The following is a 57,671-nucleotide window of genomic DNA, read 5'->3' as shown; positions in this document are numbered from 1 at the left end:
TCCAGCGTAAATCCGCCGATCAACGAGCCGTTCAATCCTTCGATCTCGACGCTCTGCCCAGCCACTTCCAGGCCTTCGACCCGGCTTTCGACATAGGCGCGCCCAGTGTTGGTGTTCAACCACAGCCATACCGCGCCAATGAAAACGAATATGAGCACGAAAGCCGCAAGCAGACCGAGCACCAGTCGTCTGATCCAGGGATTTGCCGATGCGGCGGATGTGGAAGCTGCACTATCACTCATCAGAAAGCCTGCCCGATGGAGATGTAGATCTGGAAGGCTTCGTCCCGATCCGACGGATTAAGCGGGATCGCGACATCCAGGCGCAGCGGCCCGGCCGGGGTCATGTAGCGCACCCCCGCCCCCAGACCGACGCGCAGATTGTCGAATGCCGGGTATTCCGCATCGGACACATTGCCAGCATCGAGGAAGGCGACCGCACCGATCCGGTCGGTGATCCGGGCGCGTCCTTCGATACTGGCTTCGGCCAGGCTGCGTCCGCCGAGCGGGACGTTGTTGGCATCGAACGGGCCGATCGCCTGGAAGGCATAACCGCGCACCGATCCACCGCCGCCGGAATAGAACCGATCGTCGCCGGGAACGTTTCGAACCGTCGTACCGACGAGGGTTCCCAGCCGTAGGCGCCCGGCAGCCACAAAACGCCCTTCCGCCGATAGCGGCAGGTAGAGCCGTCCCTGCGCGACAGCCCGGACATAGGGCACATCGGGCCCGTCGGGCGAAAAGGAATAGGTCGGTTTCAGCTGCCCTTCCGCACGCCAGCCCTTGCGCGGATCGAGCAGCGAGTCCGCCCTGTCGATTCGAGCCGAACCATTCAAGGCGATCACTTGGAAATCGCGCCGGTCGCTTTCGCCGGACTGCCGGATGTAGCGGGCTTCCGCGCCGTAGCTATATTGAAAGATCGGACCTTCGATCACTTCGACGCCGACCCCCAGCGTGCCGGTTTGCTGGTTGAAAGCGTCCGTGTCCTCGTCCGACGCGCCGGCGTAAATGCTCAAACCCTTGCCGAATCCGAGTTCGTTCGGCCGTCGCCAGACAAGGTTCAGCCCGAACTCGCGCTGCGCGATGCGGGCATTCGCAACGAGCAGGTCGCCGCGTCTCGTCAGGTTGCGGCGTAACAGTTCCGCATCCACGCCGAACCCTTCCGACGTGTCGAAGCCCGCACCCAACGTCAGCGTATTGCGTTTGCGTTCGTTCAGCAGCAATTCGACGTCGCGGATTTCCGCTCCGTCCTCGGCCATTCCGACCGGTTCGTCCGTCAATTTGGCAAGCGAGCTGTCGAACAACCGCGTCTCGGCCAATCGCGAGTTGAAGAGGGCCAGATCGGATGGATCGTAAAGCTCGCCCTTTTCCAAGGGATTGATACGGTCGAGATAGCGGTCCTGAGTCCGGATGTCGTCCGGATAGATCATTCGACCGAAGCGCACGCGCGAACCCGCATCGACCGTATATCGCACGCTGATCGTCTTGGCGTCGCGATCGCCGATCACGTCGCGCTGGGTCGTTTGGGCATAAGGATAACCGAGTTCGCGCAAGGCCGCACCGATCTGGCGTTCCTGATCGATCACTTCGGCGGCGACGGCCGGCATGCCGGGCTGAAGGCTGATCGCGGCGCGGGCCTCTTCCAGATCGGCCTCGCGCGGCGGTTCCCCGTCATACCGGATTTCCAGACGCCGGACCGAGAACTGCGCTCCCGGATCGACCGTCAGTTCCGGACGGGCCTGTTCGCCGTCTCCGACCACGGCCGTTTCGATCGTGGGGTCATAGTAACCGAACGCATTGAAAATGCCTTCCACGATGTTCTCGGCGCGACGGGCCTGCCGCCGGGCATGGAGCGGACTTTCCGCATCGGGCTCGTCCGGCAGGCGGCTGTCGATATTGTCGCGGATCTCTTCGGGAACGTCGCCTTCATAGATGATCTTGACGGGATAGGCCGCGGCCCGGCCGGCACCGGCCAGAAGCCAGAGAATCACGGCGGCAATGACAAGACAATATCGCATTCACCCGACCGTAACGCTCCCCGAACCCATTAGGAATGTCTTATTGTCCATGCCGTTCCCGACAGTGGACACCAACTTTAGCGGCAGTCATGAAGTCGTATGGGGACAGACCGGACAACGATGAGCAACCGCGTGTCCTATGGCGTGGGTCACGCCATGATCAGTGCGAAGAACATGCTCTTCCACTTCTTCTTTCTGTTCTATTTCGCCAATGTCATCGGCCTGCCCGCATGGCAGGTGATGGCGGCGACCGTTCTGGCCATCCTGATCGACGCGGTTTCCGATCCGGTCATGGGTCAGATCAGCGACAATACACGATCTCGCCGCTGGGGTCGCCGTCACGGCTGGATCGTCGCCAGCAGCCTGCCGACAGCCGCCGCTATGGCCCTGCTGTTCAGCCCGCCCGCAGGGATGAGCCAGACCGCGCTGTTTCTCTGGATGGCCGGCTTCATGATCGGCACGCGGGTGTTCATCACCGGCTACACCGTCCCCTATTTCGCCCTGGCCGCCGATATGAGCGATCAATATGACGAGCGAACCGCCATTGTCGGCACGCGGACTATTTTCGAAAACATCTTCAATCTCCTGGTCTTCATCCTCGCCTTCACCGTCTTTTTGCCCGATCGCGAGGGATTGGAAGACGGGATGCTCTACGAGCCCGGCTATGCCCCGCTTGCCCTGACTTTGGGCCTGATCGGGGTCGCAGGGGCGTTGTTCATGGTTTTGGGCACGTGGAACCGGGTGGATACAACCCAGCCTCGTAACTGGGCACCGGGCAAACCGTGGTACTCCGCCTTCGCCAATCTGCGCGAGGCCCTGCGGTTCACGGAGTTCCGCACGCTGACGCTTGGCTTCTCCCTGCTGGTCATGCTCTATTCGACCATCAGCCAGCTTTCCCTATTCGTGGGAACCTATGTCTGGCGGTTCGATCAGACGGAAAAGCTGATCACCTCGCTCGTGCCGTTTTCGGTCATCATTCCGGCGGCGCTGGCGGCGGGCTGGTGGTCGCGACGGGCGGACAAGCGCGAAGCCGCGCTCTGGCTGACCTGGCTGTTCGGCCTGTCCTTCTCCCTGCCCTTCGCGCTCTATCTCGTCGGATTCGTGCCGCCCATCGGATCGACGGAGCTACTCGTTCTCGTCGCGGTCTCGAGCGGGTTCGGCTATGCGGGGATGGTCGGCGCGCTGATCCTGTCCTATTCTATGATGGCAGATGTGTCGGACCTGATGACGCTGGAAACGGGCCGAAAGCGCGAAGGGCTTCTCTTCGCGGCCTTCACCTTCGCCAACAAGCTGGCCTTTGCGGGCGGGCTCATCATCGCCACGCTGGGCCTGACGCTGATCGACCTGCCGGACGCCGCCCTGCCCAGCGAAGTGGACGACAGCACGACGCGCGGACTGGCGATCTATTCCATCATCGTCAATCTGGCCTTGGCGCTGACGGCCTGGTGGGCCTACCATCGCTATTCGCTCAGCCGCGAGCGGCACGCGGTCCTACAGCAGCAGCTCCGCGAGGCGCGCCCGGTGGAAGGCCGCGTCCCCGAACTGTGAGGCGGCGAACATGGCGACCCGGCGATAGAGCTGCGCGTCGCAATCATACGTAAACCCGAAGCCGCCATGGAATTGGATCGACCGGTCGGCAGCGTAGGACAGCGCGCCTTGCGCCTTGGCATTGGCCATGCGCACCGCAATCTCGCCGTCGCCCTGCTTCTCGACATGGGTCGCCGCCGCGTAGAGCAGCGACCTCGCGCCTTCGGCATCGATAAACGCATCGACGGTCGGGTGCTTCAGCGCCTGGAACGCGCCGATGACCTTGCCGAACTGTTTGCGGGTTTTGAGGTAGTCCACCGTATAGTCCACGCAGGCCATGGCCGCGCCGGACAGTTCCGCGCTTTGCATAAGGTTGGCGACCAGCTCGATCCGGTCCAGCGCCGCAGCCGTCAGGTCGGCGGGCATGAGATCGTCTTCCGTCACTTTCGGCACATCGAAACGGTAGCTGCGCTTGGTCTCGTCGATGATCGTTTCGCGTTCTACCTCGATTCGGTCGCGCGGGATCAGCGCCAACCGTGTCTGGCCGTCATGGCGCACCGTGGTGACGATAATCTCAGCCGCGTCCGCATTGAGGACAAACGTCTTCGTCTCGCCTTCCACCGTATCGAGGTCCCACGCGCCGCTCGGTTCGAACAGGGCGACGGTCGCGACCGTGCCGGACGCCAGCTTCGGCAGCCACTCCGCTTTCTGCCTATCTGAACCGCCAAACAGAATGGCCTGCGCGGCCAATGTGGTCGAAATGAAAGGCGATGCCATCAGATATTTGCCCATCGCTTCGGCGACCGGAACGATGTCCGCTAACTCCAACCCCAGCCCCTCATGCGTTTCGGGGATCGCAATGCCGAGCCAGCCGAGATCGGCCATCTCCTGCCAGACGTCGGGATCATAGCCGCGCTCATCCGTCAGCAGAGCCCGGACTTTGGCGATCGGGCTTTTATCCGCACAAAACTTCATGGCCTGATCGCGCAGCTCTGCCTGCATCTCGGTCAGGGCGATTTTGGCGAGGTGATGGGTCATCGTGTTTTCGGAAGTCCTAGAACATGTTCGCCCACGATATTACGTTGAATCTGCGAGGTGCCGCCGCCGATCGTGGCGGAGAAGGCGTTGAGGTAGGAGCGCTGCCAATAGCCATCCTCGCGGCTGGCCTCGTCGCCCACATAATAGCCACCCTGCGCGCCTTCCAATTCCAGCGCTAGCTCCCCGGTCTCCCGCGCATATTCGGTGAATTGCAGCTTGCTGAGCATGGGCAGAGCGAAGGGTTTTTCCTGCACCAGCGGCATGATCTTCGACCGTTCCCGGTTGGCCATCATGGCCTGCGCTTCGATCATCTGGGCCATGAGGCGGTCACGCATGACCGGGTCTTCCAGCGCGGGTTTGCCGTTGCGCATGGCGCGTTTGGCGAGGCCCACGACCTCCAGCGGGTCGGTCTGGCTGATGGTGTAACCGCCCGCCTGTCCGCCTCGTGCGCCGCGTTCATATTCCAGCGTCCGCATGGCGACCTTCCAACCCCCGCCTTCTTCGCCCATCAGCGTGTCCGCCGGAATGCGCGCATCGGTGAAGAAGGTTTGGGTGAAGCCATATTCGCCGGTCAGCTTGCGGATCTTCGTCGTTTCCACGCCGGGAATGCGCATCGGCGCGAGGAAGAAGGACAGGCCTGCATATTTGTTCGGCGCGTCGAAGTCGGTCCGCGCCAGCAGGATCATATATTTCGCGTAATTGCCCTGTGTCGTCCAGATCTTGGAGCCGTTGAGCACGTATTCATCGCCGTCACGCACCGCCTTGAGCTGCGCATTGCCGAGGTCGGAGCCATTGTCCGGCTCCGAAAAGCCCTGGCACCAGATATCGTCCGCCGAAAGAATGCCCGGCAGGTATTTTCGCTTCTCTTCTTCCGTGCCCGTGTCGAGGATCAGCGGCCCGGCCCATCCGATGCCGATGGCGTTCAGCATGATCGGCGCCCCGTGCTTGCGCATGGCGCGCGTCGCCGCGTCCTGGTGCTTCTGGGTCAGCCCGCCACCGCCATAGTCCGTCGGCCAGTGCGCGCCGAGATAGCCCGCCTTGTAGACGGTGTTCTGCCAATCGCGGAGAAACTCGAACTGTTCATCCGTGCCGACCTCCATGAAGGTCAGCGGCATCATGAAGGGCACGTCGCGCGGCGTGTGTTCGGCGAACCAGGCGTCTGCGCCAGCGGCGAAATCTTCGACGGATATCATGCGGCTCTCCCTAAATCGTCACCCTATAATCCCGCTCAGGCCGACTTGATCGGCCTGCCCATCTCCTGCTGTTCCGGCTGGCCGATAGGGTTGGGTGATGGGCTCGCCGATCAAGTCGGCGAGAGCGGATATTTCCAGCGTCTTAAGTAAACAGCATCGTCAGCGTTTCGGCCACGAGCGCAGGCTTGTCCTCGCCTTCGATCTCCACGGTCACTTCCTGCGTCAGCAAGTGCTGCCCCGGAGCCTTCTCGTCATAGCCCGTCAGCTTGAAGTGGCCTCGCACCTTCTTGCCGTTCTTGACCGGCGCGAGGAAGCGCAGCTTGTTCAGCCCGTAATTCAGGCCCATGCGCGCGCCCTTAATGGAGGCGGCCGCGTCGCCATAGCTCATCTCTGGAATAAGCGAGAGTGTCAGGAAGCCGTGCGCGATCGTCGTGCCGAATGGCGTCATCTTGGCCATGTCGGGATTGACGTGAATGAACTGATGATCGCCCGTGCATTCGGCAAAGGTGTTGATCTTGTCCTGGGTGACGTGGATCCAGTCCGACGTCCCCATCTGCTCCCCGATCTTGCTCTCGATTTCGTCCGCCGCAAATGCTGGCATGGTCACTCTCCCATATGGTGCCGCTTCGCGGCTCTTGTTTTATGTCCCCCTCCACCGCCTTCGGCGGTCCCCCTCCCCCTTGCGGGGGAGGAAGTGAGTGGGATCGTTTTCCTCTTTAAGTTCCTCTCCCGCAAGGGGGAGGTGGCTGAGCGTTAGCGAAGTCGGAGGGGGACTAAAATAAGTCGGCCCGCAGGCCGTCTTCTAAAACTTGTTCGCCTTCGCATAATCGTTCTGATGGTACGCCGCGTCGCCCAGCAGTTCCTGCAACACGCGCACGCGCTTCAGGAACAGGCCGATATCATATTCGTCCGTCATGCCGACGCCGCCATGCATCTGCACGCCTTCTAGCGCGGCGAGCTTGGCGACCTCGCCCAGCTTGGCCTTGGCCATGGAGCAGTAGCGGTTCGCGTTCTCGTCCCCTGCGTCCAGCGCCGTCAGCGCGCCGAGGACGGCGGAGCGGGCGATTTCAAGCTCGGAATAGAGATGGCTGGAGCGGTGCTGCAGCGCCTGGAAAGAACCGACCGGCACGCCGAATTGCTTGCGTTCCTTGATATACTCAACTGTGGAGCGAAAAGCTTCGCTCCCGGCCCCTAGAAGTTCCGCAGCCACGATACCCCGACCCGCCGCGAGCATTTTGTGCAGCGCGTCTTCGGCATTGGTCTCGCCGATCAGCGCGTCGCCATCCACCTCGACATCGTTCAGATCGATGCGCGCGGCATTGTGCGCATCCACCATGATGGTGCGTTCGATCTCGACGCCTTTGGCCTTGGGATCGACGAGGAAGAAGGCCAGACCGTCATCGGTCTTGGCGGCAACGATCAGCTGATCCGCGACGTGGCCGTCCACGACCATGGCCTTGGCCCCGTTCAGCTTGAAGCCGTTGCCGGATTTCTCGGCGGTCGTCTCAATGCCTGCAGGATTATGCTTCGGCCCTTCGTCCAACGCGACCGCCATGACCGTCTCGCCCGACGCGATCTTGGGCAGCCATTCGCTTTTCTGTGCGTCCGACCCAGCTTCGCGCAGCGCCGTCGCCGCCAGGATAGCCGTCGACAGGAAGGGCGACGCCGTCAGGTTCTTGCCCATCTGTTCGGCCAGCAGGCCCGCCGCCTGAAAGCCCATATCGACACCGCCATGATCTTCGCCGATGGCGATCCCGGCAAAGCCCATATCGGCCATTTCGGACCAGAGCGCGCGGTCGAACCCGGTCTCGTCATTCGTGTCGCGCAAGGTGCGCAGCGCCTTGACCGGCGCTTTTTCCGCGAAGAACCCTTCCGCCGTATCGCGGAGCATCACTTCGTCTTCGTTCAGGACCAGGGCCATGATTCGGTTTCCCATTGTCGTCAGCGCGTCGCGCTGTCTTGATTGTCGGTCACCCCTCCGCCGCTTCGCGGCACCTCCCCTTTCCGGGGAGGAAAACTCTTTCCTTCCCTGACAGGGAAGGTGGCAGAGCGCAGCTCTGACGGAAGGGTGACAAATTGGTCTGCCGCGCCGAAGGCGCGACGGCTTAAGCTCCAGGCAGTTCGAGAATGTGCTTGCTGATGATGTTCAGCTGAATTTCCGACGTCCCGCCCTCGATCGAATTCGCCTTGGTCCGCAGCCAGCTCCGCGCCAGCTTGCCGTCGCGGGACCGCTCGGATTCCCACTCCAGCCCGTCATGGCCGGCCGCGTCCATCATCAGCTCGAACTTCCGCTTGTTCAACTCCGTGCCGTAATATTTCAGCATGGAGCTATCCGCACCCATGGACTGTCCGGCTTTGCTCTCGGCCAGCTTGCGCGCCATCGTCAGCCCGAACGCCCAATCGTCGATCTCGGCTTCCGCGATCTTGGTGCGCAGCATGGGGTCCGCGAGTCGGTCGCTCTCGTCCAAGCCGAGGCTCATAGCCGCGACCTCGTGGATCGGGCGCATGGGCGCGGCCGCGCCGATGCCTTCGCGCTCGTGCGTCAGCAGATATTTCGCGATGGTCCAGCCTTTGTTCTCTTCGCCGACGAGGTTCTCCTTCGGGACTTTCACGTCCTCGAAGAACGTCTCGCAGAAGGGTGAGCGGCCGGAGATCAGCTTGATCGGCCGCGCTTCCACGCCCGGCGTTTCCATGTCGAACAGGACGAAGGAGATGCCGTAATGCTTGCCCTTCGTATTGTCCGTGCGAACGAGGCAGAAAATCCAGTCTGCTTTGTCGGCGTAGGAGGTCCACACCTTCTGGCCGTTGACGATCCAGTGATCGCCTTTGTCCTCGGCCTTGGTGGCGAGGCTGGCGAGATCGGACCCGGCGTTGGGCTCGGAATAGCCCTGGCACCAACGGATTTCGCCGCGCGCGATCTTGGGCAGGTGCTCCGCCTTCTGTTCGTCATTGCCGAACTTCAGCAGCGCCGGGCCGAGCATCCAGATGCCGAAGCTGGTCAGGGGCGACCGGGCGTTGATCTTGCGCATCTCCGACAGCAGCACCTTCTCCTCGGCGCGGGACAAGCCAGCTCCACCATATTCGGTTGGCCAGGTCGGCACGGTCCAGCCCTTGGCGGCCATACGTTCCAGCCAGACTTTTTGCGCCTCGCTCTGGAATTCGAAATTGCGTCCGCCCCAACAAACATCCTGATCGCCTTCGACGGGCGTGCGCATTTCTTCTGGGCAGTTCTCGGCTAGCCAGCCACGAACTTCGGTGCGGAATTCGTCCAGATTCATATCCGTCATTTGGCAAACTCTCCTTTGGCAATACGGCCGAGGAACTTCGCCCCCTGCTGGCCGCCATTCGTATATTCTTCCGCGCCCTCCATGGAGGAAATCGCGTCCCAATGGGCTGCGACGTTTTCAGCCGTCGCCTCGCCCTCGCTGAAGTTGACGCCCTGTGTTTCCACGACCTTGGTCACGGCGTAGCCCCCGGCTCCGGCGGCGAGGATGGTGCGGTTCGGCGCGTCGTCGCAGACGAGGTAGACCAGCCCCTGGCTGACCGGTTCCGGCTGAAGCTTCTCGAGGATCTCCTCGGGCATCAGCCCCTCGGTCATGCGGGACCGCGCGGTCGGGGCCAGCGTATTGACGCGAATGTCGTATTTCGCGCCTTCCAGGCAGAGCGTGCGCATGAAGCCGCTCAGCCCCGCCTTTGCCGCGCCGTAATTCGTCTGGCCGAAATTGCCGTACATGCCGGAGGAACTCGTCGTCATGACGATGCGGCCATACTGGTTTTCCTTCATATGGTTCCAGACGGCCTTGGTGCAGGTGGCCGAGCCGTGCAGATGCACGTCCACGACCAGCTTCCAATCGTCCATCGTCATTTTGGAGAAGGATTTGTCGCGCAGGATCCCGGCATTGTTGACCAGGATGTCGACCTTGCCAAATCGGTCGATGGTTTCCGCAACCATGGCCTCGACCTCGTCCTGTTTCGTGACGTTCGCGCCGTTGGCGATGGCTTCGCCGCCCATGGCCTCGATCTCTTTGACGACCGACTGCGCCATGGTCTCGCTGCCGCCCGTCCCGTCGACCGATCCGCCGAGATCGTTGACGACGACCTTCACGCCGCGCGTGGCGAGCGCGAGCGCGTGGGAGCGTCCGAGGCCGCCTCCGGCTCCGGTAACGATGGCGACGCGATTGTCGAAGGTGATGGCCATGATGGGTCCTGTGTTCGGAAGTTAGCTATTGTTGCGGATGAACGGGTTCAAGGGCGCGGGTGATAGGGTCGCGTATGTGATCTAGCTCTTTTGCTTTCCCGCTCCTACCGACTTGATCGGCGGGTCCATCACCCAAACCTCTCAGCTAGACGAGACAGTAGGAGATGGGCAGGCCGGTCAAGCCGGCCTGAGCGGCAAAAAGAAACTAAGCGACTTCAAACAACCCAGCCGCGCCCATGCCGCCGCCGATGCACATGGTGCTGACGACATATTTCGCGCCGCGGCGTTTGCCTTCGATCAGAGCGTGGGCGCTCATGCGCGCGCCGCTCATGCCGTAGGGATGACCGATCGAGATCGCGCCGCCATTGACGTTAAGTTTTTCCATCGGAATGCCGAGCTTGTCGGCGCAGTACAGAACCTGAACCGCGAACGCCTCGTTCAGCTCCCACAAATCGATATCGTCCATTTTCAGACCAGCCTGCGCCAGCAGCTTCGGCACGGCGTAGATCGGACCAATGCCCATCTCGTCCGGCTCCAGCCCCGCGACGGCCATGCCGCGATAATAGCCGAGCGGCTCCAGCCCACGCTTTTCCGCTGTCTTGGCGTCCATCAGAACGGACACAGACGCCCCGTCGGACAGCTGCGAGGCATTGCCCGCCGTGATCGTCTTGTCCGGACCCAGAACGGGCTTCAGGCCTTGCAACCCTTCCAGCGTGGTGGACGGGCGGTTTCCTTCGTCCTTTTCCAGCGTCACGGTCTTTTGAGAAACTTCCTTCGTTTCCTTGTTCATCATCTTCATGGTGGACTCGAGCGGCACGATTTCGTCATCGAAGGCGCCCGCTTCCTGCGCGGCGTGGGTGCGCTGCTGGCTCATCAGCGAATACTCATCCATCCGGTCGCGCGACACGCCGTATCGCTCCGCGACGACTTCCGCCGTCTGCAGCATGGGCATGTAGGCGGCCGGGTGCTTGGCGATCACAGCCGGGTCCGGCGCGACCCGCATTTCGGGCGTTTGAACCATGGAGATACTGTCCACACCGCCGCCAATGGCGATATCCATTTCGCCGCACATGATCTTGCGCGCGGCGATGCCGATGGCAACCATGCCGGAGGAGCATTGACGGTCCACGCTCATGGCCGGAACGGTGACAGGCAGGCTCGACGCCAGCACGGCGTTGCGGCCGACCGTGACCTGCACGCCCTGCTGCAGCGCGCAGCCCATGACCACGTCCTCGATCAACTCACCCTCGACGCCCGCGCGCTTGACCGCGTGATCGATACAGTGACCGGCTAGGCTCGGCGACGGCGTCGCGTTGAACGCCCCGCGATAGGCTCGGCCGATGGGGGTACGGGCGGTGGATACGAGGACGGCTTCGCGCATGAGGATCTCCAATGGGTTCGATCTGCCTTCTGAGGGGTGAGACCCCGTTTGGCAAGTTGACGTTTACGTTAACAGCCATGCGATGGTGTCATCCGGCGCAAGACACGGCTTCGGACTTGGCAAGCCCATCTGCGAAGGATTACGCCCGACCCATGCAGACACTCGACATCATCCGCGACACCGGCTGGGCCACGATCTGGCTGAACCGGCCCGACAAGCGCAACGCCATGAACGATGCGATGATCGACGAATTGATGTCTGCGTTCGAGGCGTTGGCCACCGACTCCGATGTGCGCGGTATGACGATGCGCGGGCGCGGCGGTTTCTTTTGTGCCGGCGGCGACCTCAACGCGTTCCAGGTCTACCAGTCGGACGAAAAGACCCTAGCCGAAACGGCGGCGTTCAACCGCCGCATCGGCACCATGCTGGACGCGTTCAACCACCTGCCCATGCCCACCGTCGTGCTGGTCGAAGGCGCGGCGATCGCGGGCGGGCTCGGACTGATGTGCTGCGCCGACGTGATCGCGACGACGCCGGACGCCAAGTTCAGCCTGACGGAGACCATGATCGGTATTCCGCCGGCACAGATCGCCCCCTTCGTCGTCGCCCGGGTCGGTCTGTCCACGGCGCGCCGCATCATGCTGACCGGCGCCCGTTTCGACGGCACCGAAGCGGGGCGGCTGGGTCTGGCCGACCACGTCACGCACGATCTGGACGGCGTGGAAGCGCAGGTCCGAAAGGGCGTTCTGCGCTGCGCCCCTGGCGCCAATGCTGCGACCAAGGCGTTGATCCTGGGCAGCACAGGCCTCTCCCGCGACGCCGTGCTGGACCGCGCCGCCGACAGCTTCGCCGCCTGTCTGCGCAGCGAAGAAGGCCGCGAGGGCGTGGCGAGCTTTCTGGAGAAAAGAAAGCCGAATTGGTCGAGCTAGCCTCGCTCGATCCCAACCCCCACAGGTTTGCCTCCCGCGTGCGGGTCTAAGATTGCCAACGGCAATCGTCGCAAACCTTGTTCCGCAGGAACACGCGTCCCAAAGGACGCGAAGGGAACACCGCCCCGCAAGCCCAGACGGCGTCTTGTCGGCTTGTCTCTCCGCACCCTCATCCCGGGCTCGACCCGGGATCCATCTCCCAACCCTTATCGGCCAGCCCCGCCTTCCTGTGATGGACCCCGGATCAAGCCGGGGTGAAGGATGAAATGGAAGGAGCGTCGTTCCATCGCCGCGTCTTGACTTCCCCTGCCCTTCACGCCTACCCGGCACGTGGGCCACGCCTCCCCACTGAGGCGCACTTCGATGGTTGTACAAAAACGCAGCCGATGGAGACATTGCTATGACGACTCCTCGCCCGGCTACCCGGCCGGCCGATCCGCGTTTTTCCGCGGGTCCCACGCGCAAACGTCCCGGTTGGACGCTCGACGCGCTTTCCGACGCGGCTCTCGGCCGCTCCCACCGTTCCGCCCTCGGCAAGGCCAAGCTCCGCGAGGTCATCGATCTCACACGCGCGGTGCTGCAGGTTCCCGACGACTATCGCATCGGCATCGTCCCGGCGTCCGACACGGGCGCGGTCGAGATGGCGATGTGGACGATGCTGGGCGAACGCCCGGTCATCGTCGCGGCGTGGGAGAATTTCGGCCAGGCCTGGGTGGTGGACGCGGAAAACGAATTGCCGCTGGACGACCTGACCACGCTGACCGCCGATTATGGCAAGCTGCCGGACTTCTCCGCCTATGACGGTTCGCAAGACCTCGTCTTTACGGCCAATGGCACGACCTCGGGCGTGAAGGTCGCCGATTACGGTTTCATCCCGGATGACCGCGACGGCATCACGATCTGCGACGCGACTTCCGCCGTCTACGCGCAACCCCTGCCGTGGGAAAAGCTCGATGTCGTCACCTATTCCTGGCAGAAGGTCATGGGCGGCGAAGCGCAGCACGGCATGATGATTCTGTCCCCGCGCGCCGTCGAACGGCTGGAAAGCTACACCCCGCCCTGGCCGCTGCCGAAGATTTTCCGCTTAACGAAAGGCGGCAAGCTGATCGAAGGCATTTTCGAAGGCGCGACTATCAACACGCCGTCCCTGCTCTGCGCCGAGGATCATCTCGACGCGCTGAAATGGGTCAAGGCCAATGGCGGACTGCAAGGAATGCATGACCGCGCCGACCGCAACGCGCAGACCATCTGGGACTGGGTGGCCGAGCGCGACTGGATCGCCAATCTCTGCGAGGATGACGAGAAGCGTTCCAACACGGGCGTGTGCCTGAAGATCGTGGATCCGACCGTTACGGCCCTGCCGCTGGATGACCAAGCCGCTTTCGCCAAGGGCATTGTCGCACGGTTGGCCGAAGAAGGCGTGGCGCTCGACTTCGGCGCCTACCGCACCGCCCCGCCGGGCTTCCGCCTTTGGGTCTCCGGTCTGTGTGAGCACGCGGACGTCGAAGCCGTCCTGCCCTGGCTCGACTGGGCGTTCGCGCAGCAGATCGAGGAGCTTCGCGCCAAGGAGACGGGGCACGCCTAGCGCCTCGCATCATGGCTGAGATCCTCCATCTGCGTCCGGCTCTGCCCAGCGATGCGGACACGCTCCGCCGCTGGGACGCACGCGACCATGTGGCCGATGCCAGCGGCGACCCGGACTTCAACGCGACCGACTGGGACGCGGAGCTGGCCCGGACCGCCGACTGGCAGGATCACCGCATCGCCATGCTCGGCGCGCGTCAGATCGGCATGGTCCAGATGATCGACGCCGCGCGCGAGGAGAGCCACTATTGGGGCGATGTCGCAGACAGTGTCTGGGCCATCGACATCTGGATCGGCGAGCCGGACTGTATCGGCCAGGGCCATGGCCGGGAAATGATGCGCCAGGCGCTCGACCTCTGCTTCGCCAGACCCGGCGTGGGCGAAGTGCGCGTCGATCCCCTCGCCTCCAACACATCCGCTCACCGCTTCTACGACGCGATGGGCTTCACATTCACGGGTCCGCGACAGTTCGGACCGGATCACTGCCACGTCTACGCCATCACGCGCTACGCCTGGCGAAAAGGAAACGACAATGCCTAAAGTTCTCATCAGCGACAAAATGAGCCCGCGCGCCATGGAGGTCTTCAAGGCCCGCGGCGTGGATGTCGATGTCATCACCGGCCTGTCCAAGGACGAGCTGATGGACATTATCGCAGACTATGACGGGCTCGCCGTGCGGTCCTCGACGCGCCCCGACGCCGAAATCATCGGCCAGGCGACCAACCTCAAGGTCATTGGACGGGCCGGGATCGGGGTGGACAATATCGACATCGGCGCGGCGACCGACCGGGGCGTGGTCGTCATGAACACGCCGTTCGGCAATGCCATTACGACGGCCGAACACGCCATCGCCATGCTGTTCGCCGCCGCCCGCCAGATCCCGAAAGCGTCCGAGCGCACGCAGAATGGCGAATGGCCGAAGTCTGATTACAAAGGCACGGAGCTGTTCAACAAGACGCTGGGCGTGATCGGCTGCGGCAACATCGGAGCGCTGGTCGCCGAACGAGCGCTGGGCCTCAAAATGAAGGTGATCGCCTACGATCCTTACCTGACCGAGGAGCGGGCCGTGGAGCTGGGCGTGACCAAGGTCGAACTGGACGAACTGTTCCAGCGCGCCGACGCGATCACACTGCACACGCCGCTGGTCGCCAGCACGCGCAACATCGTCAGCCGTGTCCGGCTCGGCATGACCAAGCCGGGCGTTATCCTGGTCAACTGCGCGCGCGGCGGCCTGGTGGACGAAGAGGCGCTGAAGGATGCGATGGAAGCGGGCCATGTGCGCGCTGCAGCACTGGACGTGTTCGCGGTCGAACCGGCCGAGGCCCATCCGCTGTTCGGCACGCCGGGCTTCGTCGCGACGCCGCATCTGGGCGCGTCGACCAACGAGGCGCAGGAGAACGTCGCCGTGCAGGTGGCCGAGCAGATGGCCGACTATCTGCTGACCGGCGCGATCAGCAACGCCATCAACACGCCCTCCATCACCGCCGAAGAAGCGCCGCGCCTGAAGCCTTGGGTGGATCTCGCCGACAAGCTGGGCACGATGATGGGGCAATTGCTGCACGATCCGGCGCAGAGCATCCAGATCACCTACAAAGGCGAGATCACGCAGCTGAACACCAATCCGATGAGCGCTGCCGCGCTGGCCGGATTGCTCAGGGCGGCCATGCCGGAGGTCAACATGGTCAGCGCGCCCGTGCTGGCCAAGGAACGCGGGATCGAGCTGACGGAGAGCTATATCGACGAAGCCGAACGGGCGGACAGCCTGATCCGGCTGACGGTTGAAACGGCCCAGCGCAAGTTCGCCATCGTCGGCACGATCTACCGGGGCGAGCCGCGCATCGTGCGGCTATTCGGCGTGCCGATGGACGCGGCATTCGAGCCCAGCATGATCTACGTCCGCAACGACGACGAGCCGGGCTTCATCGGCGAGGTCGGGCGCCTGCTTGGCGACGCCAAGGTCAACATCGCCAACTTCCATCTGGGCCGGATGGACGAAGGCGGCGAAGCGGTCTGCCTGATCGGGGTAGACGGCGAGGTGAGCGACGCCGTCGTCGAGGCGATCAAGGACGTCGAACAGGTGAAGATCGTGGACCGGGTTCGGATGTAAGAGCGCGCTGCGCGCGACTGATGTGAGTGCCCCCTTCCGACCTTGCGCTACGCGCGTCGGCCACCTCCCCCTTGCGGGGGAGATGGCCCGAAGGGGCGGAGGGGGACGATAATAATGGAGCCGCGCGCAGCGCGTCCGCTACAACCGGTCGATCACCGCCGCCATTGCGTCCAGCGTGTCGCTGCCCAGTTGTGCCGACCGATTCCCGTCCCAGCCGCGCATGCGGTCCGGGGCGTTCGCATTGTCCTTGAACGGCATTTCCAGCGTCATGGCCAGGCAGTCGAAGCGCGCGGCCAGCGCGTTGGTGCAGATCGACAGGTTCGCCTTGCCGGGCGCGGTGAGTGGGTAGCCGACCTTGGTCTGGAAATCGGCGCTGGCCTCCAGATAGGCGTCGAGGAAGGCCTTCAGATCCGCCGCCTGCTTGTCCGTGTAACCGGGAATGCCCTCGGCCCCGGCGATGAAATTGTAAGGCAGCGCTTCGTCGCCATGCACGTCCAGGCAGAGCCCGGGCCTGTCCGCGTCCATGGCATTGCGCACGACGAGAACTTCCGGCGACTTGTCCGCGGTCGGCGTGTCCCATTCGCGGTTCAGGTTCGACCCGACCGCATTGGTGCGCAGATGCCCCCGGAACGAGCCGTCCGGGTTCATGTTCGGTACGATGCGGAACCTGGCCTTGCGGCGGATGTCCTGCGCAACCTTGTCTTCGGGATCGGTCAGGCGGGCGAGGAAGCCCTCCATCCACCATTCGGCCATGCTCTCGCCGGGATGCTGGCGGGCGATGACCCAGATCGTCTTGTCGCCCTCGCCGATGGTGAGGCAGTCCATGTCGCGCCCGTCCAGGGTCTGTCCCAGCACGTCGAGCGACACGCCGTCATGCGACAGCGCGTCGGCGATCAGGTCGCGGTGGCGTTCCATCGTATAGGGCGCGAAATACGCGTAATGGACGCTGTCGAGGCCGGGCGTGTGCTCGATGACGAGGCGGCCCTTCTCATAGCGGGTCGGCACGCGGACCCAGTCGTCGCGGTCCTCGCTCATGCAGGCGTGGTAATCGGTCCAGCCGTCTGGATAGGCGGCGGTGCCTGCATTCTCGATCACCAGGCGCAGCGGGACGCCTTTGGCTCCGGCCACGCGGAAGTGGAACCACTGGTAGAAGTCGCTATTGTTGTCAGTGCGGATGTTGAGGCGGATGTCTTGCGGGTCGGACGCATCGATCACCTCGATATTGCCGGAGTCGAAAGCGTCGTTGATGGAGATTGTCATGGGAGGTGCGGTTCGAAATCCTCTGCTGCCGAAGTCGCGGCCTGAATCGCCGTCGGCAAGGTGGCCGCGTCTAGACCTTTCCAGAAGACGCGCCAATCCCCGCATTTCTGCAATCCGTCGCAAGCCGACACATACCAGTCATTGAACGGATTTTCGGCGCGGGAGCGCCAGAAGAACGCGCCAAGATCCTCAGTCATCCTGTCCCAGACATCGCGCGCCAGGCCTTCGCCTTGGGCTTCGGGCACGACCCAGAACTTGGACAGGTAAGGCTGATCGGCGAGCGTCGTGAAGATCGCGCCCGCCCTGAAATCCGGTTCGACATAGGCGGCGCGGATTTTGCCCTTCAAGGCGCTGTCCCTGAGCGATTTGCCGAACGCGCTTTCCATGGCCTTGCGCAAGGCGGCCTTATCGAGGGTTCTGAGCGTCTTGTGATGCACGATTTCCGCGCCGCGGCGGATCAGAGTGCCCGACCCCTTGGTCGTGAACAGCTCCGACAGCAGGTTCAGCGGCGACGCCAGAACGTAGCTGCGCCGCCCTTCCTCGGCCTCCTGTTCGATGCGTTGGACCGTGCGCAGGAACCTGTCCTGCCCGGCGGTCAGCGCGGTCGTCCCCAGAAGCGGTTCGATGTCCGACAGCCGCATGTTGCGCCGTCTGCGGCCGTCCAGACTGAGGCCGCCAGAGGGTTGCAGCGAAACGATCTTGCTGGGGCGCAGGTCGTTGACGAGTTTCGTCAGCCCGCCCTGCCCGCGCCGTTCCGTCATTTCCAGGATCGGCATGATGCCCGCTTGGGCGCGGCGGCGGATTTCGGAGATCAGCGCATAGGTCTGCGTGTTCAGCTTGGCCGACTTGACGCCCGAGCTGTCCAAGGCGCGCATCAGGCGCTGCGACTGGAACTTGATGGACGTCCGGTTGTCGTCCGACGCCCCGATCAGGAGCGTGGGCGACAGCCCGAGACTGGCGAGAAACTGGAGGTTCGACGTCAGAACCTCCAGCAACGGATTTTTCAGCACGCGCGGGTCGAGCAGAATCAGCGCGAAGCGTTCCGGATCGGTCTTGGCGAACAGGTCGGCATAGAAACCCGCTTCCTGCGTCGCGCCGATGGCGGACAGGGAGCTCAGCACGGTCTGGCGCATATCGCTCACGACAAGCCCCCCGCAAGGACGTCGGCGTAGCGCGACTGCGCCGCAGCCAGTTGAGCCAGCTCGACATATTCGTCAGGCCGGTGCGCCTGGTCGAGGTTGCCCGGGCCGTAGACGATGCAGTTCACGCCCGCCTCGCCCAACAGCGCGGCTTCCGTCCAATAGGGCAGATCGACGATCTCGTCCGGTCCGAACACGGGCGCAAAGGCGGATGGATCCCGGCTGGCGAAGGGCCGAAGCGCGACGATGGTTTCCGCTTTCGCGCCGTGAGCGTCGGCCGCGGCGCGGACGTCGCGTTCGCGCGACGCCACATCGTCGCCTGGCGGCGGCCGCATCGAAACCCAAGCCGACGCCGTCGTCGGTATGACATTATAGGCTCCGTCGGAGCGGAGGTCGCCGATATTCACGCATAATCCCTTGAAAGGTTCGTGGCCGAATGCCCGATTCGCCGCCTTGTAATCGCCCAATTGCGACGCAAATCGGGCAGCCCTGAGCAAAGGGGCGTCTATCTCGTCCGCCAAGCTGGAATGTCCGCCCGGACCGTGGAAATCCGCTCTTACCGCCAGCATGCCCCGATGCGCCCGCCCGACCCGGCACGCGGTCGGTTCGCAGACGACGCCGCGCTGCACGCCTGCGACATGGCCGCCCGCGATGACGGCCGGCATGACTTCGGAGCCGTGCTCTTCGTCGCCTGTGAACAGGACCGCGACATTTCGCGGTCCGGTCGTGTCGAGGGCCCCAAGGATCGCAGCCGCCGCACCCTTTATGTCGGACGTGCCGAGACCATAGGCGCGTGCGTCGCGCACGATCATCTCCAGCGGGTCGGCTGTCCACCCTTCCCCGCTCGGCACCGTGTCGATGTGGACGTTCAGCAGCGTCGTCGGCGTGCCCCATGTCGCCAGCACGAAAGCGCTGTCGGGCTTGCCGCGGGAGCGCCCGACCGTTTCCGTGACCAGACTGTCCGGATCGTGCCGGGATAGCTCACCCGACAACCATTCGACACAGGCGACCTCGTCGCCGGTGCCGTTACGCGTATCGAAGGCGACCAGGTCGCGCAGATATGCGAGCGCTCCGTCCATGATCCTGCTATGGCGGTCTGTCACGCGCGTTTCAACGGCGAACCACGCGGCTGATCGGTTGGGGCTGGAAATTCAGGCTCCCATGCCCTATATGGATCGGGCTGGCTTGCCAGCTATGACGATAAACGCGCGTGCAATAAGCGGACTGGACCCGGGGGCAGTACCCGGCGGCTCCACCACAAATCCACCGGACCGGTGGGTTTCTGATGGGGCCGAAACAGCATCGACAGACGCCTAAAGACGTTAGCTTTCGTTCGTGTGGACTCCGTCAAAAGTCCGACAACAGTAATTGCTAATGACAATTCTGCTGAGGAATTTGCCCTGGCTGCGTAAGCAGTCCGGATATTTTCCGACTTTTAACTCCTAGGGTTTCAGACCCCTAGGCGGGCTTCGGTGGGTAGCTGGCAACAGAAACCCACCACTTTCTTCGTTCCAATTCCAGGGATTTGCGTCCCGCCCTGCGGGTCCCAAGACTTGCGAAGCGAGCGTTGCGAATGCCGCTCCGGACGATCGTCCCAAAGGATAATAAAGAACGTTCTCGCCGCGAGCCTTTATCGGCAAACCATCCACTCTGATATTCTTGCTTCAGATTGAGTCCCTAACTGCCGTTAACATTTCCCGGAACCATCGGAACCGCCCTGCATTGCGTCGGGGATGACATCATTCATGCACTCGATCGCTGTCAGGGCGGAAAACCTGATCGACACTTTCCAAGACGATGCCCCGCCGGAGAATCTGCATCTCCAGCCCTATTTCGGCTATTCGACTCCCGACAAGATCATCGTGCGCGGCCGGGCGCTCGCGGCGGACACGACACGCGCGTCGAACGACACGCCGTCCCTGGTGGACAATCTCGCCGCCATGGCCGCCCTGTTCATGACGCAGGAAGTCAAAGGCGAAACCGTGACGCTCGGCAACAACCAGGCCGTCTCGGACGACGAAGGCTATTACCGGCTCGAACTCGACCGCAAGAACCCGCCGCCCGGCTGGACGGAAGCGACGGTGAAGTCCGAACGATCCGGGGAAACGGTTCACCATCCCGTCCTGATCACGTCGCCGACCGCCGAATACGGCGTCATTTCCGACATCGACGACACGGTCATGCAGACCAAGGCCTGGTCCACGCGCAAGAACCTCTGGACCAGCGTCACCGGGTCCGTCGGCAGCCGTTACGTCTATCCCGACACGGCGACGCTGTTGAAGCAGATGGCCGGGTCGATGTCAGGCACCAAGAATCCCGTCTTCTATGTCAGCTCCTCGTCCTGGAACCTGCATGGTTTCCTCGATGCGGTCTTCGTGGCGAACGGTGTCGTGCGCGGCCCGAAATTCCTGCGCGACTTCGGCATCGACCCGACCAAGATGGTCGTGGGCACGCATGGCAACCACAAGGGCGCCGCGGTCGACACGGTGCTGGCCGCCAACCCCGACCTGCCCTTCTACCTGATCGGCGATAGCGGGCAGCATGATCCGGTCGTCTATCGCGACGCCGTCCTGCGTCATCCGGGCCGCATCAAGGGCGTGTTCATCCGCACGCCCGGACCGGGCCTCGGCGAGGAAGACCGCCTGCCGCTCAAGGAGATCGAAGCGCAAGGCGTTCAAATCTTCGCCGGCGAGACGTTCGAGCCACTGCTGGACAACCGCTTCTAGGCAACCCGCTCCAGCCGCGCCGGCACGCCGCCTTCGGGCCGCAGCGTCACCGTCATGAGCGGGCGCGGATAGACGTCGTCGGCAACGATGATGTCGTAATCGCGCGCCAGCGTGGCTAGCACCATCACCGCTTCCATGATCGCGAAGGCCGCGCCCACGCAGATGCGCGGCCCGGCGCCGAACGGCATGTAGGGCGCACCTTTGCCGCGTAACGACGGATTGCGCATGAACCGGTCCGGATCGAACAGGAGCGGGTCGTCCCACAGACGCTCCGTCCGGTGCATGACGTAGTTGTTGAGCAGCACCGCATCCCCGGGCGCGAGCGTCCGGCCCAGCACTTCGACCTCGGCTTGCGGCTCGCGGTTCAGGATCGGCGCAGGCGGGTAGAGTCGCATCGTTTCGTCGATGACGGCGCGCGTGAACGCAAGATCATCCAGATCGTCATAACCGACCGGTCCGTCGCCGCAGACTTGGCGCACCTCGCTCCTGACCCGCTCCAGCGTCGGCCGGTGCCGCCCCAGCAGATAGAGCGACCACGTCAGGGTCAGCGCGGTCGTTTCGTGTCCGGCGATGAAAAAGCCGATCAGATTGTCGCGCCGCTCGCGCCGGTTCAGGTTCTCCGCATCGATCAGCAAGCCGACCAAATCGTCGGCCGGATGATCCGTCCGCTCCGCGATTAGGTCGTCCGCCGCGCGCTTGAGCCGTTTCAGCGCGGTCGAGCCGCGCGGCGTCATCGGCCGCGGCACCCAGCGCGGCCAGGGCAGCAGATCGTCCGGCCGCAATGTTCCGGCCCCGGTCACCACGGCGCGAGTCGCCGTCTTCAACCGGTCGCGGTCGAGCCCTTGCGGATCGCCCAGCAACGCCTTGGCCAGCACATCGAAAGTCAGCTCCGCCATCGCCGTGGACAGATCCAGCCGAGGTCGCACGTCCAGGCGAGCCGTGAAATCCTCGATCACCGCGGTGATGAGCGGCGCCAGATCGGCCATGTGGCGTTTTCGGAAGATCGGCGCGACGGACCGGCGCTGCCGCTTCCATTGCTCGCCATGGACCGATAGCAGCCCTTCCTTCGTCGCCGGGCCGAGAATGCGCGCATCGATGGCGGTCTTGGTGAACTTGTCGGCATGCCGCACCAATATGTCGGTCATGCCTTCGGGATCGGTAATCGTATGCAGGGTCCGCCCCATCGTCTTTGCCGAAACGATGGGCTGGCGATAGGCCAGCGGGCCGAAGCCTTCGACTGGATTGCGCAAGAACTTCCACGTCGCTTCGACGAAGCTTTCCTCACCGGTCAGGGGCGGGGCGTGGGGCGGCTGGAACAGCGGGGTCATGCGCCTTCATACGCACCAGCATGCCGTCTGTCTTGACGTGCATCATCATCTCGCACCCCGTTGGCGGTTGACCCGCTTTTCCGCCGCTCTAAGGTGAAGGCCATGAGCCAGGACTTGATGAACTACGAACAGATGCGGAGCCTGGCGCTGCGCGGAGTCGTGCGCGATGCGATCCGGCGCGTGATCCGCGAAGACGGGCTACCCGGCGCGCACCATTTCTACATCACCTTCCTGACCCGCTATCCGGGGGTGGAAATCGACGATGCGCTGGCCGACAAATACAAGGAAGAGATCACCATCGTGCTGGAACACCAGTTCTGGGATCTGGCAGCCAATTCCGACGATTTCGAAGTCACCTTGAAGTTTGGCGGCATCCCGAAATATCTGCGCGTTCCCTATCACGCCATCACCCGCTTCCACGATCCGAGCGTCGGCTTTTCGCTGGCTTTCGAAACGCCCGCGGAAATGGAAGGCGGACCGGTGCTGGACCTGACACCGAGCACGTCGCTTGGCGCCCCTGCCCCGACGGGCCTCGGCATACCGGACAAAGCAGCCGATACGGCGCTTGTGCCCGCAACCGAAGAGACGGACCCCGAAGACACGCCGACCGATGATGGTCCGAAAGTCGTCAGCCTGGACAGTTTCCGGAAAAAATGAAACTTCCAGCGCAACGCCTCAAAACCCTCGGCTTGCCTATCACGACTTGTATTATCCTGCTCGCCACCCCTGCGATTGCCGAAGACCGGGTTTCATGCCCTTCGGCGGCCCAATTCAGCCAATATCTGCAAGACGGGACAGTGGGCAAACTGCCGAATTTGGTGCTCCAGTCCGGCATCCGCGTTCAATTGCAGCATCCCGACACCGAACTGATCGCACATGCCAAGTTTTTCGACGCTAACGAACGGCCCGGTTTCACCTGCCAGTATTATAACTATGTCGGCATGGTAGCGATCGCGGCCTATATAGGTTTCCAGAAAGCGCCGGCTTCCGACGATGCTTTCTGGCGCGATGATTTCGCCGACTCGCTGGACGAGAATGGCAATGCCCCGAACCAAGACATGGTCGAAGTCTGCATGGAGCGAATTGACGGAATGGTGAAGCCCAGTGTGGGCTGCCAATTCACGCCTGTCGATTGGTCCCCCCGCTAGCCATTTCGACCGCGGCTTGTTAGGTGTGCGGCCATGACCGAACACCGCACCGAATCCGACTCCTTCGGCGAACTCAAAGTTCCGTCGGACAAATATTACGGCGCGCAGACGGCGCGGTCGCTGATCAATTTTCCCATCGGGATCGAGACCATGCCTCCGGCTCTGATCCGTGCGCTCGGCATCATCAAGCGGTCCGCCGCCATTGCCAATCACAAGGCGGACAATCTGGACGGACAGCTCAAGGATGCCATCGTCCAGGCGGCCTCCGACGTGGCGGAAGGCAAGCTCGACGACAATTTCCCGCTCTCGGTCTGGCAGACCGGATCGGGCACGCAGTCCAACATGAACGTCAACGAGGTCGTGTCCAACAAGGCCATCGAGATCCTGGGCGGGGAGATCGGATCCAAGGATCCGGTCCATCCCAACGACCACGTCAATCGCAGCCAGTCCTCGAACGACACCTTCCCGACGGCCATGCATATCAGCGCCGCGGAACAGATCGCGCATGCGCTGCTCCCACAGCTGCAAGTGCTGCGTAACGCGCTCAACGACAAGGCGGAAAGCTTCCGCGACATCATCAAGATCGGGCGGACGCATACGCAGGACGCCACGCCGGTGACGCTGGGCCAGGAGTTCTCCGGCTATGTCGCGCAGCTCGATCTCGGCATCGAGCGGGTGAAGCGCGGTCTGGAAGAACTCTATCCGCTCGCCCAAGGCGGGACGGCGGTCGGCACAGGGCTGAACGCCAAGCCGGGCTTCGCCGAAGATTTCGCCGCCGAAGTCGCCGCCTATACCGGTCTGCCGTTCAAGACGGCCGACAACAAGTTCGAGGCGCTGGCCGCGCATGATGCGTTCGTTTCGGCCCACGGCGCGTTGAACACGGTCGCCGCGTCCTTGTTCAAGATCGCCAACGACATCCGCTTCCTCGCTTCCGGTCCGCGCTCGGGACTGGGCGAAATCAGCCTGCCCGCCAACGAGCCGGGCAGTTCGATCATGCCGGGCAAGGTCAATCCGACCCAAGCGGAAGCCCTGACCATGGTCTGCACGCAGGTCATGGGCAACAATACGACGATGAGCATCGCGGGAAGCCAAGGCCATTTCGAGCTGAACGTCTACAAGCCGGTCATGGCCTACAACATGCTGCAATCGATCACGCTGCTGGCCGACGCGGCGCGCAGCTTCGCAGACCGCTGCGTCGTCGGCATCACGGCGAACGAAGAGCGGATCGCCGAACTGATGGGCCGCTCGCTCATGCTGGTCACGGCGCTGGCGCCCACAATCGGCTACGACAACGCGACGACCGTCGCCAAGACGGCGCACAAGAACGGCACGACCCTGCGCGAGGAAGCCGTGAAGCTCGGTTTTGTCAGCGAAGAGGAATTCGACGCCGTCGTTCGTCCGGAACTCATGATCGCGCCGCGGTGAAAATCGTCAATCTGAGGACGGCGCGCAAACGCAGGGCCAAGGCGGGCGCTGCAAAACGCGCCGATGCCAACCGCATCGCGCACGGAATGGGTGCGGCGCACAGCAAGGCCGCCGACCAGACGAAAGTCGCACTGACACGCAAGCTGGACGCGCATAGGATCCCGCCCGTCGATTAAGCGAGGTGCGTTAGTGAAATTCCTGTCCCGCCGCCTGGTCATGCCTGCCGACCTCAACAGCCGCGGAACGCTCTTCGGCGGGCGGCTGCTGGCCTGGATCGACGAGGAGGCCTCCGTTTACGCCGCCGTTGAAAGCGGGGCCGAGCTGGTCGCGACGAAGTACATATCCGAAATGGATTTCCAGGCTCCGGCCATGCTCGGCGATGTCGTCGAGATCGGCATGGAGATCACCAACACGACCCGCGTGTCGATCACGCTGCGGTGCTCGGTGCGGGAACTGCGGTCCAAACGCGATATCGTGCGGATCGACCGCATGGTCTTCGTCGCCATCGACGACAACGGCCGCCCGACCCGCCTGCCCTGCGGACCTGGGCTCAGCCAGTCCGATAGCCCATGAAAAAGCGCTCCATTTCCATTCATGGCCACGCGACCTCCGTTGCACTGGAGCCGGAGTTCTGGGCCGAAGTGGACCGATGTGCGGCCGCGCGGTCGCGATCCGTCTCGGCACTGATCCGGGAATTGGACGATGTCCGGCTCATCCAGGCTCCCGATCAGGGATTGGCCAGCTACATCCGGGTCTGGGTGCTGGCGCAGCTGCGCTCAGATCATGCGGGCGAGTCGCGCGGCTAGGTCGAGGGTTTCCATATCCACGACGCCGTCCACCTGCTCCGGCCGGTAACGGCGCTGGAAGGCGCGCACGACCGCGACCATCCGCTCCGACATCACGCCGTCCAACGCGATGCCGTAGCCGACCCCGGCTAGCGCGCGTTGCAGCAGCGTCACGCCCCGGTCCCGCTCGCCCGGCTCGAGCAGGACGCGACGGTCGCCATTCCCCTCGCCCGGCCAAAGGCCGATCCCGGCCGCGCCCAGCCCGGCCCATGGAAACTTCTCGCCCGGATCGTTCTTGCGCTCCGGTGCGATATCGGAGTGGCCGACCACATTGCGGGCTGGAATATCGTGATCGGACAGGATGCGTTTGCACAGAGGGATGAGGGCGTTGATCTGCGCGTTGGGGAAATCGGGCAGGCCGAAATCATGTCCGCCATTGACGATCTCGATCCCGATGCTGGCCGAATTGACATCCGTGACGCCGTTCCAGTCCGAGCGGCCCGCATGCCAGGCTCGGTCGCTCTCACCGACCAGCCGGAAGATGCGCCCATCCTCTTCGACCATGTAGTGCGCGCTGACTTCGGCTTCCGGATCGCGCATCCGGTCCAGCGCCGCCTTCCCGCTTTCCATGCCCGTATAATGCAGCACCAGCATCGAGACCGGCAGCTTGCGCGCATTGTGGTTCGGCGACGGCGCGTCGATCATTTCGATCCTCCTGCCCTAATCCTCTTGAACCGGCGGCACGGCGCCGCGGCGCGCGATGATCCAGACGCAAGGCAGGATGAGCGCCGCGCCGATCAGATAGCGCGGATAGAGCGTCTCGTTCAACAGCATGACGCCCAGCAGGCAGGCCCAGAGCGTCGTGATCAGCGTCAGCGGAATGACCTGATTGACCTCGTAGGTCTGCAGCAGGCGGAAATACTGGCCATGGGCGAAGATGCTGACGAACAAGGCGGCGTAGAGCGCGACGGCGACCAGTTTCCATCCGGCGACGTCCCAGACCTCGTGGTGTCCGGTCTCGAACAGGCTCGTCGCGGCGAAGGACAGCACAAAGAGCAGCAAGGCCGTCCACGCCACATATTGCCGCCAATCCACATCCGGCACGGTCCGCATCAGGACGGAGCCGATAGCGAGGGAGACATAGGCCACCAACAGGACGATCAGCCCGTAATCGAGCGACAAGGCGCCCGGCTCGTAGACCATGATCATGACACCGACGAAGGAGACGCCGATCGCCGACGAGCGCACCCAGCCGATCCGTTCCTTCAGGAACAGAACGGACAACATCGTGGACATCGGAATGAGCGATTGGCTGATGATCGATCCGGCCGAAGCCGGCGCCGTCTGCAATCCGGTATAGAGCAGGCCCAGATGGATGGGCCCGACACAGAGGCTGACGATCAACAGCCGCCCGAAGCCTTTCGGAAGCGGGCGGAACAGGAAGACGCCCATGAAGAGCAGCACGAAGCCCGCCCGGAACAGCGCCAGCATGAAAGGCGGAACAGGATTGGACCCGACGACCCAAGCGCTGACGACGAAGTTGCCGCCCCAACCGAGACAGCACAGCATCAATAGAATGAAATCGCGCCCCGTCATTCGGGGGCGCGTAAGCGCTTAGCGTTCGACCGTCCAGCCTTCCGGCGTTTCGTGGGCGTCGATGACCGGCCCGTCGGCGGGCCGCGGCTCATCACGCATGTCCACGCCCATCTGGCGACGCAATTCGGCCATGTGCGCGTCCATGCGGGCTTTCGGACCGAATGGGCGGCCTGTCAGTTTGGCACGGATCCAGAAGATGCTGACGGCGACGATCGCCAGTACGAGAACGGCGCCGACCAGGAACAGGGCGAAGGCGGCGGAGAAGAACAGCATGAAAGCCGCCGCGACGGACATGATGGCCAGCGTCAGCCAACGGCCGATCTGGCCGAACAGTCCCGCGCCGGGGCCTTGCAGATGTTGCGTTCCAGTCATCCTTGGGTCTCCTAACCTGTCCTAGATCGGTATAATTACGGCCCGGGTCAAGGGTCGGTGCATTGCCATGCCGTCACATCCACGTCAGACATGCTCCGGAGCAAGCCTTTCAGGCTCACAGACAGATGGCCTTGGCCTGTTTGCGTTGCGCCAGGATCTGGGCGTAGGCCCGGTTGATCAGCGCCATCTTGTGCGTCGCCAGAGCCGTCATTTCAGGCGGCAATCCCCGCGCCACCAGACGGTCGGGGTGGTTGGACGCCGCCGCGCGGCGGTAAGCCTTGCGCAGATCGTCGTCGCCGATCGTCTCGTCGATGCCCAAGATCAGATAGGGGTCGTCCGCATCGCGCCCGACATGGGTCGCCTTGAGGCGGGCATATTCCGCATCCGAGAAACCGAATATGTCGGCGACGCGCGACAGATATTCGTTTTCGTCATCGGTCAGGATGCCGTCGGCCAATGCGATATGGAACAGGCCGTCCATCACGTCTTCCAGCGCGGCGGGACGGGCGCGGAAGTGGCGCGCGACCCGACGGGCATAGCGTTCGAAACCGAGCGTGGTCTGGCGCGCGAGACCGAAGAAGCGTTCGACCATGCTGCGCGATGCCGCATCGGCGCGGAAGACCTGGTCGAATGCGGCGATGTCCTCGGCGCGGACTTCGCCGTCCGCCTTGGCCATTTTCGCACCCAGCGCGATCAAGGCGGCGACGACCGGCGCATCGTCATTGTCACCGGCCACGCCCCGCCCGTCGGTCGCGGATTGCGGACCGAACAGCTGCGCCGCGGCAGAAAGGAGTCGCGCCAGTATCACGGCGCGTCAACCCCTCGCACGGACCCGCTTGTGCATTCCCAGCACGCGCGCCACGGCGCTTGCGATTTCCGCCCGGTTCAACGTGTAGAGATGATAGTGCCGGACCCCGCGGTCATGCAGTTCCGCCGCCAGTTCCGCCGCCAGCGTCGCCGTCAGCATATCGCGCGTGGCCGGATCGTCGTCGATACCGTCGAACAGGGAGACGTACCAGTCCGGCACCGCCACGCCGCACAAGGACGCCATGCGCTGCAGGCCCTTGACGTTGGGCTGCAGCATCAGGCCCGGCACGATCGGAATGTCGATGCCCGCGTCCAGGACGCGGTCCTGGAACCGCCAGAAGATATCGGGCGAGAAGAAGAACTGCGTGATGGCGCGCGTCGCGCCGGCATCGATCTTGCGCTTCAGATTGTCGATCTCCGCCGACCAGTCCGCGCTTTCGGGATGGCGTTCCGGATAGGCCGACACGGACACTTCGAAATCGGCCACGGTCTTCAGCCCGGCCACCAGGTCCGACGCATAGGCGTAGCCGCCCGGATGCGGGGCGTAGCTTTCGCCGATACCGTCCTGCGGATCGCCGCGCAACGCCACGATATGGCGAACCCCGATATCCCAATAGTCCTTCGCGATCTCGTCAATGTCCTCGCGCGTGGCGTCGACGCAGGTCAGGTGCGCCGCCGGGTCGAAACGCGTTTCATCGACCATGCGCTGCACGGTGCGGTGAGTGCGTTCGCGAGTCGATCCCCCAGCGCCGTAAGTCACGGACACGAAGTCCGGGTTCAGCGGCTCCAGCGTTTCGATGGCCGACCAGAGGCGCTCTTCCGCGGCTTTCGTCTTGGGCGGGAAAAACTCGAAGCTGACGGCGACGTCCTGGCCGAACGCACTGGACGTCACGTCCGACGATGTCCGGGCGATCGTCCCGACCGGGGCGTTGGCGTCGCGTTGGGGCAAGGTCATGAGACTGTTTCCAAAGCGGGCGCGCGGCGCGCCTGCCAGATCAGGAGGTCGGGATGGGACGCATCGGCCACGCTGACGCGGCAGCCATCCACATCGCACAGGGACTGCGCGCTGATCATCCGGTCCATTTCGGCCCGCGAAAAACCGAGACGCCTGTGGGCGAAATCGTCCCGGAATTCCTCGCGCTCGTGCTCGGCGAAGTCCACGACGAGCAAAGTGCCGCCGGGACGCAACAGGCGGGCGGCCTCGGACAGCGCGTCCGATGGCCGGTCGAGGTGATGCAGCACCTGGTGCAGCGTCACCAGATCGGCGACGCCGTCTGGCAAGGTCGTATCGCGCAGATCGTCCTGTTGCACGGACAGATGGGAAAACCGGTCATCCGACAGGGTGTAGCGTGCGACGCGCAACATGTCGGGCGACAGATCGACGCCGATGCCGCGCTCCACCCGGTCGGCCAGCAGCGCCAGCATTCGGCCCGACCCGGTTCCAAGGTCGACCATCATGCCGAAACTGCGACCCTCCAGCTGTTCCAGGATCGCGGCCTCGACCTGCGACTGCGGCAGGAATTCGTGGCTCAGGCGGCCGCGATTATTGGCCACGTCGGCAAAGAACCGCTCCGCCCGGACGGCCCGAGCCGCGCGGACATGGGCGAGCCGTTCGCGGTCCGCACCCAGATCCGCATCGTTGTCCGGCAGATGTTCCAGCACGACCGACACCAGTCGGGCGGCCGCGGAATCCGATGCGGGTTTCAGCCGTGAAAAGACCCAGGAGCCTTCGCGCAAACGCTCGATGATCGCCGCATCTTCCAGCGAGCGGACATATTGGGTCACGCGCGGTTGCGACAGCTCCAGAACGGAAACCAGTTCCGACACAGTCAACTCTTCCTGCCGCAACAGCGCCAGAATGCGCAGCCGGTCCGGATGGCCGAGCAGTTTCAATATGCGGGCGGTCGTCTCCACGATCTCGGCCTAGCATAGCCGGACCGCGCCGCATATAAGATTTTCTTTATATGATTGTCCGAAGATGAACGGCTAGCGCACGAACTTGCTCAGCAGCCTGAGATAATCCGTCTGATAGGCGAGCGACGGCTCCGTCACTTCCCAGCTATTGAGCGGCCAGTCGTCGTTGAACTCCCCGTAGGACTTGGCGGGCGGCTGCCCGGTCGGCGGGACGATGCCCGGACGGCGGCAGACCCTGTCGCCATGACCGCCGCAATGCGTCTCGCAACAGGCGTCGCGCGAATAGGAATCGTTCGGCCCGCCGACGAGGAAGCCCGGCGCGGGGCCGTGGCGGGAGGTCTTCGTGCTGTCATAGTCCCGCGACCCGTCCGGGAACCAGGCGTGATAGAGCGTCGAGACGGACCGCTCCGCCCCCACCTCGTCCATGTTCGACAGATAGACGAGGCCCATCGGGTTCACCCCGTGAAGGTAATGCAGGTAATGCGAGGCCGAATTGACCGTCCGGCCGTGCGTCTTCGGATCGATTCCGCCGACCACGGCCTGCGTGAAAACCGATCCGCGGCGCGCCTTGACGGCATTGCTGCCCCACCAATAGCCGTCCACATAGGCGCCGTAGGCATCCCCCTGCGCGTCCACCGCGCCGAAGCCGTTCCACGCCGACAGCGATGCCGCATAGTCGCGCCTGATGCGCTGTGACAGTGCCGGCGGTACTCCGGGACGGTTGGCGAAGTTCAGCAGGGTGAACGCCAAGTCGCCCTCGAAACCGTTCGCCGTGTCCGGCGCAATGCCGCCCGTGCGACGATAGAGCCGCCCGACTTCCTCGGCAAAGGCCGGCTCCCCCGTCAGGCCGAACAACTGCGCGGCCGCGATCAGCCGCTTGCGGTCGAGCCGGTCGCGGCCGACCTCCTGTTGTCCGGCGGCCAGTCCTTCGGAGCCGAAAACGGCACTGTTGTTTTCGAACCGCACGTCCGGATTGGCCTGCGACCACCGCCAGGCCCGCAAGGCGCGCGCGGCATAGTCGTCCGACAGACCCGCCAGTTCGGGCACGCGGCCGAAGGTTTCCGCTGCCACCGCGAACGCCCCGGCCGCCGTCACGGTCGCCGATGTATTGGCCGGGCCGTAAAAGGACGGCCCGCGCGCTTTCGACGGGGGCGACGCGCTGTCCCGGCCCAGCACGGACAGCATCGAGCCGTCGGCGTTTTGCATCCGCGCCAGCCAGGCCAGCCCCCAGCGCACCTCGTCCAGCACGTCCGGCACGCCGTTGCCGGATTCCGGAATACCCATATCGTCCGTCCAGACGGCCGGATTCTCCGCATAGGCGGCCAGCAGCCCGGAGACGTAGTTGGCCGTCCAGCCCGTATATTGATTGTAATCGCCCGCATCGAACCAGCCGCCGCGCAGGTCTCGTTCCGTATCGGGGTCATCCTCGGCGTCGAAGCGCCGCGCCGCGCCGTCCTGTCCACGGCCCATATGCGAGGCGTCGTCGGCATAGGCCCGGCGCGCGAAAGGCGCGCGCTTTTCGAAGCCCGCCCGCTGATAGTAGAAGACCCGGAACGCTTCGCGCAGCACGGGCCGGTATACGGTCGGCGAAATCTCGAACGGATCGCTGTCCACGCCGCGGTCCAGATCGCGCACGACATAGAGGCCGGGGCGCGTGACGGACGAAAAATCGAACCACCAGACCCGGTCGCCGGAGACGTCGTCCACCTGCCCGCCCTGCCAAGCGACAGGATGGCCGCGATGGACGGCCTCGCCAGTGCGCAGGTCGATGACCGCATAGGTCTCGCCGGGCTGGAACGACCGCGCGGCGTCGAAGCCGATCTGCGGGTCCCGGATCACCGCACGCTTTTCGAGCGACGGCACATAGCCGAATTGGTCGACCAGGATGAACGGGGCAGGCTCGGTCGCGCGCGCGGGCAGCGCGGTAAGGATCAGCAGGAGAATAAGCAGAGCGCGCATGAGCGCAGTCTATCGCCGATCCGTTCGGCGAGGATTAATAATGTGCTTTTACAATCGAATCCTTGGTTTATGCGCAGGTTTCGAAAGGATAGTGCTGCGTGCCGCCACTATCCGCTTGATCGCGACCGCCGGAATCACCGTTCGAATTTCACGAATTTCAGCTTTTTCGGGATGTCGGCATCGTCGCCGAGGCGACGCTTCTTGTCCTCGATATAGTCCGCGAAGTTGCCTTCGAACCATTCCACGTGGCTGTCGCCCTCATAGGCCAGGATGTGCGTGGCGACCCGGTCGAGGAAGAAGCGGTCGTGCGAGATGACCACGGCGCAACCGGGGAACTTCTCCAGCGCGACTTCGAGCGAGGCCAGCGTTTCGCGGTCCAGATCGTTGGTCGGTTCATCGAGCAGCAGCAGGTTAGCCGGGCGCGTCAGCATCTTGGCCAGGTTGACGCGGTTGCGTTCACCGCCCGACAACTGGCCCACATTCTTGGACTGGTCCGTGCCTTTGAAGTTGAAGGCCCCGACATAAGCCCTTGACGGCACTTCCCTTTTGCCGAGCTTGAGGATATCCAAACCGTCGGAGATCGCTTCCCAGACGTTCTTGCTGTTGTCCAGCGCGTCGCGGTTCTGATCGACATAGCCGAGCTCCGCCGTCTCGCCGACCTTGAAGCTGCCCTCGTCCGGCTGCTCCTCGCCCGTGATCATCTTGAACAGGGTCGTCTTGCCGGCGCCGTTCGGGCCGATCACACCGACGATCCCGCCGCGCGGCAGCTTGAAGGACAGATCCTTGATGAGAAGTTTGTCGTCGAACCCTTTAGAAACGTTATTGGCCTCCACCACGATATTGCCGAGCCGCTCGCCCATCGGAATGCGGATTTCGGCATGGCCGACGACTTCGTTCTCGGCCGAGTCGCGCAGCTGTTCATAGGCGCTGATCCGGGCCTTGGATTTGGTCTGGCGCGCCTTCGGATTGGAGCGGATCCATTCCAGCTCGCGCTTCATCGCCTTGGTCTTGGAGTCGGCTTCGCGGCCTTCCTGATCCATGCGCGCGGCCTTCGACGCCAGCCAGGACGAATAATTGCCTTCGTGCGGATAGGTCCGGCCCCGGTCCACTTCCAGCGTCCAGTTCGTGATATTGTCGAGGAAATAGCGGTCGTGCGTGATCAGGATGACCGCGCCTTTGTAGTTGATCAGATAGTTTTCCAGCCAGGCGACGGTCTCGGCGTCCAGATGGTTGGTCGGTTCGTCCATCAGCAGCAGGTCAGGCTTGGCCAGCAGCAGCTGGCAGATCGCGACCCGGCGGCGTTCCCCGCCCGACAGGTTGGTCACGTCCGCGTCCTTGGGCGGGCAGCGCAGCGCCTGCATGGCCATCTCGATCTTGCTGTCGATGTCCCACGCATCGCGCGCATCGACCTTCTCCTGCAAGGCCGTCATCTCTTCCATCAGCTCGTCGGAATAATCCTCGGCCATCTTCATGGCGACCTCGTTGTATTGGTCGAAGATCTTCTTGTCCTCGCAATCGGCGATGACGTTGCCCCAGACATCCTTGTCCGGATCGAGCTTGGGTTCCTGCGGCAGGTAGCCGACCTTGACGCCTTCGGCCGCCCAATGTTCGCCGGTCACTTCCGTGTCCTCGCCCGCCATGATCTTCATGAGGGTCGATTTGCCCGCGCCGTTGACGCCGACCAGGCCGATCTTGGCGTCGGGATAGAAGGACAGGTGGACATTGTCCAAGATGGTCTTGTTGCCGAATTTCTTCGTCAGACCTTGCATGTGATAGGCGAATTGGCGTGCCATGACGGGCGTTCCCATAAGTTTGGATCGGGGCTTGGATTGTCGTGTGAGAAGCGCGTGCCGGAAGCGGCGCATGTCTTGAAGCGCATATGTTCGTTGGCGCCGGATTTTTCAAGTCGGGTTTCCATGACATTCGGACATGCCCCTCCGTACAACCGGGCATCGGGGCCACGGCGGGGTCGTTCTGCGCCGCCTATTGGCGACACGAGGCGCGGGCTTTCGCTCCCGAAGGATTGAAAGCGAAGACACACCTATTTACGAGGGCGAAAGCCCGCGCGAGAAGCTAAGCCCGACATCGCCGCCCGGCGTGGGGCCCACCCTCTGCGCTCCACGGCCTCCCCCCGTCCGCCGACCCTGGCGAGGCGGGGATCTCAAGCGCGCGCGGAGCCCAGGGACCAGCCACACGTCGGAGCGTTACGTCGGAAGGACGCCAGCCGCTGCGTAGATCGGCTGGCGACTCCACCCGGCGGTGCGCGGTCCTCTCCGGGGCTACGATTGCACCGGGGGTGTCAGACCCCGGCGTCGGCTCTCCCGAAAGAGGACCCGCGGACTGCTCTTCACAGTCCTTGTGCGGCGGGAGGATCCCCGCTCGCACCACCGAGCCCTCGCTCCTGCCCGCTGCACCGAGGGTTACGCCCCTCCTCGTGTCTTGCAGCGAACGGGTATGAAACTATCCCCATACGGGGATGATCAGGATTAGTTTCGTGAAGTTTTTTTAGAAAATTAAGGAAAGCAAGAGGATGCGCCCATCCGCTAAGGTCGATAAATGCGGATAGGTTTCCCGGTCAGCCATTCCAGGCAAGCTTCGAGGCGGATCTTCGGGCCTGAATGGAGCCCACTATTCCGATGTCTTCCATCCCCGGCTATGAATGCCGGGGATGGCGTCTCCTATACCACTCACCCCGGACAGGGACGCGCTCGCACGGTCTCGTGGGGTCCATCCGGGGCGGCTGGGCTGGGCGGAACGGTGGGGAGATGGATCCCGGGTCGAGCCCGGGATGAGGGGGTGGGGAGAGGGGCGGTCCGTTGCGGGAATGCTTGACAGGGATGCGCAAAGTTCCGACGCGGGCGTTCATGAAGATTGCGTCCTGGAACATCAATTCGGTCAAGGCGCGGATGCCGGCGCTTACGGAATGGCTGGAGGCCGCCAAACCGGACGTGCTGTGCCTGCAGGAGATCAAGACGGTCGATGAGGGTTTTCCGCGCCTGGAAATCGAGGCGCTGGGCTATCATGTCAGCGTCCACGGCCAGAAGAGCTATAACGGGGTCGCCCTCCTCAGCCGCCAAAGCCCGGACGAGGTCACGATCGGCTTGCCGGGCGACGATGGCGACGATCAGGCGCGCTACATCGAAGCCGTCATTCCGGCGGGTCGCGGCGTGGTGCGCGTCGGCGGGATCTACCTGCCCAACGGCAATCCGGTGGGCGAGACGGCCGACAGCGAGAAATACCGCTACAAGCTGGACTGGATGGCGCGGCTGAAGACCCATGCGGCAAAGCTGTTGACCCATGAAGAGCCGTTGATCCTGGCCGGGGACTACAATGTCATCCCGCGCGCGGGCGATTGCCACGATCCGAAAGCATGGTGGGGCGACGCGCTCTATCGTCCGGAAACGCTGGCGGCTTTCCGCGCGATCAAGCATCTGGGTCTCTACGATGCGTTCGAAATGTTGGACGGGCGCGACGGACAATACAGCTTCTGGGATTATCAGGGCGGGGCCTGGCAGAACAATCTGGGCATCCGCATCGACCATCTGCTCTGCTCGGCCAGCGCGATGGACCGTTTGGTGGACGTGTCGATCGACAAGTTCGTGCGCGACGGCGCGAAGCCCAGCGACCATGTGCCGATCGTCGGACGGTTCGACTTCTAGGAGATTTGCGATGACGCGATGGCTCTCACTTCTCGCCCCTCTGGCGCTCGTGTCCGCTCCGGCCCTCGCGCAGGACGAAACAGTAAAACCCACGATACAGAACCTTGCCTTTGCAGCGGGTTACAAGGCTATGTTCACGTGCTCGGCGACATTCAACGCCGGCAAATCGGTCGAGCAGATCGCGGATGACGAGTTGCGACACACCTATCCCGTCTATGAGTCGCTGTTCGACGATGTCGGCGCGGCGCGGATCGACGCGGCCAGGCGGACTGTGTCGGTGACCTATGCTTCCGGCATGCCGCCGCGCCTGGCCGTTCACCGCCCTTTCCTGGGCTGCGCCGCCCTGCCCGTGGGCGCAAAGGCGGATGCGGCGCGGCATTTGCCGCGCATCGATCTGGACGCCCCCCTGCGCGACGACGCCGCTCCTTGGCCAATGGGGGACCGCCTGCCCAATGCCCTGTCGATCGGAGCGGGCCGGAAGGCCGCGCTCGACGCGACGATTGGGCAGGCGTTCGACGGCGCGTTCGACGGCCGGACGAGCGCCGTGCTCATCGTCTCAGACGGGCAGATCGTCGGCGAACGCTACCGCGACGGTTTCGCTCAGGACACGTCCCAGCGCACCTGGTCCGTCGCGAAATCGATCGCAGCCAGTGTGATCGGAGCAGCCGTGCAGGACGAGCTGATCGCGCTGGACGAACCGGCGGGACTGGATGCCTGGTCGCGGCCCGGCGATCCGCGCGGCGCCATCACGGTCGAGCATCTGCTGCACATGGCGTCCGGCCTGAATTCGGATCCGGCCGGGAACCGCACGGACGACGTCTATCTGGGCGGCGGGTTGGTGGCGCAACATGCCGTGAGCGCCGGTCTGGATGCCGCGCCAGGCACACGCTGGCGCTATGCCAATAACGACACGATGCTGGCTCTGCGTGCCTTGCGGGAAAGGATCGGTCGGGAGCGTTCGCTGACCTATCCGTTCACGGCCCTGTTCCACCGCATCGGCATGCTGGATACGGTGCCGGAAACCGATTGGGACGGTGATTTCATCCTGTCGAGCCAGGTCTGGACGACCGCGCGAGACCTCGGGCGGCTCGGCCTGCTCTATCTGAACGACGGCGTCTGGAACGGCGAACGCATCCTGCCCGTTGGCTGGAGCGACTATGTATCCGCGCCCGCGCCTGTCCAGCCCTGGGGCAAGGGTGAGAGGCCGGAAGACAATGATGCCGATGAAGGGTACAGGGGCTACGGCGCGCAGTTCTGGCGCTATCTGGACTATCCCGGCGTTCCGAACGACACCTATGCCGCCCTCGGCAATCGCGGCCAGTTCCTGATCATCGTGCCGAGCCGCAACATCGTCATCGTGCGCAGGGGCTACGACTATCGCGGCAACTATTTCGACGGGCCGGGGTTCACGGCGGCGGTGCTGGACGCTTTGGCGGGCCCGGACTAGCGAAAGGCCGCGAGCGAAGACCCGACGGCGCGTCCGAGGTCCGATGCGATCAAGCCGGGGCCGACGGCGTCGGCCGCTTCCAAGTGGAGCCAGACGCCCGCTGCGGCCGCCAGACGCGGCACCATGCCCTGCGCGACCAGACCGGCGATGATCCCGGCCAGCACGTCTCCGGTTCCGGCCGTGGCCAAGGCGGGGTTGGGACGGTCGTTGATGATGGGATCGTCCTGCGGAGAGGCGATCACGGTCATCGGGCCTTTCAACACGACGATGCACCCGCAGCGCCGGGCCGCATCGACGGCACCGTCGATGGCGTTGCTCGACACAGCGCCGAACAGGCGTTCGAACTCGCCGCGATGCGGGGTCAGTATCGTATCGTCATTGCCGTCCATCGCGTCGGGATCGTCCGGCAGCGCGGCGCTATCCAGCACTCTGGCCAGATCGGTGCGTTCCCGGACGGGCCGGCGGTGCATGTCGGCGAGGCCGCCCGGCCCGGCCAGCAGCGCCGTGGTCTTTGCGGGTGTCGGCTCGCCTGCATCCTGCACCATGATTTCCGGGCTCAGGGGGGGCGCGGTAGACATCCCCTCGCTCCGCACACTGCACCGTGACAAGCCCGGCCCCGGACCGCAACGCGGCCTCGCTCGCCAACCGCATCGCCCCGGTCAGGGACGAGGCACCGAAAACCGTCAGATAGCCGCGATCATATTTATGGTCACCGCTTCTGGGTCGCGGCAGCGCGGCCTGCCACAAATCCAGGCCGTTCAAGCGTGGATTACTGATCCAGGAAGCTCCGCAGCTTGCGGCTGCGGCTCGGATGTTTGAGCTTGCGCAGGGCCTTGGCCTCGATCTGGCGGATGCGTTCGCGGGTGACCGAGAATTGCTGGCCGACCTCTTCCAGCGTGTGATCCGTGTTCATGCCGATCCCGAAGCGCATGCGCAGCACGCGTTCCTCGCGCGGGGTGAGCGACGCCAGCACGCGGGTCGTGGTTTCGCGCAGGTTCGACTGGATCGCGCTGTCGATGGGCAGGATCGCGTTGCTGTCCTCGATGAAGTCGCCGAGCTGGCTGTCTTCCTCGTCGCCGATGGGCGTTTCCAGGCTGATCGGTTCCTTGGCGATCTTCATCACCTTGCGGACCTTGTCGAGCGGCATGGAGAGCTTGGCGGCGAGCTCTTCGGGCGTCGGCTCGCGGCCGATCTCGTGCAGGATCTGGCGCGACGTGCGCACGATCTTGTTGATCGTCTCGATCATGTGGACCGGGATGCGGATGGTGCGCGCTTGGTCGGCGATGGAGCGGGTGATCGCCTGGCGGATCCACCAGGTCGCGTAAGTGCTGAATTTGTAACCGCGGCGATATTCGAATTTGTCGACCGCCTTCATCAGGCCGATATTGCCTTCCTGGATCAGGTCGAGGAATTGCAGGCCGCGGTTCGTGTATTTCTTGGCGATAGAAATGACGAGGCGCAGGTTCGCTTCGACCATTTCCTTCTTGGCCTGGCGCGCTTCGCGCTGGCCCTTCTGGACGGTCTGGACGATGCGGCGGAATTCGTCGACCGGCACGCCGGTTTCCTGGGCCATTTCGCCGATCTCGGTGCGGATCTTCTCGATGGTGACGATTTCGCGCCCGATGAAGCGGTCCCAGGCGTCGGACTGCCCCTTCTGCTCTTCGAGCCAGTTGGGATTGAGTTCGGAGCCGAGATAGGCGGCGAGGAATTCCTGGCGCGGCACGCCGTTGCCGTCCGCCAGACGCATCAATTTGCCTTCCAAGCTGATGAAGCGCTTGTTGATGTGGAAGAGCTGTTCGACCAGCGCTTCGATCCGGGCATTGTTGAGCTGCAGATCGTTGATCTCGTCGACGATCCGGTCGCTGATCGCGTCATATTCGTCGCGCTGGGGCTTGCGCAGTTTCTTGCCCTTCAGGCGCGCGGCGATCAGCATCTGCTGCAATTTCTGGAAGCGCTGGAAATCCTCCGCGATGCGGTCCAGCTTCTCCATGATGTCTTCGCGCAGGGCCGCTTCCATCCCAGCCATGGACAGGTTGGTCTTGTCCTCTTCCTCGTCCGCATCGTCGTCGATCGGCTTTTCGCCGGGCTTGTAGTTGCGTTCGGGCAGCTTGAGTTTGCGCTCCTCGGCCAGGCTCGGCAGGTCGCCCTCTTCGGCTTCCAGCTCGCCCTTCTCGATCTTCTCGCGGCGCACGGCCAGATGGGAGCGGTCTTCCTGGACATTGCCGATGGAGCGATTGTAAGTCCCGTCCAGATCGATGATGTCGCGCAGCAGGATGGCGCCTTCGGCCAGTTCCTCGCGCCAGATCATGAGCGCCTCGAAGGTCAGGGCGCTCTCGCACAGCCCCTTGATCATCGTGTCGCGGCCGGCCTCGATTCGCTTGGCGATGGCGATCTCGCCTTCGCGCGACAGCAGTTCCACCACGCCCATTTCGCGCAAATACATGCGCACCGGATCGTCGGTGCGGTCGAGATCGTCCTTGGAATTGCCGCCCTTGACGGCGGTCGTCTCGGTCCGGGCCAGCGTTTTCGGCCCCAGCGTCTCCTCTTCCTTCTCCTCATGGACGGAAATGCCCATTTCGGACAGGGCGGCGAGGACGACCTCGATCTCCTCGGCGGAGATGCCGGTGATGTCGAGATGCCTGTTGAGTTCTTCGGTGGTGAGCAGGCCCGTCTTCTTGGCCTTGGTCAGCATCCGCTTGACCTCGATATTGTCGAAGTCGAGACGGCTTTTCGGTGTGTCGGCGGGGTTGTCTTTCACATCTGTCTTCGCTTGGGGATCGGCCTCGGCCATATGTGTCCGTCTCCTTCGACGGCTCGCGGAGGCGTTCTCACGCCGCGGGCCGCACAAACTCAAAGAGCCCTCGCCTTCCCTTTTCGGAAAAACCAGGGCCGTCGTTTCAATCGCGAGTGCGCGAACGCGCCCGCATGAGGCGGTGCATCGCCTCGGCATTGTCCTTGCGGATGGTATCGACCATCCGCGATCTGGCGTCGGGAGAGGCTGCGTCGTCCTGGGCGTGGTCCATAAAGGTGCCGGCTTCACTCATCCAGATAGCCGCGCGATCGCCCGTTTCCGCATCCGCACCGCCCAAGGCGGCCGTGATCAGCGACCGCCGTGACAGGATGGTGCGAAGCGCCTCCTCCAATCCGTCTTCAGACATATGAGCATGAAGCCCCGGGATATCAACAGCTTTCGTCTGTCGCCAATGCCGCAAGGTCGAACGCTGCAAAGCGGCATGGCCGGGATCGTCGAAATCGAGGGCGAAAAAGGTCTCGTCCACCTCCGACAACAGCTCCGGAAAGAGCACGATTCCGCCGATCAGCGTCTGGGCTTGGCGGCTGTTACGGGCCAGCTTGGCCGCACCCGCGGCGATCGCCGTCTTGTCGGCTTTCCTTTCGGTCGGCTTTCGGCGGCCCGGTGTCCACTGGCGGCCGAATTGCTTGTCGAACCGGTCCAACAGTGCGGTCTTGTATTGTTCGCGCACCGTAGGGTCGGCGATCTCGTTCAGCGCCTCGTAGAGCCGCGATTTCAGCCCCGCCTTGGCTTCGGGGGTGTTCAGCGCTTCGCGCTCGATCTCCCGTCGCCACAGCATGTCCACGAGCGGGACAGAACGGTCCAGCAGCGCGGCGAAAGCCGGGGCGCCCTTGTCGCGGATCAGATCGTCCGGATCCTGCCTTTCCGGCATGATGACGAAACGTAAGCTCTGCCCGGGCCGTAGCAGCGGCAGGGCCCGTTCGATGGAGCGGTAGGCGGCGCGGAGCCCCGCCGCATCCCCGTCGAAGCAGAGATATCCGTCCGGCCCGGCGCGCCACAGCAGGGCCAGCTGTTCTTCCGTTAGGGCCGTGCCCATCGGCGCGACGGCATGGGCGAAGCCCGCCCGCGACAGGGCGATCACGTCCATATAGCCTTCGACCACGATCAGGCCGCGTGCCGGGTTCTTGGGGTCCGACAGCGCGGCGCGGGCGCGGTGATAGTTGTAGAGCAGCTGCCCCTTGGAGAAGAGCCGCGTTTCCGGCGAGTTGAGATATTTCGCCTTGGCCTCCGGGTCCATCGCCCGCCCGCCAAAGCCCACCAGCCGACCGCGCGTATCGTGTATCGGAAACATGATGCGGTTGCGGAACCGGTCCCAACTGCCCCGGCTGCTATCGTCGGGATCGATCAGGAGCCCCGCCTCGATCAGCTGCCGCTCCTCCGCGCCTTCCCGGATCAGATTGTCTTTCAATGCCGAAAAGCTGTTCTCGGCAAAGCCGAGTCCGAACTGTTTCGCCGCCGTCTTGGTCAGGCCGCGTCCTTTCAGATAGTCCCGCGCCGCCTCGCCCGGCGCGCGGTAGAGCGTCTTTTCAAAGTGATCTTGCGCACGCTCCATCCAGCTGATGGCCGCCTTGCGTTCCTTCGCGCGCTGTTCGGCTTTCGGGTCTTCGCGCGGCAGCTCCATCCCCGCCATCTGCGCCAGCGCCTCGACCGCTTCGGGGAAGCTCAACCCCTGCACCTCCATCAGGAAGCTGATCGCGTCGCCATGCTTGCCGGACGAAAAACAGTGATAAAACCCCTTCTGGTCGTTGACGAAGAAGGACGGCGTCTTTTCGTTGGTGAACGGCGAAAGCCCGGCGAATTCCCGCCCCTGCCGGCGCAGCTTCACATGCTTGCCGATCACGTCCGAAGGCCGGACGCGGGATTTCAACTCTTCGAGAAAGGCTTCGCCGAAACGCACGCGGCGATCCTACCCGCGAATCACGGGCGGCGCGAGTCGTCAGACACAGCCTCAGGGCGATAATCGGGAAGAGACGTGAGCGGCTTGATGAAATCCCGACCGAACGGACCGTCGATCGCCGCCAATAGAGGCGCCAGTTCGCCGATCAGCTCGTCCAATGCCGTGCGGCCGGCGCAACTGTGGCGCCTGACTTGCTGCATGGAGTCCCCGTCACGGTGAATGAGTCGCAACATGGATCCGTCCCCGCAGACGATGAAGGTCTCCGCCTTGCCTTTTTCGATGCCCGAAGGGTTGCCGTAGTCGTCGATCGCATCAAGGGAAGACCAATCGAAATTCTCCAGACGCGCCAAGATCTTCCTGACAGTTTCGGCCTCGCCCTCGGCGTGCAGCAATTGCCGCAGCGAGATGGCGCGGTTCATCCGGTCGTCTTTGCGGAAAGTCACACCACGAATCGTCCAGCCGTCTGCGCGCGCGAAACCATCACGCCCCCAATATTCGAGGACCAGATAACGCTCTATGGGCCGTCGCAAGGACAGGCTTTCATGGATGAGATAGTATCTGTCGGCGGAACTGATGCGCTCCCAGTCGCGCAAATCCTCGGCTTTCGCCGGAACCGCCAGCATGAACAGGACGAGTAGCAGGAGAGCGGCAAAGCGGATCATGCGAGGTCTCCCGTGGGAAACCCGCCCGCCTTGCTGACCATGCCGGGCAACGTCTTCTCCATCACCTCGGACAACCATTGCACCGTGTCGATCACGGCGTCCAGATCGTAGCCCGTGTCATAACCGCCGCGTTCCAGCATGTAGATCACGTCTTCGCTCGGCACGTTGCCGGTTGCGTTGGGCGCGAACGGGCAGCCGCCGATGCCGCCGATGGAGGCGTCGATGGTCGCGACGCCCGACTGCAAGGCGGCATGGACGTTGGCGAGGCCGGTGTTTCGCGTGTTGTGGAAATGGGCGCGTACGGAGAGCTGCGGAAAGTCGCGGGCGATGCGCTCGAACATCGAGGCGACCTGCCACGGATTGGCGACGCCGATCGTGTCGGCCACGGCGACTTCGCGAAACCCCGCCCGCGCGAACCGGTCGATCATGCCGATGACGATGTCTTCGGGCACCTCGCCCTCGAACGGGCAACCGAACCCCGTGGCGATGGTGACGTTGTAGGTCAGCCCGGCCGCCCTCGCCTTCTCCGCCATGGCGATGGACATCTCGACGGAGCTTTCGCGCGTCTGGTTCTGGTTCTTCGTCGCGAACGTATCGCTGGCGCAGGCGACGAGGCCGATCTCGTCCACTGTCGTCTTCAGCGCCCGGTCCATGCCGCGTTCGTTCATGACGAGGCCCGTATAGGTCACGTCGGGCCGGTCCGGCAGACCGGCGATCACGGCTTCGGCGTCCGCCATCTGCGGCACGTATTTCGGATGGGCGAAGCTGGCGACCTCGATGCGCCTCGCCCCGGCCGCCACCGCCCGGCCGATCAGATCGAGCTTCTCGCCCGTCGAGAAGATCCGGGATTCGTTCTGCAGGCCGTCGCGCGCCGTGGCGTCGAGGATTTCGATGGGGCGGCTCATGTTGATGGATCTGTGTTCAGCTCGGTAGACCCAGCCAGGCCATAGCGCGACATAAAAAAGCGCTCGGAACCCGGACTTCCAAACTGACTGACGGTCGTCTCGTTGTTGCAGGTCATGACATTCTCCAGCGGTCCCACCATGTCGCAGGGATCCGTTACCGACGCCTACAGGGCATCCACGATTGCGGCGAGACCCGGCATCACATCCCGGTCATCATCGACTGGTGGACGGGTCATGCCAAGGCGCACGATGACCGCATTCTTCGACGGTATGACGATGACCCGCTGAACGTCGTGGCCACCCATGAAATAGGCGTCGTCAGGCAGTCCCGGCAAGCGTGGCCGCCCATCGGGCAGCGCTGCGTTCAACCACCAATGGGCGCCGTAGAACGGCGCTTCGTCCGGAAGCAACGGCGTCACCGCGAAATCGACAGCGCTTTCCGGCAGGATGCGGCGTCCGTTCCACGTTCCGTCATTCAGGTAGAGCTGCCCCAGACGCGCCCAGTCGCGCGGGCTGGCATAGAGATAGCTCGACCCGATGAACGTCCCGCCCGCATCTGTTTCGAAGACCGGCGTCGTCATGCCGAGAGGACCGAACAGGACTTCGTAAGGCCAGTCGTGATAATCTTCGCCCGACGCTTCGACGGCCCGGCGCAGCACGGCAGACAGGATGTTCGTGGTCCCGCTGGAATAGGCCCAATGCGTTCCGGGCGCATGGGCCGATGGGCTTTGGGCAGCCGACAGGCCCATGTGACGGCTGCCGAACAGCATGCGCGTGACGTCCGAGGCCGGATCGCCGTAATCTTCCCCGAAGTCGAGTCCGTCGGCCATGTGCAGGAGGTCGGCGACCGTGATGTCCGCACGCGGGTCATCGCCCGTCCATCCGGGCATGAGGTCGCTGTCGCTCAACGACAGCAGGCCCCGGTCCAAGGCGATCGCCGTCAGGGCCTGAGTCACCGATTTGGCCATGGACCAGCTCTGCATCGGCATATCCGGGCCGAACCCGTCGGCATAGTCTTCCGCAATGATGCGCCCGTACTGGACGACGAGCACGGCGCGAATGTCGGCCGTCACGTCGGCGTTCGCGCTTGTGCGGAACCGCTCCGCCAGTGCCTGGATGTCCGGATCGATTGCGACCGGCCACGACGACGGCGTGACTTCGGGGCGGTCCCTGACATCGCCGACCGGTCGGCCGTCGATCGCCAGCGCGCAGCCATAGCCTGGGCGGTGGACCGCCTCGGCCCGGCCCAAAACGCCGAGCAGGCTGCCGCGGACGATACCGGCCGCTTCGTCCAGCTCGACCGACGTGCGGGATACGGCCGGATGGATGCGGTCGAAGTCGCGCGCCAGGACGTCGTCCGGATCGCGACCGGCGACGAAGACTTCCGAGCAGACGGACTTGGCTTTGTAATGGGTTGCGGACCGCGCATACGGATCGGCGATCAGGACGGCCAGGAAGACCGATGCGATCAGCAAGCCCAGGGATACTATCAGCAGACCGCGTTTCATTCTGTCCCTATAGGCGGCCGGACCCCCGGCGCAAACGGCTCAGTCGGACATTCAAAGGCCGCTCCGGGGAGCGGCCTTTGAATGTCGAATGGAGCGGGATGCTATTCCGCGGCGTCGTCCTGGATTTCCGCCGGGAACTCTTCCATCGGAGCCGCGGCTGCGCGCTCTTCGAGCAGCTTGGTGTCGCGGTCGTTGGCAAGCTTCTGGTAGCGGCGCAGATTGCCGCCCGTGCCGGCCGGGATCAGGCGACCCACGATCACGTTTTCCTTCAGGCCTTCGAGCAGGTCTTCCTTGCCTTGGACCGACGCTTCCGTGAGGACGCGCGTCGTTTCCTGGAACGAAGCCGCAGAGATGAAGCTGCGGGTCTGCAGCGACGCCTTGGTGATACCGAGAAGGACCGGCTCGCCCGTGGCGGGGCGCGCCTTCTTGTTCTCGGCCAGCAAGGCGGCGTTGCGGGCGTTGAACTCGATCTTGTCGAGCTGTTCGGCGCGGATCATGGACGTGTCGCCCGGATCGGTCACTTCGACCTTCTGCAGCATCTGGCGCACGATCACTTCGATGTGCTTGTCGTTGATCGGCACGCCCTGGAGGCGGTAGACGCCCTGGACTTCGTCGACGAGATATTCCGCCAGCGCTTCCACGCCCATGACGGCGAGGATATCGTGCGGAGCCGGGTTGCCATCCACGATGTAGTCGCCGCGTTTGACGATATCGCCGTCCGCCACGAGCATGTGCTTGCCTTTGGGAACGAGGAAGCTGATCGACTCGCCGTCTTCCGTTTCGGGGAGGATCGAGATCTTGCGCTTGTTCTTGTAGTCGCGCGTGAATTCGATCTTGCCGTCCATCTGGGCGATGATGGCGTCGTCCTTCGGACGGCGCGCTTCGAACAGCTCGGCCACGCGGGGCAGTCCCCCCGTGATGTCGCGCTGTGTCGCGGATCCTTTGGGGATACGCGCCAGCACGGCACCCGGCTTAACCGTGTCGCCGTCATTGACCGACAGAATGGCCCCGACCGCGAGCATGTAGCGCGCGATCCGGTTTTCGCCGAGCTCGACGGGCTCTCCGTTCTCGCCTTCGATGACGGCCGCCGGCTGGATGTCGCCGGACTTGGAGCTGGCGCGCCAATCCACGATCACCTTGGACGAAATGCCGGTTTCCTCGTCGGTCTCTTCCTTGGCGGAGACACCTTCGACGATGTCGAGCAGACGGACCGTGCCGCCCACTTCGGACAGGATCGGCATGGTGTACGGATCCCATTCGGCCAGCTTCGTGCCGATATTGACCATCGCGCCATTGTCGAGCGGAAGGCGAGACCCGTAGTCGACCTTATGCATTTCCAGCGACTTGCCGTCGGCATTGACGACTTCGACTTCGAGCTTGCGGCTGTTGACCACGAAACCGTTATCGGTCGCGATGACGTCTTTCTCGTCATATTTGATGCGGCCTTCATTGACGGCTTCGATGGTGGACTTGTCCGCGACCGAGGCCGTGCCGCCGATGTGGAACGTCCGCATCGTCAGCTGCGTGCCGGGTTCGCCGATCGACTGGGCGGCGATCACGCCGACCGCTTCGCCCATGTTCACCTTCGTCCCGCGGGCCAGATCGCGGCCGTAGCAGGTCGCGCAGATGCCGGTGACGGTTTCGCAAGTCAGCGGCGAACGCACGCGAATGGTGGTCGCACCGGATTCGTCCACGGCGGCTGCGATGTCCTCATCGACATAGGTGTTGGCGGGATAGAGCAGATCGCCGGTCCGCGGATCGTGCAGATCTTCGGACGTGACACGCCCCAAGATGCGCTCGCCCAGCGAGACGACGACCTCACCGCCATTGACGACGGGCTTGATCTCGATGCCCTGTTCGGTGCCGCAATCCTGTTCCGTGACGATGCAGTCCTGGGCCACGTCGACGAGGCGGCGCGTCAGATAGCCGGAGTTGGCCGTCTTCAACGCCGTATCCGCAAGACCCTTCCGGGCCCCGTGGGTCGAGTTGAAGTAGTCCATCACCGTGAGGCCTTCCTTGAAGTTCGCGGTGATCGGCGTCTCGATGATCTCGCCGGACGGCTTGGCCATGAGGCCGCGCATGCCCGCGAGCTGCTTCATCTGGTTCTTGGACCCGCGCGCGCCGGAATCGGCCATCATGAAGATCGAGTTGATCATCTTCCGCGGCTTGGCGGCCTCGTCCATCATGGCGTCGGCCACCTTGTCGGTGCATTTCGACCAGGCATCCACGACCTTGTTGTACTTCTCGCCCTTGGTGATCAGGCCGTCCGCATATTGCTGTTCGAAATCCTGGACCAGGTTCTCGGTCTCCTCGACGAGAGTGTACTTCGCGTCGGGGATGATCATGTCGTCCTTGCCGAACGAGATGCCGGCCTTGGCGGCTTCGCCGAAGCCCAGACCCATCATCTTGTCGGCGAAGATCACCGTCGCCTTTTGACCGGCGTGGCGGTAGACGATGTCGATCAGCTTGCCGATTTCCTTCTTCGTCAACTCCTTGTTGATGACGTCGTAGGGGATATTGGCGTTCTTGGGGAGGTATTCACCGAGCTTCAGGCGGCCGGGCGTGGTCTCGGCCACTTCCATGGTGACGGACCCGTCCTCATGCGTGACCGGGAACCGGCCCTTCACCTTGGCATGCAGGGTGACGAGCTTGTTGTCCAAGGCGGCCTCGACTTCGGCCACGTCGGCGAACATCATGCCTTCGCCTTTCTCGCCGTCGCGCATCAGCGACATGTAGTAGAGGCCTAAGACGATATCCTGGGACGGCACGATGATCGGACGACCGTTCGCGGGCGACAGGATGTTGTTGGTGGACATCATCAGCACGCGCGCTTCCAGCTGCGCTTCGATGGACAGCGGCACGTGCACGGCCATCTGGTCGCCATCGAAGTCGGCATTGAACGCCGCGCAGACGAGCGGGTGCAGGCGGATTGCCTTGCCTTCCGTCAGTTTCGGCTCGAACGCCTGGATGCCGAGACGGTGCAGCGTCGGCGCGCGATTGAGCAGAACCGGGTGCTCGCGGATCACTTCGTCCAGAATATCCCAGATTTCAGGACGTTCCTTCTCGACCAGCTTCTTGGACTGCTTGACCGTGCCGGACAGACCCTTGGCGTCGAGGCGCGAATAGATGAACGGCTTGAACAGCTCGAGCGCCATCTTCTTGGGCAGACCGCATTCGTGCAGTTTCAGCTCAGGGCCAACCACGATCACGGACCGACCGGAATAGTCGACGCGCTTGCCAAGCAAATTCTGACGGAAGCGACCCTGCTTGCCTTTCAGCATATCGGACATGGATTTCAGCGGACGCTTGTTCGCCCCCGTGATGGTCCGGCCCCGACGGCCATTGTCGAACAGGGCGTCGACCGACTCCTGCAGCATCCGTTTTTCATTCCGGATGATGATGTCGGGTGCGCGCAGTTCGATGAGGCGCTTCAGGCGGTTGTTCCGGTTGATGACGCGGCGGTACAGATCGTTCAGGTCGGACGTGGCGAAACGGCCGCCATCCAGCGGGACGAGCGGGCGCAGTTCCGGCGGGATGACCGGAACAATGGTCAGGACCATCCACTCCGGACGGTTGCCGGACGTCTTGAAGGACTCCAGCAGTTTCAAACGCTTGGACAGCTTCTTGAGTTTCAGCTCGGAGCCCGTCTCAGTCATGTCGAAACGGGTGCGCTCGATCTCGGCATCGAGGTCGAGGCCAGCCAGCATTTCGCGAACGGCTTCCGCGCCGATCCCGGCGGTGAAGCTGTCTTCGCCGAACTCGGCTTGGGCGTCGAGATATTCTTCCTCGGACAGGATCTGACGCTCATCGAGGCTGGTGAGGCCCGGCTCGGTCACGACATAGGACTCGAAATAGAGCACGCGCTCCACTTCCTTCAGCGTCATGTTGAGCATGGTCGCGATGCGCGACGGCAGCGATTTCAGAAACCAGATGTGGGCGACCGGCGCAGCCAGCTCGATATGGCCCATGCGCTCGCGGCGAACCCGCGTGACGGTGACTTCGACGCCGCACTTCTCGCACACGACGCCTTTGTACTTCATGCGTTTGTATTTGCCGCACAGGCACTCATAGTCCTTCACGGGGCCGAAGATGCGCGCGCAGAACAGACCGTCCTTCTCGGGCTTGAAGGTCCGGTAGTTGATGGTTTCGGGCTTCTTGATTTCGCCGAAAGACCAGGAGAGGATCTTCTCCGGGCTGGCCAGCGATATACGGATCCGGTCGAAGGACGGGCCTTCCTGTGCCGGGTTGAAGATGTTCATGACCTCTTGGTTCATGTCATTTCCTTTTATGTTGGACCGCACCGCGTCCGGCTTGGTCCGAGAAAAGAGTTCGGAAGAAGAAAGGACCTCTTCCGATATTCCTCACCCCGGACTTGATCCGGGGTCCATCACCCAACCGTCACTCTGCATGACACGTTTGGGAGATGGCTCCCGGGTCGGGCCCGGGATGAGGGCAGTCTTGGTCGGCCTACCCGTTCGTCAGTTCGACGTTCAGGCCGAGCGAGCGGATTTCCTTGACGAGAACGTTGAAGCTCTCCGGGATGCCCGCTTCGAATGTGTCGTCGCCGCGCACGATGGACTCGTAGACTTTCGTCCGGCCCGCCACGTCGTCCGACTTGACCGTCAGCATTTCCTGCAGCGTGTAGGCCGCGCCGTAGGCTTCCAGCGCCCAGACTTCCATCTCGCCGAAGCGTTGGCCACCGAACTGGGCCTTGCCGCCCAGCGGCTGCTGCGTGACGAGCGAGTACGGGCCGATGCTCCGCGCGTGGATCTTGTCGTCCACCAAGTGGTGCAGCTTGAGCAGGTACTTGTAGCCGACCGTGACCGGACGGGTGAACTGCTCGCCCGTGCGGCCGTCATGCAGGATGACCTGACCGGAACTGTGCAATCCGGCCTTTTCCAGCATCTTGACGATGTCCGGCTCACGCGCCCCGTCGAAGACGGGCGTGGCGATCGGCACACCGCGTTCCAGATTGCCGGCCAGCTCGATGATCTCGTCGTTCTTGCGCGGCAAGGTGACATCATCGCCATAGGCGCTCTGGAGCGTTTCCCGAAGCGGCGCCATGTTGCCGTCCTCGCGGTAGGCTTCCAGCGCCTCGTTGATCATGTCGCCGACTCCGGCACAGGCCCAGCCGAGGTGAGTTTCCAGGATCTGCCCGACATTCATCCGCGACGGAACGCCCAACGGGTTTAGAACGATGTCGACAGCCTTGCCGTTGGCCAGGAAAGGCATGTCCTCGATCGGATTGATCTTGGAGATGACCCCCTTGTTTCCGTGACGTCCGGCCATCTTGTCGCCCGGTTGCAGCTTGCGCTTCACCGCGACGAAGACCTTGACCATCTTCATCACGCCCGGAGGCAGGTCGTCGCCGCGTTGCAGCTTGTCGACCTTGTCCTCGAACCGGGCGTCGAGCCGCGCTTTGGAGCTGTCATACTGCTCCTTGAGCGCTTCGAGTTCGCCGATGGCTTTCTCGTCGTCCAGGCCGATGCGCCACCAATCGGACCGCGGAACGTCGTTCAGCGTCTCGTCGGTGATCGGGCCTTTCTTGAAGCCGCGAGGACCGGACACGGCCGTCTTGCCCATCAGAACGGTGCGGACACTGTTGTAGATGGAACGTTCCAGGATGGTCAGCTCGTCATCGCGGTCCTTGCCGAGGCTCTCGATTTCCTCGCGCTCGATCTGCATCGCGCGCTCGTCCTTCTCGACGCCCTGGCGGTTGAACACGCGCACTTCCACGACTGTGCCGGAGGCTCCGGGCGGCAGTTTCAGCGAGGTATCGCGAACGTCGGAGGCTTTCTCGCCGAAGATGGCGCGCAGGAGCTTTTCTTCCGGCGTCATCGGGGACTCGCCCTTGGGCGTGACCTTGCCGACGAGAATGTCGCCAGCATGGACTTCGGCGCCCACGGCCACGATCCCGGCCTCATCCAGATTGCGCAAGGATTCCTCGCCGACATTCGGAATGTCGCGCGTGATTTCTTCCGGGCCGAGCTTCGTGTCGCGCGCCATGACCGAGAATTCCTCGATGTGCAGCGACGTGTAGACGTCGTCGCGCACGATGCGCTCCGATATCAGGATCGAGTCCTCGAAGTTGTAGCCGTTCCACGGCATGAAGGCGACGAGCACGTTCTTGCCGAGCGCCAGCTCGCCCAGATCCGTGCTGGGGCCGTCCGCGATGATGTCGCCGGCCTTGATCTCGTCGCCCACCTTGACCAGCGGACGCTGGTTGATGGTCGTGGACTGGTTGGACCGCTGGAACTTCAGCAGGTTGTAGATATCGACACCCGACTTGGTCAGGTCCGTTTCCTTGTTGGCGCGGACCACGATGCGTTTCGCGTCCACCTGCTCGACGATGCCGTCGCGCTTGGCGGTGACGGTCGCGCCTGAGTCGACAGCCACGACACCTTCCATGCCAGTGCCGACCAGAGGCGCTTCGGCCTTCAGCAGCGGCACGGCCTGGCGCATCATGTTCGATCCCATCAGGGCGCGGTTGGCGTCATCGTTCTCCAGGAACGGGATCAACGCCGCGGCGACCGAGACCAGCTGCTTGGGCGACACGTCGATGAAGTTCACCTCGTCCCGAGGGGCCTGGATGACTTCGCCGTTGGCGCGGCAGGTGATCAGGTCGTCGACCAGCATGCCTTCATCCGATACGGCGGCGTTGGCCTGGGCCACGACATAGCGCGCCTCTTCCATGGCAGACAGATATTCCACCTTGTCCTGCAGCTTGCCGTTTTCGACCTTGCGGTACGGGCTTTCGATGAAACCGTATTCGTTAACGCGGGCATGCGTCGCCAGGCTGTTGATCAGACCGATGTTCGGACCTTCCGGCGTTTCGATCGGACAGATCCGACCGTAGTGGGTCGGATGCACGTCGCGCACTTCGAAGCCTGCGCGTTCGCGCGTCAGACCGCCGGGGCCAAGCGCGGAGAGACGGCGCTTGTGCGTGATCTCCGACAGCGGGTTGGTCTGGTCCATGAATTGGCTCAGCTGCGAGGAGCCGAAGAATTCGCGCACCACGGCGGCCGCCGGTTTGGCGTTGATGAGGTCGTGCGGCATGACCGTCTCGATATCGACCGATTGCATGCGCTCCTTGATGGCGCGTTCCATGCGCAACAAGCCGATGCGGTACTGGTTCTGCATCAGTTCGCCGACCGAGCGGACCCGGCGGTTGCCGAGATTGTCGATATCGTCGATCGACCCGATGCCGTCTTTCAGCTTCACCAGCGTGTCGACGACGGCGAGGATGTCTTCCTTGCGCAGGACGCGCATTTCCGGCTCGGCGTCCAACTCCATGCGCAGGTTCATCTTAACCCGGCCGACGGCGGACAGGTCGTAGCGTTCCTGATCGAAGAAGAGCGAGTTGAACAGGTCTTCCGCCGCTTCCGCTGTGGGCGGCTCGCCCGGGCGCATGACGCGGTAGATGTCGACCAGCGCGCCCTCGCGGCTATCGTTCTTGTCGGCCGCCAGCGTGTTGCGGATATAGGGGCCGACATTGACATGGTCGATGTTCAGCACCGAGATCTCGCCGACACCGACTTCGTTGATCTGCTCCATCGCCTCTTCGGACAGTTCGTCGCCTGCTTCGGCATAGATCTGACCCGTTTTCATGTTGACGATGTCTTCAGCGACGAAACGTTCGGACATTTCAAAGTCCGAAATGAGTATCTTCTTCACGCCGTCATCGACCAGTTTGGTTGCGCCACGCTTGGTCAGCTTGCGGCCCGCAGGCGCAACGACTTCACCGGTCGCCGCATCGACCAGGTCGCGCTGCAACTTGGCGCCGCGATATTCGTCGGCGTTGAACGCCCGCGTCCAGCCGCCTTTCTTGGCGTCGCGCTGAAATTCGACCGCGTCGTAATATTGCTCCAGAATGTCTTCGCGGCTCATGCCGAGCGCATAGAGCACGGTCGTGGCCGGGAGTTTCCGGCGACGATCGATGCGCGCATACAGGATGTCCTTATGGTCGAATTCGAAGTCGAGCCAGGATCCGCGGTAAGGGATGATCCGCGCCGAGAACAGGAACTTGCCGGAGCTATGGGACTTGCCCTTGTCATGATCGAAGAACACGCCCGGAGACCGGTGCATCTGGGAAACGATGACCCGCTCCGTGCCGTTGACGATAAACGTGCCCTTGTCGGTCATGAGCGGGATGTCGCCCATATAAACGTCTTGCTCCTTGATGTCCTTGACGGACCGCGCGCCCGTATCGTCGTCGATATCGAACACGACCAGGCGCATCTTGACCTTCAGCGGGGCGGCAAAGGTGATGTCGCGCTGCTGGCATTCCTCTTCGTCGAACTTGGGCGGTTCGAACACGAAGGAGACATATTCCAGCACGGCACGGTCGGAGAAATCGCGCACGGGGAAGACGGAATTGAAAACGCCGTTGATGCCCTGGTCCTTGAGGCGCTCGGACGGGTCCATGTCCTTCTGGAGGAAATGGTCGTAGGAGCTTTTCTGCACCTCGATCAGATTGGGCATGGAGACGGCTTCGGGAATGCGCCCGAAGCTTTTGCGGATACGTTTCTTGCCTGTAAAAGTCAGTGACATCAAAGACACCCTTTGTCGGTCGCGGCCTGACGAACGGGGCTGCAGCCCCCGCCCGCCGGTCAAATTGGGTCCGGTTGAAGATTAGACTGGCGACCGGGCGCCAGTTCGGACGGGTGTTTTTCCTCCCCAGACCATCGGAGGTGTCCGCGGGCGCGGCAAGCGCCCACGGACTGATAGGGTTGAGCCCTACTTGAGTTCGACAGAGGCGCCGGCAGCTTCCAGCTTCTCTTTGATGTCGTTGGCTTCGGCTTCCGGCACGGCTTCCTTGACGGCCTTCGGCGCACCTTCGACCAGTTCCTTGGCTTCCTTGAGGCCCAGGCCGGTGATGGCGCGGACTTCCTTGATGACGGCGATCTTGTTGCCGCCGAACGAAGTCATGACGACATCGAAGTCGGTCTTGGCTTCGGCCGCGCCGCCGGCGTCGCCGCCGGCCGGTCCGGCCATGACAGCCGCCGCCGCCGGCTCGATGCCGTATTCGTCTTTCAGGATGTCGTTGAGCTCTTTGGCTTCGAGAATGGTCAGACCGACCAGCTCTTCTGCCAGTTTTTTAACATCAGCCATGATGTAGTTCCTTTTGGTTTGCCTTCAAGTGCAACACTGTCAGGCGGTTTGGTTCGAGTTTTGCGAGAATGATGTTGCGAACTAGGCGTCTGCCTTTTCCTCGATGGTCGCGATCGCGCCAGAAAGGCTCCGGGCGGGCGACATGAGGGCGGAAGCGACATTCGTGGCTTGGCTCAGCAGACGCTGTGCGGCCATGGAGATCAGCTCCTCGCGGCTTGGCAGTTTCGACAGAGAGTCGATTCCGGAGGAATCGAACACTTCGTCACCCATGAATCCGCCGATGATCTTGAAGGCATCGGATTCCTTTTGGAATTCGACGGCGACTTTCGGGGCGCTGATCATGTCGTCGGCCCAGGCGATCGCCACGGGTCCCTTGAACATGGCTCCAGCACCTTCGAAAGGCTGGTCCTTCATGGCGATCTTCGCCAGACGGTTCTTCACAACGCGAATCGTCGCGCCGCGCTCTCTGAGCTTGGCACGCAGGTCCGTCATTTCCGCAACGGTCATGCCCGAATATTCGGCCATCACCACGGATCCGGCTTCCGCGAAGATGCTCTTCAGCTCTTCGACGGCTTCCGCTTTTTGAGTGCGATCCATTTGCGGTCTCCGTTGTAGCGGACACCAGCACCATTGCCGGCATCCTCTGTTTGGGCCCTAAGACCCACTTGGGGTGCCCGCTGCACCGTCACACATGATGGGACGAGGCAACGAACGGTTGTCTGTCCCAAAGCTCGAACCGAACCGTTGCGACGCGAAAAGCGCCGCGCGAATTTGGTCTGTCGCTCTGTCTGCGCCGGAATTACGAAGCCAAGCGGCTTCACCGACGGTCTCGGACAGCTTGCCCGCCAGCCTCGAAAGACAAGCGGGCCATCCGGCGGGACGAAAGCCCCGCCGACATTCTCTAGCCGATATCGGCCGTATCGATCTTCACGCCCGGACCCATGGTCGAGCTGAGCGTCACCTTCTGGATGAAAGTGCCCTTGGCGCCGGACGGACGCTCGCGTTGGATCTTCTCCAGCACGAAGTTGACGTTTTCCGCCAGCTTGTCCGCGTCGAAGCTCGCCTTGCCGACACCGGCATGAACGATGCCCGACTTCTCGGCCCGGTACTCCACGGCGCCGCCCTTGGAATCCTTGACCGCCTGACCGACATTCGGCGTGACCGTCCCGACCTTCGGGTTCGGCATCAGGCCTTTTGGACCCAGCACCTTGCCCAGGCGACCGACTAGCGGCATCATGTCCGGCGTCGCGATGACCCGGTCGAACGGCATGTCGCCGTTCTGGATCTGCTCGGCCAGATCGTCCGCACCGACAATGTCGGCCCCGGCTTCACGCGCCTCGTCCGCCTTCGCATCCTTGGCGAAAACGGCGACGCGGACCGAACGGCCCGTGCCGTTGGGCAGATTGGCGACGCCGCGGACCATCTGGTCGGCGTGACGCGGATCGACACCGAGGTTCAGGGCCAGCTCGATCGTTTCGTCGAACTTGGCCGTGGCGTTCTTCTTGACCAGTTCGACAGCATCCTTGACGCTGTATTCCGTCTCGCGGTCGAACGTGGCCATCGCGGCCTTGTAGCGTTTTCCGCCTTTGAGTTTGTCTTGTGCCATGGTCCTACTCCGTGACCTCGTAACCCATCGAACGGGCGGAGCCCTCGATGATCTTGGTGGCCTGATCCAGATCGTTGGCGGACAGGTCGACCATTTTGGCTTCGGCGATTTCGCGGCACTGGGCCTTGGTCACCGTGCCACCGACTTCGCTGCCTGGATTGTTCGACCCGGATTTCTTGCCGGCGGCCTTTTTCAGGTAATAGCTGGCCGGCGCCGTCTTGGTGACGAACGAGAACGACTTGTCACCATAGACGGTGATGATGGTCGGTGTCGGAATGCCCTTTTCGAGCTCTTCGGTCTTGGCGTTGAACGCCTTGGCGAATTCCATGATGTTGACGCCGCGCTGACCCAATGCGGGGCCCAGCGGCGGGGACGGGTTCGCGGAACCCGCCGGGATCGTCAGCTTGATGTAGCCGTCAATCTTCTTTGCCATTGTCCACTCCTATGGCGGTTGCGCATGACATTATTGCCGTCGCGCGTGTGGTGACCGTGGTGCGGGAACGACTGGACTTAGCCGCCCCTTCCACAGTCGGTGTGTGCAAATGCGCGAGAGCCTAGCTCTCCTTCTCCACTTGCGAATAATCCAGTTCGACGGGCGTGCCCTGCCCGAAGATGTTAATGAGCACTTTGAGGCGCGCGGCCTCTTCGTCAACGCTTTCGACCGAACCGGAGAAACTCTGGAACGGACCGTCGACGACCTTGATGATCTCTCCGATCTCGAAGCTGATCGTCGGACGCACCGGCGCGGCCCCCTCTTCCGAAGACCCGATGATGCGCGCGACTTCCTTTTCCGGAACCGGGCGCGGCTTCTTGGATGCACTGCTGGCTCCGAGGAAACCCGTGACCTTCGGCGAATTGGCGATCAGGTGATAGGCCTCGTCGGTCAGGTCCACCTTGACGAGGACATAGCCGGGGAAGAACTTGCGCTCGCTCTCGACCTTGCGGCCGCGGCGCACCTCCACCACCGTTTCGGTCGGCACCAGCACTTCTTCGAACAGATGGGCCAGGCCCTTCTCTTCGGCGTCGCGCTCGAGCGTTTCCTTCACGCGCTTCTCGAAATTCGAGTAGGCCTGAACGATGTACCACTGTGCAGCCATTAGGAGGCGCTCCCAAAACTTAGTACCCACGGCACCACGATGCCGATCAGGAAATCCACGGCGAAGAAGAACAGGCCGAACAGGATCACGCAGATCATGACGAGGATCGTCGTCTGACGCGTTTCCTTCCAGCTCGGCCAGACGACCTTGCGGCCTTCCTGCTGAACCTGGGCCAGATAGGTCGCCGGTGACACTTTCGGTGCCATGTCGGCGCCCTTCTTGGACGGATTGGCTGACTTGCCTTTCGCCATCGCAGGCATTCCCTTGCTTGAACGGCGAAACGCGGAAGTCCGAGACGGACCCCCGCGACACCTGGAGCCCGGACCCCTAACGGATCCGGAACGTGTCAGATAGTGGCAGGGGCAGAAGGACTTGAACCCTCGACACCTGGATTTGGAATCCAGTGCTCTACCAACTGAGCTATACCCCTAAAGACTACTCCGTGATTTTGGACACGACGCCGGCGCCGACGGTGCGGCCGCCTTCGCGGATGGCGAAGCGCAGCTTCTCTTCCATGGCGATCGGCACGATCAG

At 63.3% G+C, this 57,671-nt stretch carries 49 protein-coding genes, 1 tRNA gene, 1 other RNA gene and 1 pseudogene (1 of these 52 running past the window's edge); 15 read left to right on the top strand and 37 right to left on the bottom strand.

The window, feature by feature from the left end; translation table 11 throughout:
• Window positions 1-242 carry the 5' end (the start) of a translocation/assembly module TamB domain-containing protein gene (locus Q0718_RS10315; RefSeq protein ID WP_298917340.1) on the bottom strand. It extends 3,838 nt beyond the left edge of the window, so the window shows 242 of its 4,080 coding nt (coding positions 1-242); it begins with the start codon at window positions 240-242; its stop codon lies beyond the left edge, outside the window.
• On the bottom strand, window positions 242-1,990 hold the full coding sequence (locus Q0718_RS10310) for an autotransporter assembly complex family protein (protein ID WP_298917337.1): 1,749 nt from the start codon (window positions 1,988-1,990) through the stop codon (window positions 242-244). Before Q0718_RS10310 ends, Q0718_RS10315 begins: the two co-directional genes overlap by 1 nt.
• A 147-nt stretch (window positions 1,991-2,137) precedes the next feature.
• On the opposite strand from Q0718_RS10310, the gene Q0718_RS10305 reads away from it, so the two are divergent.
• A complete protein-coding gene (locus Q0718_RS10305) occupies window positions 2,138-3,565 on the top strand; it encodes an MFS transporter (RefSeq protein WP_298917334.1) in 1,428 nt (475 codons plus the stop codon).
• Here Q0718_RS10305 and Q0718_RS10300 read toward each other — a convergent pair.
• From Q0718_RS10300 to Q0718_RS10270, 7 genes are all read right to left on the bottom strand, one after another.
• A complete protein-coding gene (locus tag Q0718_RS10300; RefSeq protein ID WP_298917331.1) occupies window positions 3,509-4,582 on the bottom strand; it encodes an acyl-CoA dehydrogenase family protein in 1,074 nt (357 codons plus the stop codon). The genes Q0718_RS10305 and Q0718_RS10300 overlap by 57 nt on opposite strands.
• The gene (locus Q0718_RS10295; RefSeq protein ID WP_298917327.1) at window positions 4,579-5,775 is read right to left on the bottom strand and encodes an acyl-CoA dehydrogenase family protein; all 1,197 of its coding nucleotides are present in this window, start codon (window positions 5,773-5,775) and stop codon (window positions 4,579-4,581) included. Before Q0718_RS10295 ends, Q0718_RS10300 begins: the two co-directional genes overlap by 4 nt.
• A 142-nt stretch (window positions 5,776-5,917) precedes the next feature.
• On the bottom strand, window positions 5,918-6,376 hold the full coding sequence (locus Q0718_RS10290) for a MaoC family dehydratase (RefSeq protein WP_298917324.1): 459 nt from the start codon (window positions 6,374-6,376) through the stop codon (window positions 5,918-5,920).
• A 201-nt stretch (window positions 6,377-6,577) separates the two neighbouring features.
• Window positions 6,578-7,696 carry an acyl-CoA dehydrogenase family protein gene (locus Q0718_RS10285; RefSeq protein ID WP_298917320.1) on the bottom strand — a complete coding sequence of 373 codons (1,119 nt, stop codon included), beginning with the start codon at window positions 7,694-7,696 and terminating at the stop codon, window positions 6,578-6,580.
• A 184-nt stretch (window positions 7,697-7,880) separates the two neighbouring features.
• Window positions 7,881-9,062: an acyl-CoA dehydrogenase family protein gene (locus Q0718_RS10280; RefSeq protein WP_298917317.1), complete on the bottom strand. Its 1,182-nt coding sequence runs from the start codon at window positions 9,060-9,062 to the stop codon at window positions 7,881-7,883.
• Complete coding sequence (locus Q0718_RS10275) at window positions 9,059-9,973, bottom strand: SDR family NAD(P)-dependent oxidoreductase (protein WP_298917315.1); 915 nt, start codon at window positions 9,971-9,973, stop codon at window positions 9,059-9,061. Before Q0718_RS10275 ends, Q0718_RS10280 begins: the two co-directional genes overlap by 4 nt.
• 205 nt (window positions 9,974-10,178) lie before the next feature.
• Window positions 10,179-11,354 carry an acetyl-CoA C-acyltransferase gene (locus tag Q0718_RS10270; protein WP_298917313.1) on the bottom strand — a complete coding sequence of 392 codons (1,176 nt, stop codon included), beginning with the start codon at window positions 11,352-11,354 and terminating at the stop codon, window positions 10,179-10,181.
• A gap of 152 nt (window positions 11,355-11,506) precedes the next feature.
• On the opposite strand from Q0718_RS10270, the gene Q0718_RS10265 reads away from it, so the two are divergent.
• The 4 genes from Q0718_RS10265 to serA all read left to right on the top strand — a co-directional run bounded on the left by Q0718_RS10265 (window position 11,507) and on the right by serA (window position 15,974).
• A complete protein-coding gene (locus Q0718_RS10265; protein ID WP_298917310.1) occupies window positions 11,507-12,283 on the top strand; it encodes an enoyl-CoA hydratase-related protein in 777 nt (258 codons plus the stop codon).
• Between the two features lie 400 nt (window positions 12,284-12,683).
• The gene (locus Q0718_RS10260) at window positions 12,684-13,868 is read left to right on the top strand and encodes a phosphoserine transaminase (RefSeq protein WP_298917308.1); all 1,185 of its coding nucleotides are present in this window, start codon (window positions 12,684-12,686) and stop codon (window positions 13,866-13,868) included.
• An 11-nt stretch (window positions 13,869-13,879) separates the two neighbouring features.
• Window positions 13,880-14,407: a GNAT family N-acetyltransferase gene (locus Q0718_RS10255; protein WP_298917305.1), complete on the top strand. Its 528-nt coding sequence runs from the start codon at window positions 13,880-13,882 to the stop codon at window positions 14,405-14,407.
• A complete protein-coding gene (gene serA, locus Q0718_RS10250; protein WP_298917302.1) occupies window positions 14,400-15,974 on the top strand; it encodes a phosphoglycerate dehydrogenase in 1,575 nt (524 codons plus the stop codon). The genes Q0718_RS10255 and serA overlap by 8 nt, the downstream gene beginning before the upstream one ends.
• Before the next feature lie 138 nt (window positions 15,975-16,112).
• On the opposite strand, the gene Q0718_RS10245 is transcribed toward serA, so the two are convergent.
• From Q0718_RS10245 to Q0718_RS10235, 3 genes are read right to left on the bottom strand one after another with little or no spacing between them, the layout of a single operon-like run.
• The gene (locus tag Q0718_RS10245; protein WP_298917299.1) at window positions 16,113-17,234 is read right to left on the bottom strand and encodes a M14-type cytosolic carboxypeptidase; all 1,122 of its coding nucleotides are present in this window, start codon (window positions 17,232-17,234) and stop codon (window positions 16,113-16,115) included.
• Window positions 17,231-18,367: a hypothetical protein gene (locus Q0718_RS10240; protein WP_298917509.1), complete on the bottom strand. Its 1,137-nt coding sequence runs from the start codon at window positions 18,365-18,367 to the stop codon at window positions 17,231-17,233. The genes Q0718_RS10245 and Q0718_RS10240 overlap by 4 nt, the downstream gene beginning before the upstream one ends.
• Window positions 18,368-18,372: 5 nt before the next feature.
• Window positions 18,373-19,452 carry a M20/M25/M40 family metallo-hydrolase gene (locus Q0718_RS10235; RefSeq protein ID WP_298917296.1) on the bottom strand — a complete coding sequence of 360 codons (1,080 nt, stop codon included), beginning with the start codon at window positions 19,450-19,452 and terminating at the stop codon, window positions 18,373-18,375.
• 61 nt (window positions 19,453-19,513) lie between these two features.
• On the opposite strand from Q0718_RS10235, the gene ssrA reads away from it, so the two are divergent.
• Together ssrA and Q0718_RS10225 are read left to right on the top strand one after the other, a co-directional pair.
• Window positions 19,514-19,875: a transfer-messenger RNA gene (gene ssrA / locus Q0718_RS10230) on the top strand.
• Between the two features lie 231 nt (window positions 19,876-20,106).
• On the top strand, window positions 20,107-21,099 hold the full coding sequence (locus Q0718_RS10225) for a phosphatase domain-containing protein (RefSeq protein ID WP_298917293.1): 993 nt from the start codon (window positions 20,107-20,109) through the stop codon (window positions 21,097-21,099).
• Here the strand turns inward: Q0718_RS10225 and Q0718_RS10220 are convergent.
• Window positions 21,096-22,427 carry a cytochrome P450 gene (locus tag Q0718_RS10220; protein ID WP_298917290.1) on the bottom strand — a complete coding sequence of 444 codons (1,332 nt, stop codon included), beginning with the start codon at window positions 22,425-22,427 and terminating at the stop codon, window positions 21,096-21,098. The genes Q0718_RS10225 and Q0718_RS10220 overlap by 4 nt on opposite strands.
• Window positions 22,428-22,529: 102 nt before the next feature.
• Here Q0718_RS10220 and Q0718_RS10215 point away from each other — a divergent pair, with 102 nt between their 5' ends.
• The 6 genes from Q0718_RS10215 to Q0718_RS10190 are packed head-to-tail and all read left to right on the top strand — an operon-like array spanning window position 22,530 to window position 25,806.
• Window positions 22,530-23,084 (top strand): ClpXP protease specificity-enhancing factor SspB, encoded by a 555-nt coding sequence (locus Q0718_RS10215; RefSeq protein WP_298917285.1) that lies wholly within the window; start codon window positions 22,530-22,532, stop codon window positions 23,082-23,084.
• The gene (locus Q0718_RS10210) at window positions 23,081-23,575 is read left to right on the top strand and encodes a hypothetical protein (protein WP_298917280.1); all 495 of its coding nucleotides are present in this window, start codon (window positions 23,081-23,083) and stop codon (window positions 23,573-23,575) included. The genes Q0718_RS10215 and Q0718_RS10210 overlap by 4 nt, the downstream gene beginning before the upstream one ends.
• A gap of 33 nt (window positions 23,576-23,608) precedes the next feature.
• Window positions 23,609-25,000, top strand: a complete 1,392-nt coding sequence (gene fumC / locus Q0718_RS10205) for a class II fumarate hydratase (RefSeq protein ID WP_298917278.1) — start codon at window positions 23,609-23,611, stop codon at window positions 24,998-25,000.
• On the top strand, window positions 24,997-25,176 hold the full coding sequence (locus tag Q0718_RS10200; RefSeq protein WP_298917276.1) for a DUF4169 family protein: 180 nt from the start codon (window positions 24,997-24,999) through the stop codon (window positions 25,174-25,176). Before fumC ends, Q0718_RS10200 begins: the two co-directional genes overlap by 4 nt.
• A 13-nt stretch (window positions 25,177-25,189) precedes the next feature.
• Window positions 25,190-25,573: a hotdog domain-containing protein gene (locus Q0718_RS10195; RefSeq protein WP_298917272.1), complete on the top strand. Its 384-nt coding sequence runs from the start codon at window positions 25,190-25,192 to the stop codon at window positions 25,571-25,573.
• Entirely contained in the window at window positions 25,570-25,806 is a 237-nt protein-coding gene (locus Q0718_RS10190; RefSeq protein WP_298917270.1) for a ribbon-helix-helix domain-containing protein, read from the top strand. The genes Q0718_RS10195 and Q0718_RS10190 overlap by 4 nt, the downstream gene beginning before the upstream one ends.
• Here Q0718_RS10190 and Q0718_RS10185 read toward each other — a convergent pair.
• The 8 genes from Q0718_RS10185 to ettA all read right to left on the bottom strand — a co-directional run bounded on the left by Q0718_RS10185 (window position 25,777) and on the right by ettA (window position 34,226).
• Window positions 25,777-26,490, bottom strand: a complete 714-nt coding sequence (locus Q0718_RS10185) for an N-acetylmuramoyl-L-alanine amidase (protein ID WP_298917268.1) — start codon at window positions 26,488-26,490, stop codon at window positions 25,777-25,779. The genes Q0718_RS10190 and Q0718_RS10185 overlap by 30 nt on opposite strands.
• A gap of 15 nt (window positions 26,491-26,505) precedes the next feature.
• Entirely contained in the window at window positions 26,506-27,381 is an 876-nt protein-coding gene (locus Q0718_RS10180; protein ID WP_298917265.1) for a DMT family transporter, read from the bottom strand.
• Window positions 27,382-27,399: 18 nt separating this feature from the next.
• Entirely contained in the window at window positions 27,400-27,753 is a 354-nt protein-coding gene (locus Q0718_RS10175) for a hypothetical protein (protein WP_298917262.1), read from the bottom strand.
• Between the two features lie 115 nt (window positions 27,754-27,868).
• The gene (locus Q0718_RS10170) at window positions 27,869-28,561 is read right to left on the bottom strand and encodes a TerB family tellurite resistance protein (protein ID WP_298917259.1); all 693 of its coding nucleotides are present in this window, start codon (window positions 28,559-28,561) and stop codon (window positions 27,869-27,871) included.
• Window positions 28,562-28,567: 6 nt separating this feature from the next.
• Window positions 28,568-29,515 (bottom strand): methylenetetrahydrofolate reductase [NAD(P)H], encoded by a 948-nt coding sequence (metF, locus tag Q0718_RS10165; protein WP_298917256.1) that lies wholly within the window; start codon window positions 29,513-29,515, stop codon window positions 28,568-28,570.
• Window positions 29,512-30,474, bottom strand: coding sequence for a metalloregulator ArsR/SmtB family transcription factor (locus Q0718_RS10160; RefSeq protein ID WP_298917253.1), 963 nt, complete (start codon window positions 30,472-30,474; stop codon window positions 29,512-29,514). The genes metF and Q0718_RS10160 overlap by 4 nt, the downstream gene beginning before the upstream one ends.
• Window positions 30,475-30,546: 72 nt before the next feature.
• The gene (locus Q0718_RS10155) at window positions 30,547-32,433 is read right to left on the bottom strand and encodes a glycoside hydrolase family 9 protein (protein ID WP_298917251.1); all 1,887 of its coding nucleotides are present in this window, start codon (window positions 32,431-32,433) and stop codon (window positions 30,547-30,549) included.
• A gap of 134 nt (window positions 32,434-32,567) precedes the next feature.
• Window positions 32,568-34,226 carry an energy-dependent translational throttle protein EttA gene (ettA, locus tag Q0718_RS10150; protein ID WP_298917248.1) on the bottom strand — a complete coding sequence of 553 codons (1,659 nt, stop codon included), beginning with the start codon at window positions 34,224-34,226 and terminating at the stop codon, window positions 32,568-32,570.
• 1,071 nt (window positions 34,227-35,297) lie between these two features.
• On the opposite strand from ettA, the gene xth reads away from it, so the two are divergent.
• Window positions 35,298-36,092, top strand: coding sequence for an exodeoxyribonuclease III (xth, locus tag Q0718_RS10145; RefSeq protein WP_298917246.1), 795 nt, complete (start codon window positions 35,298-35,300; stop codon window positions 36,090-36,092).
• A gap of 10 nt (window positions 36,093-36,102) precedes the next feature.
• Window positions 36,103-37,539: a serine hydrolase gene (locus tag Q0718_RS10140; RefSeq protein WP_298917243.1), complete on the top strand. Its 1,437-nt coding sequence runs from the start codon at window positions 36,103-36,105 to the stop codon at window positions 37,537-37,539.
• On the opposite strand, the gene Q0718_RS10135 is transcribed toward Q0718_RS10140, so the two are convergent.
• From Q0718_RS10135 to Q0718_RS10060, 16 genes and pseudogenes are all read right to left on the bottom strand, one after another.
• Window positions 37,536-38,117, bottom strand: coding sequence for an ADP/ATP-dependent (S)-NAD(P)H-hydrate dehydratase (locus Q0718_RS10135; protein WP_298917240.1), 582 nt, complete (start codon window positions 38,115-38,117; stop codon window positions 37,536-37,538). The genes Q0718_RS10140 and Q0718_RS10135 overlap by 4 nt on opposite strands.
• Before the next feature lie 191 nt (window positions 38,118-38,308).
• Window positions 38,309-40,330 carry an RNA polymerase sigma factor RpoD gene (rpoD, locus tag Q0718_RS10130; RefSeq protein WP_366523872.1) on the bottom strand — a complete coding sequence of 674 codons (2,022 nt, stop codon included), beginning with the start codon at window positions 40,328-40,330 and terminating at the stop codon, window positions 38,309-38,311.
• Between the two features lie 106 nt (window positions 40,331-40,436).
• The gene (dnaG, locus tag Q0718_RS10125; RefSeq protein ID WP_298917233.1) at window positions 40,437-42,248 is read right to left on the bottom strand and encodes a DNA primase; all 1,812 of its coding nucleotides are present in this window, start codon (window positions 42,246-42,248) and stop codon (window positions 40,437-40,439) included.
• Between the two features lie 20 nt (window positions 42,249-42,268).
• Complete coding sequence (locus tag Q0718_RS10120) at window positions 42,269-42,910, bottom strand: hypothetical protein (RefSeq protein ID WP_298917230.1); 642 nt, start codon at window positions 42,908-42,910, stop codon at window positions 42,269-42,271.
• Window positions 42,907-43,815, bottom strand: coding sequence for a hydroxymethylglutaryl-CoA lyase (locus Q0718_RS10115; RefSeq protein ID WP_298917227.1), 909 nt, complete (start codon window positions 43,813-43,815; stop codon window positions 42,907-42,909). Before Q0718_RS10115 ends, Q0718_RS10120 begins: the two co-directional genes overlap by 4 nt.
• 164 nt (window positions 43,816-43,979) lie before the next feature.
• Complete coding sequence (locus Q0718_RS10110; protein WP_298917225.1) at window positions 43,980-45,323, bottom strand: serine hydrolase; 1,344 nt, start codon at window positions 45,321-45,323, stop codon at window positions 43,980-43,982.
• A gap of 101 nt (window positions 45,324-45,424) precedes the next feature.
• The gene (rpoC, locus tag Q0718_RS10105; protein ID WP_298917222.1) at window positions 45,425-49,597 is read right to left on the bottom strand and encodes a DNA-directed RNA polymerase subunit beta'; all 4,173 of its coding nucleotides are present in this window, start codon (window positions 49,595-49,597) and stop codon (window positions 45,425-45,427) included.
• A gap of 193 nt (window positions 49,598-49,790) precedes the next feature.
• On the bottom strand, window positions 49,791-53,873 hold the full coding sequence (gene rpoB, locus Q0718_RS10100) for a DNA-directed RNA polymerase subunit beta (protein ID WP_298917221.1): 4,083 nt from the start codon (window positions 53,871-53,873) through the stop codon (window positions 49,791-49,793).
• Window positions 53,874-54,059: 186 nt separating this feature from the next.
• On the bottom strand, window positions 54,060-54,434 hold the full coding sequence (gene rplL / locus Q0718_RS10095) for a 50S ribosomal protein L7/L12 (RefSeq protein WP_298917219.1): 375 nt from the start codon (window positions 54,432-54,434) through the stop codon (window positions 54,060-54,062).
• 81 nt (window positions 54,435-54,515) lie between these two features.
• Window positions 54,516-55,031, bottom strand: coding sequence for a 50S ribosomal protein L10 (rplJ, locus tag Q0718_RS10090; RefSeq protein WP_298917217.1), 516 nt, complete (start codon window positions 55,029-55,031; stop codon window positions 54,516-54,518).
• 304 nt (window positions 55,032-55,335) lie between these two features.
• A complete protein-coding gene (rplA, locus tag Q0718_RS10085) occupies window positions 55,336-56,040 on the bottom strand; it encodes a 50S ribosomal protein L1 (RefSeq protein ID WP_298917215.1) in 705 nt (234 codons plus the stop codon).
• Window positions 56,041-56,044: 4 nt separating this feature from the next.
• A complete protein-coding gene (gene rplK, locus Q0718_RS10080; protein WP_298917213.1) occupies window positions 56,045-56,473 on the bottom strand; it encodes a 50S ribosomal protein L11 in 429 nt (142 codons plus the stop codon).
• 121 nt (window positions 56,474-56,594) lie between these two features.
• On the bottom strand, window positions 56,595-57,137 hold the full coding sequence (gene nusG / locus Q0718_RS10075; protein WP_298917211.1) for a transcription termination/antitermination protein NusG: 543 nt from the start codon (window positions 57,135-57,137) through the stop codon (window positions 56,595-56,597).
• The gene (secE, locus tag Q0718_RS10070) at window positions 57,137-57,388 is read right to left on the bottom strand and encodes a preprotein translocase subunit SecE (RefSeq protein WP_298917206.1); all 252 of its coding nucleotides are present in this window, start codon (window positions 57,386-57,388) and stop codon (window positions 57,137-57,139) included. Before secE ends, nusG begins: the two co-directional genes overlap by 1 nt.
• Window positions 57,389-57,491: 103 nt before the next feature.
• Window positions 57,492-57,567: transfer RNA gene (locus Q0718_RS10065), tRNA-Trp, on the bottom strand.
• Between the two features lie 5 nt (window positions 57,568-57,572).
• Window positions 57,573-57,671, bottom strand: a pseudogene (locus Q0718_RS10060) (elongation factor Tu); the annotation flags it as partial.

The organism is uncultured Algimonas sp., from assembly GCF_947498175.1.
Classification (GTDB): domain Bacteria; phylum Pseudomonadota; class Alphaproteobacteria; order Caulobacterales; family Maricaulaceae; genus Litorimonas.
The sequence above is the reverse complement of the archived record's forward strand: the minus strand, read 5'-3'. Positions and strand labels throughout refer to the sequence as shown.

Excerpts from the sequence above, each read along its gene's own strand:
- Q0718_RS10115 (WP_298917227.1), bottom strand. The coding sequence starts at position 43,815 with ATGAGCCGCCCCATCGAAATCCTCGACGCCACGGCGCGCGACGGCCTG.
- Q0718_RS10265 (WP_298917310.1), top strand. The coding sequence starts at position 11,507 with ATGCAGACACTCGACATCATCCGCGACACCGGCTGGGCCACGATCTGG.
- Q0718_RS10120 (WP_298917230.1), bottom strand. The coding sequence starts at position 42,910 with ATGATCCGCTTTGCCGCTCTCCTGCTACTCGTCCTGTTCATGCTGGCG.
- Q0718_RS10280 (WP_298917317.1), bottom strand. The coding sequence starts at position 9,062 with ATGACGGATATGAATCTGGACGAATTCCGCACCGAAGTTCGTGGCTGG.
- Q0718_RS10295 (WP_298917327.1), bottom strand. The coding sequence starts at position 5,775 with ATGATATCCGTCGAAGATTTCGCCGCTGGCGCAGACGCCTGGTTCGCC.
- Q0718_RS10225 (WP_298917293.1), top strand. The coding sequence starts at position 20,107 with ATGACATCATTCATGCACTCGATCGCTGTCAGGGCGGAAAACCTGATC.
- metF (WP_298917256.1), bottom strand. The coding sequence starts at position 29,515 with ATGACCTTGCCCCAACGCGACGCCAACGCCCCGGTCGGGACGATCGCC.
- Q0718_RS10155 (WP_298917251.1), bottom strand. The coding sequence starts at position 32,433 with ATGCGCGCTCTGCTTATTCTCCTGCTGATCCTTACCGCGCTGCCCGCG.
- Q0718_RS10140 (WP_298917243.1), top strand. The coding sequence starts at position 36,103 with ATGACGCGATGGCTCTCACTTCTCGCCCCTCTGGCGCTCGTGTCCGCT.
- Q0718_RS10110 (WP_298917225.1), bottom strand. The coding sequence starts at position 45,323 with ATGAAACGCGGTCTGCTGATAGTATCCCTGGGCTTGCTGATCGCATCG.
- ettA (WP_298917248.1), bottom strand. The coding sequence starts at position 34,226 with ATGGCACGCCAATTCGCCTATCACATGCAAGGTCTGACGAAGAAATTC.
- Q0718_RS10235 (WP_298917296.1), bottom strand. The coding sequence starts at position 19,452 with ATGGACGGAGCGCTCGCATATCTGCGCGACCTGGTCGCCTTCGATACG.
- Q0718_RS10285 (WP_298917320.1), bottom strand. The coding sequence starts at position 7,696 with ATGGCCCTGGTCCTGAACGAAGACGAAGTGATGCTCCGCGATACGGCG.
- Q0718_RS10305 (WP_298917334.1), top strand. The coding sequence starts at position 2,138 with ATGAGCAACCGCGTGTCCTATGGCGTGGGTCACGCCATGATCAGTGCG.
- rplA (WP_298917215.1), bottom strand. The coding sequence starts at position 56,040 with ATGGCACAAGACAAACTCAAAGGCGGAAAACGCTACAAGGCCGCGATG.
- Q0718_RS10220 (WP_298917290.1), bottom strand. The coding sequence starts at position 22,427 with ATGACCCCGCTGTTCCAGCCGCCCCACGCCCCGCCCCTGACCGGTGAG.
- Q0718_RS10275 (WP_298917315.1), bottom strand. The coding sequence starts at position 9,973 with ATGGCCATCACCTTCGACAATCGCGTCGCCATCGTTACCGGAGCCGGA.
- nusG (WP_298917211.1), bottom strand. The coding sequence starts at position 57,137 with ATGGCTGCACAGTGGTACATCGTTCAGGCCTACTCGAATTTCGAGAAG.
- Q0718_RS10175 (WP_298917262.1), bottom strand. The coding sequence starts at position 27,753 with ATGACTGGAACGCAACATCTGCAAGGCCCCGGCGCGGGACTGTTCGGC.
- rpoC (WP_298917222.1), bottom strand. The coding sequence starts at position 49,597 with ATGAACCAAGAGGTCATGAACATCTTCAACCCGGCACAGGAAGGCCCG.
- rplK (WP_298917213.1), bottom strand. The coding sequence starts at position 56,473 with ATGGCAAAGAAGATTGACGGCTACATCAAGCTGACGATCCCGGCGGGT.
- Q0718_RS10255 (WP_298917305.1), top strand. The coding sequence starts at position 13,880 with ATGGCTGAGATCCTCCATCTGCGTCCGGCTCTGCCCAGCGATGCGGAC.
- rplJ (WP_298917217.1), bottom strand. The coding sequence starts at position 55,031 with ATGGATCGCACTCAAAAAGCGGAAGCCGTCGAAGAGCTGAAGAGCATC.
- xth (WP_298917246.1), top strand. The coding sequence starts at position 35,298 with ATGAAGATTGCGTCCTGGAACATCAATTCGGTCAAGGCGCGGATGCCG.
- rplL (WP_298917219.1), bottom strand. The coding sequence starts at position 54,434 with ATGGCTGATGTTAAAAAACTGGCAGAAGAGCTGGTCGGTCTGACCATT.
- Q0718_RS10180 (WP_298917265.1), bottom strand. The coding sequence starts at position 27,381 with ATGACGGGGCGCGATTTCATTCTATTGATGCTGTGCTGTCTCGGTTGG.
- serA (WP_298917302.1), top strand. The coding sequence starts at position 14,400 with ATGCCTAAAGTTCTCATCAGCGACAAAATGAGCCCGCGCGCCATGGAG.
- rpoD (WP_366523872.1), bottom strand. The coding sequence starts at position 40,330 with ATGGCCGAGGCCGATCCCCAAGCGAAGACAGATGTGAAAGACAACCCC.
- Q0718_RS10190 (WP_298917270.1), top strand. The coding sequence starts at position 25,570 with ATGAAAAAGCGCTCCATTTCCATTCATGGCCACGCGACCTCCGTTGCA.
- Q0718_RS10290 (WP_298917324.1), bottom strand. The coding sequence starts at position 6,376 with ATGCCAGCATTTGCGGCGGACGAAATCGAGAGCAAGATCGGGGAGCAG.
- Q0718_RS10215 (WP_298917285.1), top strand. The coding sequence starts at position 22,530 with ATGAGCCAGGACTTGATGAACTACGAACAGATGCGGAGCCTGGCGCTG.
- Q0718_RS10185 (WP_298917268.1), bottom strand. The coding sequence starts at position 26,490 with ATGATCGACGCGCCGTCGCCGAACCACAATGCGCGCAAGCTGCCGGTC.
- secE (WP_298917206.1), bottom strand. The coding sequence starts at position 57,388 with ATGGCGAAAGGCAAGTCAGCCAATCCGTCCAAGAAGGGCGCCGACATG.
- rpoB (WP_298917221.1), bottom strand. The coding sequence starts at position 53,873 with ATGTCACTGACTTTTACAGGCAAGAAACGTATCCGCAAAAGCTTCGGG.
- Q0718_RS10300 (WP_298917331.1), bottom strand. The coding sequence starts at position 4,582 with ATGACCCATCACCTCGCCAAAATCGCCCTGACCGAGATGCAGGCAGAG.
- fumC (WP_298917278.1), top strand. The coding sequence starts at position 23,609 with ATGACCGAACACCGCACCGAATCCGACTCCTTCGGCGAACTCAAAGTT.
- Q0718_RS10135 (WP_298917240.1), bottom strand. The coding sequence starts at position 38,117 with ATGTCTACCGCGCCCCCCCTGAGCCCGGAAATCATGGTGCAGGATGCA.
- Q0718_RS10260 (WP_298917308.1), top strand. The coding sequence starts at position 12,684 with ATGACGACTCCTCGCCCGGCTACCCGGCCGGCCGATCCGCGTTTTTCC.
- Q0718_RS10240 (WP_298917509.1), bottom strand. The coding sequence starts at position 18,367 with ATGCGCCAGACCGTGCTGAGCTCCCTGTCCGCCATCGGCGCGACGCAG.
- Q0718_RS10210 (WP_298917280.1), top strand. The coding sequence starts at position 23,081 with ATGAAACTTCCAGCGCAACGCCTCAAAACCCTCGGCTTGCCTATCACG.
- Q0718_RS10245 (WP_298917299.1), bottom strand. The coding sequence starts at position 17,234 with ATGACAATCTCCATCAACGACGCTTTCGACTCCGGCAATATCGAGGTG.
- Q0718_RS10270 (WP_298917313.1), bottom strand. The coding sequence starts at position 11,354 with ATGCGCGAAGCCGTCCTCGTATCCACCGCCCGTACCCCCATCGGCCGA.